Source organism: Xinfangfangia pollutisoli (assembly GCF_020179405.1).
Taxonomy (GTDB): domain Bacteria; phylum Pseudomonadota; class Alphaproteobacteria; order Rhodobacterales; family Rhodobacteraceae; genus Pseudogemmobacter; species Pseudogemmobacter pollutisoli.
In genome coordinates this window covers 57672-113194 of the sequence record NZ_JAICBZ010000001.1, presented here as the reverse complement: position 1 = coordinate 113194, position 55523 = coordinate 57672, and the positions used below count along the sequence as shown (strand labels likewise).

Sequence of the window (55523 nt, the reverse complement as noted above, 5' to 3'; positions counted from 1 at the left end):
ACTTCATTCCCCCCGCCGCTCGGGCGGGTTGACCTAAGAAAAGGAGCCGCAAAATGGCGATCGCCAAGGACCGTATCGACGCGCTGATGACCGGGGCTGTGGATCTGCATGTCCATTCCGGACCCTCGTTGCATCCCCGCAAGCTGGACCATTTCGCCGCCCTGCGCGCGGCCGAGGATCAGGGCATGGCGGCGGTGCTGCTGAAGGACCATTATTACCCGACCATGCCCATCGCCCGGTTGATCAACGACAATCTGGGCCTGAAATGCCAGGCCATCGGCTCGATCGTGCTGAACAACCCCTTGGGCGGCTTCAACCCTTCGGCGGTGGATTACGCGCTGAAGCAGGGCGCGCGGGTGGTCTGGATGGCCACGGCCCATGCCCGCAACCATATGGAACACGAAGCCTCGAAACCCGGCTTCCAGTTCCCGCAGAACTCGAAGAAGACCGTGGCGCCGATCCCGCTGGCGCTGACCGATGACAAGGGCGTGGTCGTCGATGAGGTGAAGCATATCCTTGACCTGATCGCCGAAGCGGATGCTGTGGTCTCGGGCGGGCACCATCATGTGAGCGAGCTGTTCCCCTTCTATGAAGAGGCCAAGGCGCGTGGGGTGAAGCGGCTGTTCCTGAACCATCCGACCTATGTGAACGACTGCACGATGCAGGATGTGACCGCGCTGGTCGGCATGGGCGTGAAGATCGAGCATTCGATCTGCATGTTCGTGGAATCGACCTTCAAGATGTTCGACGACGAGCATCTGAAGGCGGTGATCGCGGCGGCCGGGGTCGAGAATACGTTCTTCGGCACCGATCTGGGCCAGATGAAGAACCCCGATCCGGTCGACGGCATGCGCCAGATGATCGAATTGCTGCTGGGCCTGGGCTACAGCGATGCCGAGGTGCGGCTGATGACGACGACCATCGGCGCTGATCTGGTGGGGCTGGCGGCATGACCGCCGCGCTGCGCGCCCGCATCGCGGCGGGCGAGGTTGTCATCGGCACCTTCATCAAGACGCCTGCGGTGCAGGGGGTGGAAATCCTGGGCCGGGCCGGTCTGGATTTTGCCGTGGTCGATCAGGAACATGCGCCGATCGGGATCGAGGCGATGGATCTTCTGTCGCTTGCGGCGCGGGCGGCGGGGCTGCCCCTGCTGTCGCGGCGCTGGGGCGCGGGCGAGGACTGGATCTCGCCCCTGCTGGATCTGGGGCTGACCGGGGTGATGGTGCCGCATGTCGCCGATGCGACGCGGGCCGAAGCGGTGATGCGGGCGATGAAATTCGGCCGCGGCCAGCGTGGCCTGTCGAATTCGCCGCGGGCCGGCGATTATGGCGGGCTGACGCTGGAGGGGTTCCGCAGCGCCTCGGACGAGACCACCGTGGCGATGCTGCAGATCGAGGATGCCTCGGCCCTGCCGCTTTTGGACCAGATCGCGGCCGTGCCGCAGGTTGACGTGCTGTTCGTGGGCCCCGCGGATCTGTCTTTCTCGATGCAGGTTCCGATGGGATCCGAGGCGCTTGGCGCCGCCATTGACCAGGTTGTCGCGGCGGCGCGGCGGGCCGGCGTGGCGGCGGGTCTGTTCGTGGCCGACGAGTCGCAGATCGCGCCCTGGGTGGCGCGGGGCGTGACCGTGTTCGTGGTCGGTTCGGATCAGGGTTTGCTGAAAAAGGCGGCGCAGCGGGTGATGACCGCCGCGCGCGGCTAAGCGAAGGAGCGAGAGATGTACAAGGACAAGGACCCGCGCGCCGATCTGTTCGCCGCCGCGTCGAAACCGCCCGCGACCGGGCTGATCGCCGAAGAGCAGCTGGCGCTGTTCTATGCCAGCGCGCCGCAGGATCAGGGCGAGGGCTGGAAGACCTGGCTGCAGCGCGGCTGCAATTTCGTGCTGGCCTATACCGAGGCCGCGCCGGGCGCGGTGCTGTCGCGGGCGGGCCAGCCCGATGAATATGTGCTGTACCTGCCCGATTCCGATCAGGGCGCGGTGGTGACGGCGGGGGCCGAGACGGTGACGATCCCCGGCGGCTCGATCGCCTTCCTGCCGCCGGGCGACAGCACGGTGACCCTGCCGAAGGGCGGCAAGATCGCGCGGCTGTTCACTGTGCTGTCGGACGATCTGGCCAAGGCCGCCGGGAATGCCGGCGCCTATGACCAGACGCGCAGCCATATTCCGCCCTTCGCGGCCTGGCCCATGCCCAAGGATGGCTGGCGCATCCGCCATTACAGTCTGGACGTGCCCGACGCGCCCGGCCGGTTTGGCCGGATCTTCCGCTGCACCACCTTCATGGTGAACGTGTTCCGCCCGCAGGTCGGCCCGCGCGACACGGCCAAACTGTCGCCGCATCACCATGACGATTTCGAGCAATGCTCGCTGGCGCTGAAGGGCGGCTTCGTTCACCATCTGCGCTGGCCCTGGACGGTCGACATGGCAGATTGGCGCGACGACAAGGCGATCGCGGTTGGCGCGCCCTCGTCGCTGGTGATCCCGCCGCCGGTCATTCACACCACCCGCGCGACCGAGGCGGGCGAGAATGATCTGGTCGATATCTTCTGCCCGCCGCGGCTGGATTTCTCGCTGAAGCCGGGCTGGGTGCTGAACGCGGATGACTATCCGATGCCCCAGGCCTGACAGGACAGCGCGGCCTTTGCCCTAGGGGCGGGGGCCGCGCCTTTCGGTGCGGGCGGGGCAGGGCCCTACTTGCGGAAGATCGCCACCAGGTCGCTGGCGGCATCGGCCGGGTCGTTCAGTTCCAGATGCTGCTCGATATGGCGCAGGTGGTCGGCCATTAGCGCCGCCGCCGCCGACCCATTGCGGGTGCGGAAGGCCTCGAAGATCTCGTCGTGATCTTCATCTCGGCAGTTCGACACGCCGGGGCTGCCGAAGATGCCGATGATCAGCGAGGTGCGGGTGACCAGTTCCTTGACCATGCGCAGCGCGACGGTATTGCCCGCGATCTCGGCCAGAAGCACATGAAACTGCCCCGACAGGCGGATCGCGTCGCGCCGCTTGCCGCTGTGATTGGCCTCATGCTCCAGCTGCAAGTGGCGCTGCAGCCGCTCGACATCGCTGTCGCTGGTGCGTTCGGCGGCCAGCCGCGCCACGTTCGGCTCGATCATCAGCCGGGCCTCGAACACTTCGCGGGCCTGTTCGGCACTGGGCGAGGCCACGAAGGCGCCGCGGTTGGGCAGAAGGTTCACCACCTCGCGGCTGGCCAGCAGCAAAAGGCTTTGCCGGATCCGCATGCGCCCGACCCCGAAGGCCTCGCACAGCGCCGCTTCGGACAGTTTGGTGCCCGGCGGCAGCCGCTGGTCGATGATCGCCTCGAAGATTCGCGCGACGATCTCTTCTTCGGCCAGTTCCTCGTCCCGGATCTCTGGTTCGGCAGCGCTGCCGAGGCTTTTCATGTCAGGGGTCCGATCTGAAAGTGATTACGTTTTAGGATAGTAGGGAAGAACCACGCCCATCAAGGGGGCCATCGTGAACATTCGCCGAAATTTTCGTTGACAATTTTGTCAGCGAGTCCGTCAATCATCTTGGCGCGGACTTGAATTCCGCAGACCAATAAACAGGGAGAACTGCAATGAAGAGACGCGTATTCCTTGCGACGACGGGCCTGTCGCTGGCGCTGGCGGTTGCAAGCGGTTCGGCCGCCTGGGCCGAGAATGCCAAGCTGAAGATCGGCTTCGTCGGCGTGACCTCGGGCCCGGCGGCGGCCTGGGGGATTTCCAACCAGCGGTCGATGGAAACCCGCGCGGCCTGGCTGAACGAGCTGGGCGGGGTCAAGATCGGCGACACGACCTATGATGTCGAAATCGTTCCCTTCGACGACCAGAAAGACCCCAAGCGCGCGATCGCCGGCATGGAGAAGATGGCGCAGGACGGCATTCATTATGTCGTGGGCCCCAATGTCGATGACGGCGCCGCCGCCGTCCGCCCGGTGGCCGAGCAGAACGGGATCATGTATTTCCCCTATGCCTTCCCGAAGGAACTGTACACGCCGCCGGCTTCGAATGCGATCCTGGGCATGGTGGCGAATTACCAGTCGGGCCCGGCCATCTACAAATACCTGATGGAAAACAGCGGCGTGAAGACGGTGGCCTTCGTTGCCGCCAATGAATCCGATCCCCTGTCGCAGCGCGATGGCGGCGTCGAGGCCGCCAAGGCCCTGGGGCTTGACGTGGTGTCGGCCAGCGTGACCTATCAGGTCGACACGACCGATTTCACCCCGGTTCTGCTGCCGGTCATTCAGACCGCGCCGGACCTGCTGGTCCTGTCGGGCGTGTCGCCCGCCAATGCGCCGCAGCTGATTCGTTCGGCGCGCGAGCTGGGCTATACCGGCCTGATCTCGACCGAGACGGCGCAGGATGCCACGGTGCTGGCGGAAGGCGCGGGCGAATTGGCGAATGGCTTCATCTCGGTCGGCGGCGCCTCGACCCCGGAACTGGCCAGCGACACGATGAAGGAATTCGTCGAGCGCTATACGAAGATGTTCGGCGAATACAATGACGAATCGAACACCAAGGTCTATGCGCTGGAATACATCATCGAGACGCTGAAGGCGAACCCGGCGGCGATCGACAATGTCGATGAGTTCAAGAAGACCATGGACACGTTCAGCGCGCCGAACCCGTTCATGGTGGGCGATGCCACGCTGACCTATGTCGGCATGACCTCGTTCGGGCAGAAGCGCCAGGTTTCGGTGCCGCTGGTGGTGAACGAATTCAAGGACGGCAAGTTCGAGACGCTGTTCGTCGCGCAGGTCGACTGAGCCGGCACGGATGTCCGACCCCCGGGCCGCCCGCGCGGCGGCCCCCTTTCCCTGAACCCGGAGGACCGTGCATGGAGCAGATCCTTGCAAACGGGCTGTATCTTGGCGCGCAATATGCATTGATCGCGCTGGGTCTGACCCTGATCTTCTCGCTGATGAACGTGCTGAACTTTGCCCATGGGCAGATGTACGTCTTCGGCGGATTCGTGACCTATACGGTCGTTGCGCAGCTGGGTCTGCCGTTCATCGTGGGGCTTCTGGCCTCGGCGGTGGTGCTGGCGGTGATGGGCGCGCTGATCGAGAAGTTTCTGTTCCGTCCGGTCATCCGCAGGTCGAAGCGCGATGAATCGACCATGCTGCTGGCGGCGGGCATCGCCTTCTTCCTGGATGCGGTGATCCTGCTGTTGTTCGGCGAGAAGCAGCGCGGCGTGCCGAAGATTGTGAATGGGGTCTTCAACTGGGACATGCGGCTGATCATGCCCTATGACCGGATCCTGATCGCGATGGCGGCGGTGGCGCTGATCGTGGGCTTCATCCTGTTCATGCAGTATTCGCGCACCGGCCGCGCCATGCGGGCGCTGGCGCAAGACCGGGTGGCGGCCCAGCTGATGGGCGTCGATGTCGACCGCTATTCGATGATCGGCTTTGCCATGGGGGCGATGCTGGCCGGGCTGGTCGGCGGGCTTCTGGTCACCATCACCGGGATCAACCTGGGCATGGGCGGGCCGACCTCGGTCAAGGCGTTCCTGATGATCATGATCGGCGGGGCCGGGGTGATTTCGGGTGCCATCGCCGGCGGCTTCATCCTTGGGATGATGGAATCCGTGGGCCTGACCGTTCTGGCCGCCTATGGCGACATCACCTATCTGGTGATCTTCGTCACCCTGATGATTTTCCTCGCGATCCGGCCTCAGGGCCTGATGGGCAAACCCTGGGGTTGAACCGATGACCGATCACACGCATTCCTCGGACCCGACCCAAAGGCCCGGCCTGCCCGCGCGCCTGCTGGGGATCGCCGCCTTCCTGCTTCTGGTCTTCGTGCTGGTGCCGCTGTTCATCCGCATCACCGGACGCTGGGACTTCTACTATACGCTGACATCGGTGGCGCTGCTGTCGGTGGCCGCGGCCGGGGTCTGGCTGACCTTCTATATCGGCCGGATCAACATCGGGCAGGGCGCCTATGCGCTGACCGGCGGCTATGTCTCGGCCATTCTGATCATGAAATACGGGGTCAGCTTCTGGCTGACGCTGCCCTTGGCCGGGCTGTTCTGCGCGGTGGTCTCGGTGGGGATCGGGCTGCCGATCCTGCGGCTGCGCGGGGTCTATTTCGCCATGGTGACGCTGGTTCTGACCGAGGTTGCCCGGCTGACCGCGCTGGCCCTGCCGATCACCAATGGCGCCAAGGGCATCACCTCGATTCCGCTGCCGGGCGAATTGTCGATCTTCGGGCTGACGATCATTCCGGATTTCGCCACGCTGCAGAACCCGAAGCTGGCCTTCTACCTGATGGCGGCGCTTCTGATGGTGCTGACCTATCTGGTGCTGTGGCGGATCGTGAATTCGCGGCTGGGGCATCTGTGCCGGTCGCTGCAGCAGAACGAAGAGCTGTCGGCCTCGATCGGGGTGAATACCGCGATGCTGCGGGTCTTGGCCTATGCGATCTCGTCCTTCTTCGGCGGGCTGGCGGGGGCGATTTTCGTCGCGATCTCGCAATCGATCTACCCCTCGTCCTTCGTGGTGAACGACAGCGTGAACTTCATGCTTTACTGCTTCCTGGGCGGCCTGGGCTACGTGTTCGGGCCGATGCTGGGCACGCTTCTGCTGTATTTCGGCTGGGACCTGCTGTCGGTGGCCAAGGAATACCAGCTGCTGATCTATTCCGGCACGATGATCGCGCTGATGCTGGTGCTGCCCAATGGCGTTCTAAGCCTGCTGGACCGGAAAGGAGGCCGCAAATGACCCCGATCCTGCAGATCAAGGGCGTCACCAAGCGCTATGGCGGGCTGACGGCGAACAATGACATCACCTTCGACGTGGCCCCGCAGGAGATCCTGTCGGTGATCGGGCCGAACGGGGCGGGGAAGTCGACGCTGTTCAAGCAGATCGCCGGCTTCGTCACCCCCACGACGGGCGAGGTGATCTACAAGGGCAACCGCATCTCGGGCCTGCCGCCGCACAAGGTGGCGCGGCTGGGCGTGGTGCGGACCTTCCAGGAGACGACGATCTTCAAGTCGATGACGGTGCGCGAGAATGTGATCGTCTCGCATCACCTGCGCTCGAAAGCCTCGCTGCTGGGTTTCTTCTTCGGCTCGGCCCAGGCGCGGGCGGATGAGGCGGAATTCGGCAAATCGGCCGATGACATCATCGACTTTCTGGGGCTGCAGGCGATCCGCAACGAAACGGCGTCGAACCTGCCGCAGGGCCATCTGCGCGCGCTTGGCATGGCGATCGGGCTGGCCACGCATCCCGAGGTGATCCTGCTGGACGAACCTTTCGCCGGCATGAACCATGACGAGACGATGAAGATGGTCGCCCTGGTGCGCCGGCTGCGCGACGAGCGCGGGCTGACGGTGCTGCTGGTGGAACACGATATGCCGGCGGTGATGAAAATCTCGGACCGGATCGTCTGCATCAACTTCGGCGAGAAGATCGCCGAGGGCACGCCTGCCGAAATCCAGGAAAACCCCCGCGTGATCGAGGCCTATCTGGGCAGCGAAGACGCCGCGATCGGGATGTAAGCCATGACCCAGACCGTTCCCCAAACCTCGCCTTCGCCCTCGGCCGCGCGCAAGATGCTGAGCTTCGACAATGTCGAACTGTACTATGACCATGTCTACGCGCTGAAAGGCGTCAGCATCGAGTTGATGGAGGGCGAGACCATCGCGCTCATCGGCGCGAACGGGGCCGGGAAATCGTCGATCCTGCGGGCGATCACCGGGCTGCGCAAGATCAAGTCGGGCGCGATCAGCTATCTGGGCGAACGCATCGACGGCCGCTCGGCCGCCGAGATCGTGACCCGCGGCATCGCCATGGTGCCCGAAGGCCGCCGGGTCTTTCCGCTGATGAGCGTGAAGGACAACCTGCTGATGGGCGCCTTCACCCGCAGCGACAAGCAGGGGATCGAGCAGACGCTGGACAGCGTGCTGACCCGTTTCCCGCGGCTGAAAGAGCGCTACAGCCAGCAGGCCAGCACGCTTTCGGGCGGCGAGCAGCAGATGATGGTGATCGGCCGCGCGCTGATGGCCAAGCCGAAGCTGCTTCTGCTGGACGAGCCCTCGCTGGGGATCGCGCCGAAACTGGTGCAGGACATCGCCCGCGCCATCGTGGCCATCGGCCGCGATGAGGGGGTCAGCGTGCTGCTGGTGGAACAGAACAGCCGGATGGCGCTGTCCATCTCCAGCCGCGCCTATGCGCTTTCGACAGGTCAGGTCGTGCTGTCGGGGAATTCCAAGGATCTGATGCATGACGACCGCATCAAGGCCGCCTATCTGGGCGGGGAGCTGTAACATGCGCCTTCTGGTGATCAATCCCAACTCCACCGCCTCGATGACCGAGAAGATCGGCGCCGCGGCCCGGGCGGCGGCGGGGCCGGGGACCGAGATTCAGGCGGTGAACCCGCCGCAGGGCCCGGTCTCGATCGAGGGCTATTATGACGAGGCGCTGAGCGTGCCGGGCCTGTTGCGCATCATCCAGACCGCGGCCGGTTTCGACGCGGTGATCATCGCCTGCTTCGACGATACCGGGCTCGATGCGGCGCGCTGCCTGACCGACCGGCCGGTGATCGGCATCGGCGAGGCGGCCTATCATTTCGCCTCGATGATCTCGAACAAGTTCTCGGTCGTCACGACGCTGGGCCGGTCGGTGCCGGCGCTGGAACACAACCTGCACCGCTATGGCCTGTCGGCGCGCTGCGCGCGGGTGCGGGCGTCGGAAGTGGCGGTGCTGGAGCTGGAACATCCCGGCTCGGATGCCAGCACCCGGATCAGCGCCGAGATCGGCCGCGCCGTGGCCGAGGACCGCGCCGAGGCGATCGTGCTGGGCTGTGCGGGCATGGCCGATCTGGCCGGGCGGCTTGAGGCCGAGCATGGGCTGCCGGTGCTGGATGGCGTGTCCTGCGCGGTGCGACTGGCCGAGGCGATGGTCGGGCTGGGGCTGCGCACCTCGCGCCGGGGCGGCTATGCGCCGGTGCCGGCGGTGAAGCTGCGCGCCTCGGCCTGAGGCGGGGCGGGGCGGCGGGGGCCCCGCGGAAATTGTCGGTAAATGGTGATCCGGCCCGCGCTTCTGGCGCGGGCCGTTTTGTTTGCGCCCCGGCGCGGGTTGCCGGGGGATGCGGTTCCGGGAAAGAGGTAAGAGTCGTTTCTAACCCTTGATCGCGGCCGAATATATGTTCTAAGTCGCCGAATAAGACATATGTGGCGTGTGATTGCCCGCTTGCCCGCGGTTCTGCCGCACGGCCGGCCGGGCGCAGGCGCGCCGCCCAGCAAGGAGCGAGACGATGACGACAGACCCCCGGGCCCGGCAAGGCCTTGGTCCCTATGATCTGGGCCGGACCACCGTTTACGCCTCGCGCCAGGATCCGCGCTTCCCCTATTGCGCCTATGTGCCCAGCGATTACGACCCCGCGGGCGACAAGACCTATCCGCTGGCGGTGATCGTGCATGGCACCGAACGCGGCATGGAAGCCTATCGCGATGCCTTTGCCGATTTCGCCGAGGCGCAGGGGGTCATCGTGCTGTGCCCGCTGTTTCCGGTGGGCATCTGCTTTCCGGGCGATCTGTCCAGCTACAAGATGCTGCGCGAGGGCGGGGTCGATTATGACCTGATCCTGATCGACATGATCGAGGAGATGCGCGGGAAATACCGCATCCCCGACCCGCGGGTGATGATGTACGGCTTTTCCGGCGGCGGTCATTTCACCCATCGCTTTCTGTATCTGCATCCCGAGCGGCTGATGGCGGCCTCGATCGGGGCGCCGGGCATCGTGACGCTGCTGGATTTCAACCATGACTGGTGGGTGGGCCTGCGCGATTTCGGCCAGCGCTTCGGCAAGGAGATCGACCTTCAGGCGATGCGCCGGGTGCCGGTGCAGATGGTGATCGGCGGCGATGACCTGGAAACCTGGGAAATCGCCATTCCGCCCGGCAACAGCTGGTGGATGGAAGGCGCCGATCTGGCGGGCGAGACGCGCAACGACCGGATGCGCGCGCTGAGGGCCAGTTACGAGGCGCAGGGCATTTCGGTGCGCCATGACATCGTGCCCGGAGTTGCACATGACGACCGATCCATGCTGCAAAGGGTGAAAGACTTTTTTGCCGATTGCCTGCGCCAGGAGGTGCCCCGCTGATGCCAGACCCCGCCGACAGGCCCGAGGCGCCGGACGATCCCGCACTTGCGGAGGCCGATCTGGCCGAGGGCGAGGCCGAGGCGGGAACGCTGAGCGCGCTGCAGATCGAGGTGGCGCACAAGCTGATCTCGGTGATCCGCAGCGGGCGCTGGCAGGTGGGCGAGCGGATCTCGGATGCGGGGCTGGCGCGAGAGTTCGCCATCTCGCGCAGCCCGATCCGGCAGGTGCTGCAATATCTGGTGGCGCGCGGCTTTCTGGCGCAGCGCGACCGCGGCTTCACCCTGGCGCGGCGGGCCGAGGATTTCGATCTGGCCGAAGAGCTGTTTCCGCCCTCGGGCGGGGAACAGCTTTACCGCCGGGTGCTGCAGGCGCGGGCCAGCGGCGAGATCGGCCCCGAGGCGACCGAGGCCGAGTTGCTGGACCTGCTGGAGGCGCCACGCAGCGCGCTGCGCCGCACGCTGATGCGGCTGTCGGCGGAAGGCCTGGCCGAGCGGCGCGAAGGCCATGGCTGGCGCTTTGCCGAATGCCTGGACAATGTGCAGGCGGTGAATGAAAGCTACGCCTTCCGCACGGTGATCGAATGCGGCGCGGTGCAGGAAGACACGTTCCGCGCCGATCCGCAGGAGATGGCCGCGCTGGAGGCCGAGCAGCGGGCGCTGCTGGCCGCCGCGCTGGCCGAGATCAAGGGCAGCGACTGGTTCGAGGCCAATGCGCGCTTTCACGAGACGGTGGTGTCCTGGTCGCGCAACCGCTTTCTGGTGCGGGCGATCCAGCTGCAGAACAATCTGCGCCGGATGACCGAATACAGCGAATTCACCCAGTTGACCGAGGCCGGATTGCGCCGGGCCGCGCAGGACCATCTGTCGATCCTGCAGGCGATCCGCCAGGGCGACCGCCGGCTGGCCGCCGCCCTTCTGGTGCGGCATCTGAGCCGGGTCCGCCCCGAAACCGACGCGCCGGCCTGACCGGCGCGCAAGGGGCGGCGCGCAAGGGGGCGCGTGCGCTAGCCGGGAACCTGGGCGCGGGCGTAATCGGCCAGCGTGCGGCATAGCCGGGTCAGGCTGGCCTTCAGCGCCGGATAGCCGGCGGTGCGTTCGCGGGTGACCTCGTCCATGTAAAGCCGGCGGTTGATCTCAAGCTGCACGGAATGGCGGCCATGCGCGGGGCTGGACCAGGCCTGCGTCAGCTCGGCGCCGCGGAAGGGGCGGTTCAGCGCCACGTCCAGACCCTCGGCCGCCAGCGTGTCGCGGATCAGCGCCACGAAGTCCGGCGCGGCGGCGGTGCCGTGCAGATCGCCGATGCAGATATCAGCGCGCTGGGTGCCCGCGCCATCCGAGGAAATCGCATGGCCCTGCGCGGTCATCGAATGGCAGTTCAGATGGTAGACCCGCCCGAAGCGGCCATAGACCGCATGCATCAGCTGCGCCATTTCGCGGTGATAGGGCTGCCAGTAGCGGCGGATGCGGTCTTCGGCCTCGGCCACGGTCAGCTTGCGGGCATGCATCGGCTCATCCCCCCAGGCATAGCGCCACATCAGCCCCATGCCGCGCGCCGCGGTGGGGCTGCGCCCGACCGGATGCGGCCAATCGCCCTCGACCATGGTGACGTCCATGTCCAGAAGCGACCGGTTCACGTCCAGGAAGCTGCGCGGGAACAGCGCCGCCAGCAGCGGAGCGCCCAGATCGGGCGCGGCCGAGACCAGATCGTCGACATGGGTATCGGCGGCGACCAGCACCCGCTCGGCGCTGACGGCGGGGGTGAAATCGGCCGGGATGGTCAGGCCGGAATGCGGGCTGTCCAGCACCAGCGGCACCAGGGGCGCGCGGGGCGCGTGCAGCTGCAGCACGCCGTCGATGGTCAGATCCTTGATCGGGTCAATCATGGCAGGTCCTGTACGGGAAGAGGGGCGGAAAGGGAAAGGCGGCGGGCGGTGACCGCGGGCAGTTCGCGCGCGGCGGAATTCACGTTGACCCGGCGCGACAGGCGCAGGTCTTCGCCGTCGAAGGCGATCTCGATCGTGTCGCGGAAGGCGGTTTCCACCAGAACCAGATCCAGGGTCAGAAGGTCGGCCGCGGGCGACCAGCAGGCGCAGGCGGCGGCGGCCAGCCCCTCGGGCGGCTGATAGGAATGGTGCAGCCGGGCGCCGGGCAGTGTGCAGCGGCTTTCGACGAAATGCGCATAGCCCGCCGCTATGCGGTGGGTCTGCCCGGCGACGACCAGCCACAAATCCAGCCCGTCGGGTCCCGGGGCCAGGCCGATCTGGGTGATCTGCTGGTCGTTCGGGGCGGCCTGCCAGGTGCCGGCCCGCGCAGCGATCTGCGCCGGGGCGGCGCCTGGCCCGCGCGGGCGGGTGGCCAGATGCAGGCCCGCGACTTGGGCGGCCAGCGCCGCATCGCCCGCCGCATCGCCGCCGCCCGCGCCAAGCGCCGGGCGCAGCCGGTCATAGATCAGCCGGTGCATCCGGTCATCGTCATCGTCAAGCCCGCCGGTAAAGGCCACCACGGCGCACTGGTCGGGCAGGGCGATGCAATATTGCCCGAACAGCCCATTGGCCGAGAAACTGTCATGCGGCCCGCGCCACCACTGATAGCCATAGCCTTCGCGGACCTGGGCGCCCGCCGCCTCGGGGCCGAGGTAATGGTCGCCGGTGAAGGCGCCCATCACCACATTGCGCAGCTGCGCCGCCGTGGCCTGGGCCACCCAGTCGGCCGGCAGAAGCTGCTGGCCCTGCCACTGCCCGCCCTGTAGATGCAGGATCCCCAGTTTCAGCAGATCGGCCGTGGTGCAGGACAGCCCGTTGCCGCCGGTGTTCACCCCGTCGGGCCCGATGTCCCAGGTGATCGCGCGCGACATCTGCATCGGGCGGAAAATCCGCTCGTCCAGCAGGTCCAGCACCTGCCGGCCGGTGGCGCGCTGCACGATGGCCGACAGCATGTAGCTGGCGGCACTGTCATAGACGAAGACCTCGCCCGGTTCGTAGGTCATCGGCTGGCGCAGGAAATCGGCCACCCAGCTGGTGGCGATGCGCCGCCAGGACCCGCCCGAGATGCCGCGGCCATGGCCCGAGGCCATGGTCAGCAGATGGCGCAGCGTCATGCGCTGCAGCCGGGCCAGATCCTGCGCCGGCAGATCGGGCAGTGGGTGGTCGGGGAAGAAGCCCAGCACCAGATCGTCCAGCGCCAGCCTGCCCTCGGCCAGGGCCAGTCCGACCGCGGCCGAGGTGAAGCTTTTCGTCACCGAATGCATCATATGCGGGCGCGCGGGCGCGAAGGGCGCCCACCAGGCATCCAGGATCAGCGCATCCTTTTGCCAGATCAGCAGGCTGTGCAGCTCGATCGCTTCGGCACGGATCGTGTCCAGGACAGCGGCAAGGATGGCGGGATCGGTCCCGCGCGACGAGGGCGCCCGGCGCGGCAGGCCATCGGAATCAGAGGTCATCGGTCTTGGCTTTGTCCTGGAAGGCCTTCGGGGGATGCGGCGGGAAACCCCGGCCCGGCAGAACGGGCTGCAGCGGCAAAGGGGAGACGGGGAATTTCAGCGATGATTGTATTTAGCATTTGTAAAAAGCAAAACATCTGGGCTAGCATGTGTCAATGATGATTCATGATGCGATCATAAAACAATCAACCTGCCCGATCCGCCGGCATCTGCCGGGGGGGACGAGGCGGTCTCTCCAGGGTGGGCGGGCGCGATGACCGAGGTGACGATCTCGCTGGCGACGCGCGACTGGGATCACCTGACCCCGCTTCTGCTGGGCGATGTGACCTCGGACCGGGTCACGCTGAAGATCACCCGCCTGCCGGCGCTTTTGCCGGCGCTGCGCGCGCCCGACGGGTTTGACGCGGTCGAAACCTCGCTGGCGCGCTATGTGCTGCTGCGCGCGGCGGGCGAGACCCGGATCACCGGCCTGCCGCAGTTCATCATGCGCGGCTTCCGGCAGCGCTGCGTGCTGGTGGCGGCCGACAGTCCGCTGACGCGGCTGGAGCAGCTGCAGGGCGCGCGCATCGGGGTGACGGGCTGGCATGATACCGGCACGATCTGGACCCGCGCGGCCCTGGCCGAGGCGGGGGTGGGGATCGAGGCGGCCACTTGGTTTGCCGGGCGGCTGACGGCGGATCAGCCGGTGACCGACCGGCTGCGCGGTTATGGCCGCCCCGGCCGGATCGAGCCCTGCCCGGATGAGGCGCCGATGCTGGATCTGCTGGCCGAGGGCCGACTGGATGCGATCTGCGCGCCCTTCCTGCCGCCCGAGGCCTTCGGGCCGCAGCCGGCCTTGCGCCCGCTGCTGCCCGACATGGTGGCGGCCGAGCAGGCCTGGTTCGCCCGGTCGGGCTTTGTGCCGGGGCTGCATCTGATCAGCTTCCGCAGCGAGGTGCTGCAGGGCCGGCCCTGGATCGCCGCCGAGGTCAACCGGATGCTGGACCAGTCGCGCCAGGTCTGGCTGGCGCGGCGCCGCCGCTATGCCGAGACCAGCCCCTGGATGCTGGACGAGCTGTTGCGCGCGTCGCGCGCCCTGCCTGACAGCGCCTATGCCAGCGGCGCCGCGGCCAATCTGCCGATGCTGGCGGCCTTCTGCCGCGCGCTGCACGACCAGGGCATCCTGGCCGATCCGCCCGATCCGACCCGCCTATTCGACCCTGCCCTCAGCTGACCGCGCCGCGGGCAGGTTCCGCCCCCGACGCCGAATCCCGATACGGAGACCGCCATGCGCATCGCGCTTCTGCAACTGAACTCTCGCGACGACAAGGCCGCCAACCTTGCCACCATCACCCGCTTCTTCGACGAGAAGATCGCCGGGCGCGGGGTGGATCTGGTGGTGGCGCCGGAATATTCCACCTTCCTGGGCGGCAGCCGCGAAGAACAATGGGCGGCGGGCGAGACCTTCCCCGAGGGCGAGGGTTATCGCGCGCTGCAGGCGCTGGCGCGGCGCCATGCGGTGACCTTCCACACCGGCTCGATGATCGAGAAGCAGGACAATGGCTATTTCAACACTTCGGTGATCTTCGGACCCGACGGCACGGAACGCGCGCGCTATCGCAAGATCCACCTGTTCGACGTGGTGACCCCGGGTGGCGAGGTCTATCGCGAATCCGACACGATCCGCCGCGGCGAAGAGATCGTGGATTTCGCGCTGGACGGGCACCGGATCGGCTGTGCGATCTGCTATGACATGCGCTTTCCCGAGCTGTTCCTGGCCCATATGAAGGCCGGCTGCGACATGCTCTGCGTGCCGGCGGCCTTCACGATGGAAACCGGCAAGGACCATTGGGAAACCCTGCTGCGCGCCCGCGCGATCGAGACGCAATGCTGGCTGATGGCGCCGGGCCAGGTCGGCAAGCACCGCGTCGGCGAGGCGGAAGTGGCCTGCTATGGCAATTCGATGATCATCGACCCCTGGGGAACGGTGGTCGCCCGGGCCTCGAACGTGCCGGGGGTGATCATCGCCGATGCCGATTTCGCCTGGCAGGACCGGGTGCGGTCGATCCTGCCCTCGAACCGCCACCATGTGCTGTAAGCCGGCCATGCAGCACGCGTTCTGGATGAGCACGCCGAACCTCGATCTCTTGGAGATCGTCGCGGCGCAGGGCTTGCGGACCCTGGTCTGCGATGTCGAGCATAACGCCTTTGCCCCCGACCGGCGCGAGGCGCTGGTGGTGGCGGCGCGGGCGATGGGGCTGGCGGTCTATTTCAAGATCGAGGCGCCCGAGCCGGTGCATGTGCAGCGCGCCGCCGATCTGGGGGTGGATGGGGTGATCATCCCGCATGTCGGCCGGCTGGCCGGGGCAGCGGCGACGCTGGCCACCGCGAAATACCCGCCGCTTGGCAGCCGCAGCTATGCGGCCGGGCGCTCGGCCCGTTTCGCGCCGCCCGATGCCGATTTCTTCCAGCGCTCGAACCGGGCGCTGCGCTGCCTGCCGATGATCGAGACGGCCGAGGCCTTTGCCGATGTCGAGGCGATCCTGGCGCATGACTGCGTGGATGGCATTTTCATCGGCCCCTTCGATCTGGCGCTGACCCGGGGACGGGCCGGCTATGGCTTTACCGAGGCCGATCAGGCCGATCTGGCGCGGCTGGCCCAGGCGGCGCGCGCGGCGGGCAAGCCCTGGTGGCTGCCGGCCTGGCGCCCGGCCGAGCAGGCCTTTGCCCAGGCGCAGGGCGCCGAGATGGCGGTGGTCGCGGCCGAGCATGACATCATGGCGCGCGGGCTGCGCCAGGTTCTGGCCGCCGTGCCGGGGGCGGAAGGCGCGGGGGCTGCGGCATGAAGGATTTCATCCGCAACCCGCTGCCGCCACAGATCGCGCCGGCTTTGGTGCGCAAGCTGCTGGCGGCCGAGGCCGCGACTTGCGGGCATTTCCTGCATTCGCATTTCATGGCGGGCGAGATCCAGGCCATGGGCCCCGAGGCGCGCATTGCCGGCACCGCGGTGACGCTGCGGCTGGCCGCGAATGACTCGGCGCTGCTGCATGACGTGATCTCGGATCTGCGGCCCGGCGATGTGCTGATCGTCGACCGGTCGGGCGACACGCGGCATGCGTGCTGGGGCGGCGGCGTCACCCATGCGGCGGTGCTGACCGGAATGGCCGGCGCCGTGGTCGACGGGCCGCTGACCGATCTGGGCGAGATCCGCCGGCTGGGCCTGCCGATCTGGGCGCGCGGGCGCTCGGCCCTGACGACCAAGCTTTACGCCCAATCGGGGGCTTTCAACATTCCGGTGTCCTGCGGCGGCGTGATCGTGCATCCGGGCGATGCGGTGATCGCCGATGAAAGCGGCGTCGTGGTGCTGCCGCCCGAGATCGCCGAAGCGGCGGCCGACCGGGCCATCGCCATGCAGGCGGCCGAACAGACGCTGATCGCGCGGCTGCGCGCGGGCGAGCGGATGGGCGACATCTCGGGCGCCTCGGCGATGATCGCGGAGCGGCTGTGATGACCCGCCCCGCGCCGGCCCTAGCTTTCCGCGGCGCTGCGCAGATGCTGGCGCAGCAGGGCGGCCGCCCAGTCGCGGTCGCCGGCTTCGACCGCATCGAGAATGGCGATGTGTTCGGTACAGGATTGCTGCAGCCGCGCGGGGGCGAGGACGCGGTAATACACCGCCTCTTGCATCTGGCGCAGGTTGTTCTGCTGGCGGATCGCCTCTTGCAGGAAGCGGTTGCCCGACCAGGAGGCCAGGGTCTCGTGGAAACTGGCATTGACGCGGAACCATTCGTCGCCCGGTACTTCGCCGCGTGGCGCGGCCAGCACGCGTTCATGCGCGCGGCGCAGCTGGCCGATCTGGTCGGGATCGGCGCGGAAGGCCGGCGTCAGCAGGGCGGCGCATTCGACGATGATGCGGAATTCGTAACTGGCCTGGAAATCGGCGTCGCTTTCCAGCGTATCGACGAAGCGCCAGCCATGGCCCGGCAGGCGCCGCGCCAGGCCTTCGGCAGCAAAGCGCATCAACAACTTGCGGATCATCCCGCGCGCGACGGCATAGCGCGGCAGCAATTCGGCCTCGGACACTTCCTGCGGCAAAAGGCCCGCGGCGCGGTCGGACATGATGCGGTGATACAGGGTCTCGGCGGCGGAACTGGGCAGAAGATCGGTCAGGCTTTCGGCCGAGATGTCGCGCGCGACCTGCATGCCACGCCCACCGGCCGCGCAGACGACGCCCTTCTCGCGCAACAGCTCCAGCGCCGCCGTGACGGGCGAGCGCGACACGCCGAAGCTGCGCGCCAGATCGGCCGCCGGCAGCCGCGCGCCCGGCTTCAGCCCAAGGTCGCGGATTCGCTGCAGAATGCGGCGGGCGACGTCGATCTGCAGATCGCTGGCCTCTTCCGCCGGGACATCGGGCGGCGGTTCGGCCAGCGGCTGGGGCGGGGTGTCATGGGTCAAGGGCCGGTCTCCGGACTGTGCTGCTGCCAAATGAATTCTGATTGCATTTAAATGCAACAAAATTCTCAAATGCCGGCTTTTATGCTTTTCATGTGCGTAAAATGCGCTAGCGTCGCCGGAACAGACAACAGGGAATCCAGGACATGACAGAGGTAACGGCCTTTCCGCTGGTGGAGGTCCGGGGCGCTCCAAAGCAACGGGGCGAAAGCTATGGCGAGCAGGCGCGCGACCGCATCCGTCTGTCGGCCGGGCATTACCAGGCGCAGCTGGGCCGGCTGGGCTTTGACCGGGCCGAGGTGACGCGGCTTGTCGAGGTGTTCCTGCCGCGGATCGCGGCCTGGGCGCCGGATCTGGTCGACGAGATGCAGGGCATCGCCCGCGGCGCGGCGGTCGATCTGGCGACGGTGGTGCTGATCAATGCGCGCACCGAAGTGCTGCAGCTGGCGCAGCGCGAGAAGGGCGTGAGCGATGACGAGCCCGATGGCTGCACCGGCGCGGTGATCCTGCCGGAAGCCACGCGCGACGGCCGGGTGATCCATGGCCAGAACTGGGACTGGAAGGCCGAATGCGTCGAGACTTCGGTGGTGCTGAAGATCCAGCGCGACGATGGGCCCTCGCTTCTGACCTTCACCGAAGCCGGCGGGCTGGCGCGCAGCGGCTTTAACGCCATCGGCACCACGATCACCGCGAATTACCTGGAATCCGACCGCGACTATCGCGAGATGGGCATTCCCCTGCCCTTCATCCGCCGCCGCGCGCTGGAGGCGGGCAGTTTCGCCCAGGCGCTGAAAGTGGTGGCGACCACGCCGAAATCGGGGTCGAACAACATGATGCTGTCGACCGCCGAAGGCTATGCGGTCGATCTGGAATGCGCCCCGGACGAGGCCTTTCCTCTGTACCCGCGCAACCACATGATCGTGCATGCCAATCATTGGCAAAGCCAGGTCGCGCTGACGAAGCTGCGCGAGACCGGCCTGGCCCAGGTGCCCGACAGCCTGTATCGCGACCACCGGGTCGAGAAGCGGCTGCTGGCGCGGCTGGGCGATCTGACCGCCGAGGATCTGAAAGAGGCGCTGTTCGACCGGTTCGGCGCGCCGCTGGCGGTGTGCCGGGCGCCCTTGTCGCGCGATGGCGACAATCTGTCGGCGACCGTGGCGATGATCATCTGCGAGCCTGCGCGCGGGGTGATGGAGGTAGCACCTCTGCCGGCGCTGAACCGCGTCTTCACCCGCTACATGCTGGAGATGGACCCCGAGATGCAGGCCCGCTTTGCCGATGCGGCGCGGGCGGAGCCGGTCCGATGCTGAAATTCCTGCTGACCCGCATTGCCAGCGCCGTTCCGACGCTGCTGATCGTGACCGCCGCGATCTTTGCGCTGATGCGGATGATCCCGGGCGACCCGGCGGTGCTGATGCTGGGCGACATGGCGCAGCCCGGCCAGGTGGAAGAGCTGCGCCAGCGCATGGGGCTGGACCAGCCCCTGCCGATCCAGTTCGTGACCTGGCTGGGCAAGGTTCTGAGCGGCGATTTCGGCCAGTCGATCGCCACGGGCGAGCCGGTCCTGCCGCTGATCTTCGAGCGGTTCGGGGTTTCGGCCTCGGTGGTGCTGATCGCGGTGGTGCTGGCCTCGGTCATCGCGGTGCCGGCCGGGATGATCGCCGCCTGGCGGCAGAACAGCCTGGGCGATGTGGCCATCGTCGGCACGGCGACGCTGATGCTGTCGGTGCCCAGTTTCTGGCTGGGGCTGATGCTGCTGACGGTGTTCGGCCTGTGGCTGGGCTGGCTGCCGGTGGTGGGCTATGTCTCGCTGGCCGATGACCCGACGGCGGGGCTTCTGTATCTGATCATGCCGGTTCTGACCCTGGTCATGGTCGAGGCGGGGGCGATCACCCGGATGGCCCGCGCCTCGACGATCGAGGTGGCGCGGCTGGAATACATCACCCATGCCCGCGCCAAGGGCCTGTCGGAACGGGCGGTGATGTGGCGCCATGCCTTCCGCAATGCCTTTGCCCCGACCTGGACGCTGATCGGGCTGATCCTGGGCAGTCTTCTGGCCAATATCGCGGTGACCGAGACGGTCTTCACCATTCCGGGCCTGGGCCGGATGCTGATCGACGGGATCTTCGCGCGCGACTATCCGGTGGTGCAGGGCTGCATGCTGTTCATCGCCTTCATCTATGTGGCGGTCAACCTGCTGGTGGACCTGATCTATCCCTTGCTTGATCCGCGGGTGGCAGCATGAGCGTGCTGGGTCTTTCGCTGCCGCGGCTGCGGCTGAACGGTCTGCTTGGGATGGGAATCCTGACGACGGTGGTGCTGGTGGCGATCCTGGGGCCGGTGCTGGTCTCGGGCGATCCGCTGGCGCTGGATTTCCGCGCCCGGCTGATGGGGCCCGGCCCGGGCCATCCGCTGGGGGGCGACGAATTCGGCCGCGACGTGATGATGCGGCTGATCCATGGCGCGCGCACCAGCATCTGGATCGCCTTCTTCACCACTTGCTTTGCCATTCTCAGCGGGCTGGTCGTCGGCATTCTGGCGGGCTTCCTGCGCGGCTGGACCGACCGGGTGCTGATGATGTTCAACGATGCGCTGCTGGCCTTTCCGGGCCTGCTGCTGGCCCTGGGTTTCATGGCCGTCTTCGGCGCCAGCCGGCACGGCATCATCATCGCCCTGGGCCTGGCCTATATGCCGGCCGTGGTGCGGGTGGTGCGTGGCACCGTCCTGTCGCTGCGCGAGCGGGAATTCGTCGAAGCGTCACGCGTGATGGGCAATTCCGAAGCCGTCACCATGATGCGCCATATCCTGCCCAACTGCCTGGCGCCGGTCACCGTGCTGGCCACGACAATGTTCGGCTGGGTGATCCTTGCCGAAAGCGCGCTGAGCTTTCTGGGACTGGGCGTGCCGCCGCCCGAGCCAAGCTGGGGCAACATGCTGTCGACCGCGCGGCCCTATGCCGCCCAGGCGCCGCATCTGATCCTGCTGCCGGGCCTGTGCATCTCGATCACGCTCTTGGGGGTGAACATGTTCGGCGATGCGATCCGCGACTGGCTTGACCCCAAGATGCAAGGATGAGCCCGATGACCGAACCTTCCAATGCGCCGGGGCCGCTGCTGTCGGTGCGCAATCTGACGGTACGTCCCGGAAATGCCCTGCCGCCGGTGGTGCAGGATCTGAGCTTCGACATCGCGCCGGGCGAGATGCTGGCGCTGGTGGGCGAATCCGGCTCGGGCAAGACCATGGCGGCGCGGTCGGTGCTGCGGCTGCTGCCCGCGCCGCTGCGGCCCGATGCCGGCAGCTCGATCCGGCTGAAGGGGGCCGAGCTGCTGACCCTGTCGGACCGCGAGATGTGCCGCGTTCGCGGCGCGCGGATCGGCATGGTGTTTCAGGAACCGATGGTGTCGCTGAACCCCTCGATGCCGATCGGCCGGCAGATGGCCGAGGCGCTGCGGCTGCATCAGCGCCTGTCGGCCGCCGAGATCCGGGACCGCAGCCTGGCGATGCTGGAACGCATCCGCATCAAGGACCCGGCGAAATGCCTGGCGGCCTGGCCGCACGAGTTTTCCGGCGGCATGCGGCAGCGGATCATGCTGGCCTCGGTCATGCTGCTGCGGCCGGAACTGCTGATCGCCGACGAGCCGACCACGGCGCTGGACACGCTGGTGCAGCGCGATGTGCTGGACCTGATGGTCGAACTGACCCAGGAACAGGGCACGGGCGTGCTGCTGATCAGCCACGATCTGGGGATGGTGGCGAAATACGCGCCCAAGGTTGTGGTGATGCAGGCCGGCCGCGCGGTGGAGCAGGGCGAAAGCGCCCGGGTTCTGTCGGCGCCCGCGCATGCCTATACCCGCAGCCTGATCGACGCCCTGCCGCGCCGCTCGGCCGGGGGGCATCGCGACCGCGCCGAGGCGCCGCCGCTGATCCGCGTCGAGGGGGTGGTGATCGACTATCCGGGCCGCGAGCGGCTGTTCCGCCGCGATGCGCCGAAACGCGCGGTGCATGGGGTGGATCTGACCATCGGCACCGGCGAGACGCTGGCGCTGGTCGGCGCCTCGGGCTCGGGCAAGACGACGCTGGGGCGGGCGATTGTCGGGCTGGTGCAGCCAAGCGCCGGGGCGATCCGCTTTGAAGGCCATGACCTTCTGCAGCCCGGCGCCCAGACGGCGCGGCTGCGGCAGAAGATGCAGATCGTGTTCCAGGACCCCTATTCCTCGCTGGATCCGCGCCAGCGCGTCGACCGGGTGGTGGCCGAGCCGCTGCTGCTGGACCGCGGCCTGTCGGCCGGCGACCGGCGCGACCGGGTGCGCCAGGTGTTCGAGGAGGTGGGCCTGCCCTGGGTCCTGGCCGAGCGGCTGCCGCATCAGCTGTCGGGCGGGCAGCGCCAGCGGGTGGCCATCGCCCGCGCCATCGTGCGCAACCCGGCCTTTGTGGTGGCGGACGAGCCGGTCTCGGCGCTGGACATGACGGTGCAGAAGCAGATCCTGCGGCTGATCCGCGACCTTCAGGCCCGGCACGGCTTTGCCTGCCTGTTCGTGTCGCATGATCTGGGCGCGGTCGAGCAGGTGGCCGACCGCGTGGCGGTGATGGAAAACGGCCGCATCGTCGAGATGGGCGCGCGCGACGACATCTTCGACCGCCCGCAACACGATTACACCCGCCGGCTGCTGGACGCGGCCATGCTGATCGACCGCAGCTTTGGCGTGGGCGCAGCTTCGGCGGCGGGTGCGGGGGTTCCGGCATGATGAGGAAGGAGACCGTCTGATGCGCAAGGTCGCAGGACATGGCAAGACGCTGAGCTATTACGATTTCGGCCACACCACGGTTTATGCCGCGCGCAAGGATCCGCGCTTTGCCTGGTGCGCCTATGTGCCCGATGATTATGACGAGGATGGCGACAAGACCTATCCTCTGGCGGTGCTGGTGCATGGCACCAACCGCGGCATGTCGCAGTATCGCGACGCATTCGCCGATTTCGCCGAGGCGAATGGCGTCATCGTTCTGGCGCCGCTGTTTCCGGTGGGAACCTGCTTTCCGGGCGATCTGTCGAGCTACAAGTTCCTGCGCTATGACGGGGTCCATTACGACGAGATCCTGATCGACATGATCGAGGAGCTGCGCGAGAAATACCGCATCCCCGACCCGCGGGTGATGATGTACGGCTTCTCGGGCGGCGGTCATTTCACCCATCGCTTCCTGTATCTGCATCCCGAGCGGCTGATGGCGGCCTCGATCGGGGCGCCGGGCGTGGTCACGCTGCTGGACCCGGATCGCGACTGGTGGGTCGGTGTGCGGGATTTCGAACAGGTGTTCGGCAAGCCGCTGGATCTTGACGCGATCCGCCGCGTGCCGGTGCAGATGGTGATCGGCGGCGCCGATACCGAGACCTGGGAAATCACCATCAAGCCCGGCGACACGCTGTGGATGCCCGATGCCAATATCGCCGGCGCCAATCGCAACGACCGGATGAACAGCCTGAAGGCCAGTCTGGAAGCGCATGGCGTTGCGGTGCGCCATGACGTGGTTGCGGGTGTGGCCCATAACGACCGGCCGATGCTGGGCCTGGTGAAAGAGTTCTTCGCCGATGTGCTGGCGCGCGGCCGCGGCCAAGGAAACGACTGACGCTCAACCTAAAAAACGACAGGGAAACAGAATGAAGCTGACATCACTGATCCTCGCAGCGGGGCTTGCCGCTGCGACGGGCGCGGCGGCCTTTGCCGAAACCGCGACCGAAGGCGGCAAGCTGGTGATCCGGCTGAATGCCGATATCCGCGCGACCGATGGCGTGAACCGTGACGGCAATACCGACATGGTGCTGCACCACATCTTCGAAACGCTGGTCGCCTATCGCGACGATCTGACCATCGGGCCGCTTTTGGCGGAAAGCTGGACCGTGTCGGAGGACGGGCGGGTCTATACCTTCACCCTGCGCGAGGGGGCGAAGTTCCACAACGGCGCGCCCGTCACCGCGCAGGATGTGGTCTGGAACTGGGAGCGCAAGGTTTCGCAGGGCGCCGACTGGTTCTGCAACGCCTATTTCGACGGCTCGCAGGGGATGAAGGTGGAATCGGTCGCGGCGGCGGATGACCGCACCGTGGTCTTCACCATCGACGCGCCGAATGCGCTGTTCCTGGCGCAGCTGGCGAATATCCAGTGCAATGCCTGGGTCGCCCATCCCGACAGCGTCGCCGCCGATGGCAGCTGGAAGGCCGAGGCGCCGATCGGCTCGGGCCCGTTCCAGATGGCCGAATGGAAGCGCGGCCAATATGTCGAGTTGCAGAAGTTCCAGGATTACGTGCCGGTCAAGGCGCCGATGAGCGGCTATGCCGGCGACCGCAGCGCCCATGTCGATGCGGTGCGTTTCCTGGTCATCCCCGACACCGCCGCCGCGGAAGCCGCGCTTTATGCCGGCCAGATCGACGTGCTGCCGGATCTGGAGCCGGCAAACATCCCCGAGGCCGAGAAGAACGGCGCCCAGGTGGTGACCGGGCAGGGCCTGGGCTTCCAGACCGTGCTGGTGCAGACCGCCGACCCGCTTCTGTCGGATGTGCGGATGCGCAAGGCGATCATCCAGGCCATCGACTTCAAGCAGATCGCCGAATTGCGCTCGGGCGGGCTGACGGGGTTCAACCCCTCGATGGTGGCGCAGGCCAGCTCGTTCTTCGACGAGGATTTCCTGGAATGGCCCGCCTATGACCCGGCCGCCTCGGCCGCGCTGCTGGCCGAGATCGGCTACAAGGGCGAGCCGATCACCATCCAGACCAACACGCGCTATCAAAGCATGTATGAGGTGGGCGTGCTGGTGCAGGCGATGCTGCAGGCCTCGGGCATCAACGCCCAGCTGGAGGTGCTGGATTGGGCGACGCAGCTGGACAATTACTCCAGCGGCAAGTTCCAGCTGCAATCCTTCAGCTATTCGCCGCGGCTTGACCCGTCGCTGCTGTACGGGCTGTTCCTGGGCGACAAGGCCGAACGCGCCTCGACCCAATGGGAAAGCCCCGAGGCGATGCAGCTGTATATCGAATCCACCCAGACCTCGGACCCGGAGGCGCGCAAGGCGCTGTTCAAGAAGCTGCATGCGCTTCTGGTGCAGGATCTGGCGGTGATGGGGGTGATGTATGTGCCGCAGGTCGATGCGGTGGGCAGCGCGGTCAGCGGATACGATGTCTGGCCGGGCGGGCGCGCGCGCGGCTGGGGCGTCAGCAAGACCAAGTAAGGCCGGGCCATCGGAAAGACACAGGGGCGGCGGGGAAACCTGCCGCCCCTTTTTCACGTTTCGCGCCCGGAGGGCGCAGCCGGGCGGCGGCCAAAAAAAGGGCCCGCACGGAGGCGGGCCCATCCAGGGGGGAGAAAAGGGGGCGCGTCAGGCGCGGTTTCAGGCGCGGTTGATGCAGATCACCTTGGTCTGGGTCATCTCTTCGCAGGCGAAGCGCAGGCCTTCGCGGCCCATGCTGCCATAGCCGAAGCCGCCAAAGGGCATCGCATCCATCCGGTAATCCGAGGAATCGTTGATCATCACCCCGCTGGCCGCGATCCGGTCGGCGGCCTCAAGCGCGCAGTCCAGGTTGCGGGTGAAGATGCCGGCATGCAGGCCATAGTCCAGCGCATTGGCGCGGGCGATGGCGGCGTCAAAGCCCTCGAACGGCTCCAGCACCACGACGGGCGCGAAGATTTCCTCGTGCCACAGCGCGCAGGTCTGCGGTACCTGCTCCAGCACGGTGGGCGCCAGCAGCGTGCCCTGACGCCGGCCGCCCGCCAGCAGCTTGGCCCCCGCGGCCACGGCCTGCGCCACCAGCGCCTCGGCCCGCGCGGCGGCGGCTTCGGTGATCATCGGGCCCAGATCGGTGGTTTCAAGCGCGGGATCGCCGCAGGACAGCGCCGCCGCGCCTTCGGCAAAGGCCTTGCGGAAGGCGGGCCAGAGCGGCGCCTCGACCAGGATGCGCTGGGTGCCGACGCAATTCTGCCCCGCCGCCCAGAAGGCGCCCGACAGGCAGGCGGCGACGGCCTTGTCCAGATCGGCATCGGCCATCACGATGACCGGCGCATTGCCGCCCAGATCCATCGCCAGCCGCTTCAGCCCGGCCTGCCGCGCAATGGCCTCGCCGGTGCGGAAGCCGCCGGTGAAGGACACCATCCGCACCTCGCGCGCCGCGACCAGGGCCGCACCCAGATCGGCGCCGCCCAAAGCGGGGGTGATGACCGTCTCGGGCAGGCCCGCGGCGACCAGCGTCTCAACCAGCGCCAGCGCCGACAGCGGCGCCAGCTCGGACGGTTTCAGGATCACCGCATTGCCGGTGGCGATGGCCGGGCCCAGCTTGTGCGCGACCAGGTTCAGCGGGTCGTTATAGGGGGTGATCGCGACCAGAATGCCCAGCGGTTCGCGGGTGAACCAGCCCATCCGGCCTTCAGATCCGGGCTGGGCATCGAAGGGCAGCACCTCGCCGCCGCCGCGCCGGGCTTCGCCCGCGGCCAGCGTCAGGGTGTTGATGCAGCGCGCCACTTCCTTGCGGGCCTGGCGCAGGGTCTTGCCGGCTTCGGCGGTGATGCGGCGGGCGAAGGCGTCGGCCTCGGAGCCGATCTGCGCGGCGGCCCGGTCCAGGATCTCGGCCCGGCGATGGCGGGGCAGGGCCCGCGCGGCGGCGGCCCCCTGCCGGGCGCGGTCCAGCAGCCGCGCGACATCGGCGGCAGGGGTTTCGGGCAGGCGCGCCAGCAGGCGGCCATCATAGGGGTTCAGAACGGCGATCTCGCCCGGAACGGGCCGGAGGCCGGGAACGGTCATGTCGGGTCGGTCCTTGCAAGGGGGTGCGCGCGCAGCAGCGCAGCCGGCGCGCGGGCGCGCCGGGCTGGGACGGGTCAGAGGCGAAATATCAGGCGGCGGCGGGCGGGCCGCCGCGCGCCTTCAGGCAAGGGCGGTCAGGCAAGCGCCTTGTCGCGGGCCAGGTCGTCCATCACCTGGCGCACCGCGGCCTCGGCGATGCCGACGATCTGGTCCACCTCGTCGCGGGTGGTGATCAGGGGCGGCGCGAAGCCCAGGATATCGCCATGCGGCATGGCCCGCGCGATCAGCCCGCGCGCCCGCGCCGCGGCCGAGACCCGGTAGCCCACCTTCTGCGCGGCTTCGAACCGGGTCTTCTGGTCGCGGTCGGCCACGAATTCCACCGCCGCCATCAGCCCCACGCCCCGCACTTCGCCGACGATCGGCAGCTGGGCAAAGGTCTGCCGCATCCGATCCTGGAAATAGGCGCCGGTCGCCCTGGCATTGCCGGGCAGATCCTCGCGCTCGACGATATCCAGAACCGCATTGGCGCAGGCAACCCCGATCGGATGGCCCGAATAGGTATAGCCATGCGAGAAGGCGCCGACCCGGTCGGCCGCCTCTTCGATCACCTGATAGACCTTCTCGCCCACGATCGCGGCCGAGAGCGGCACATAGGCCGAGGTCAGGCCCTTGGCGACGGTGATCAGATCCGGCTCGATCCCGTAGGTGTCGCAGCCGAACATCGCGCCGGTGCGGCCGAAGCCGGTGATGACCTCATCCGCGATCAGCAGGATGTCATATTTGCGCAGCACCGCCTGGATCGCGGGCCAATAGCCGGCCGGCGGCGGGGTGATCCCGCCCGTGCCCAGAACCGGCTCGGCGATGAAGGCGCCGACGGTGTCGGGATCTTCGCGCAGGATCAGCTGTTCCAGCTCTTGCGCGCGGCGGGCCGAGAACTGTTCCTCGGTTTCGCCCGGCACGGCGCCCCAATAGTGATGCGGCACGCCGGTGTGGCGGATCAGGTCCAGCGGCAGATCCATATGGTCGTGATAGAAGCTCATCCCCGTCATCGAGCCCGAGATGACCGTGCAGCCGTGATAGCCCCGCTCACGCGAGATGATCTTCTTCTTCCGCGGCTTGCCGCGCAGGTTGTTGTAATACCAGACAAGTTTCGCCTGGGTCTCGTTCGCGTCCGAGCCGGACATGCCGTAGAAGACCTTGCTCATCCGACCGGGCGCCATGCGCACCAGCCGGTCGGACAGCACCGCCAGCGCCTCGGTCGTATGGGCGGCGTAGGAATGGTAATAGGCCAGCTTATGCGCCTGGTCGGCAATCGCCTTGGCCACTTCGTCGCGGCCGTAGCCGATGTTCACGCAATAGAGGCCCGAAAACCCGTCGATCAGCGTATTGCCCTGCGCATCCTCGATGCGGATGCCCTTGCCGCCGGTGACGATGACCGGGTCGCCCGCCTTGCCGGTGGCGAAATCCTTCAGCTGGGTGAAGGGGTGAAGCGTGCTGCGGCGGTCAAGTTCGGCGATCTCGGCGATGCTGCGGGTCATGGCTTGTCCTCATCCGGGGGCGGGCCGACGCGGTGGGGCCCGATTGCCGGCAGGATAGCCGGGACGGTGCGGGAAATACGGCGCTTGCGGGGCGCAGGACGAAGAATTACTGCGTTGTGAGGATGTAGCGCGAGGAAATCCTGCATGCAGCTTGATGAGATCGACCGGCGCCTGTTGCGCGCGGTGCAGCAGAACAACCGGCTGACCAGCGACCAGCTGGCCGAGATCGCGGGCCTGTCGGCCACTGCCTGCCAGCGCCGGATGAAGCGGCTGCGCGAGGCGAAGGTGATCGAGGGCGACGTGGCCATCGTGGCGCCGCGCGCGGTGGGGCGGGGGCTGACGACGCTGGTGCAAGTGTCGCTGGAGCGCGAACGCACCGACATCATCGACCGTTTCAAGGCGGCGATCCGCAAGACGCCCGAGATCATGACCGGCTATTACGTCACCGGCGACGCCGATTTCCTGCTGGTCGTCACCTCGCGCGATATGGAGGATTTCGAACAGTTCACCCGGCGGTTCTTCTATGAGAACCGCGATATCAAGGGCTTCAAGACCATGGTCGTCATCGACCGCGTCAAGGCGGGCTTCGCCCTGCCGATCGAGGCGATCTGACCGGCAGGGCAGGGTAAGGCAGGGCGGCTTAGGCCGAGACGGTGAATTCGGTCATCATTCCCGTCGCCAGATGGCCCATATGGTGGCAATGCAGCATCCAGGGCGCGGGCTCGCCGGCATCGAAGGCGATGGTGGCGCTGCCCATGGCCGGCACATGCACCGTATCGCGCAACGCCCCGGCAAAGCGCTTGCCGTTCAGCTCGACCACCTGGAACACATGGCCGTGCAGATGCATCGGATGGGCCATCATCGACATGTTGTGGAACATCAGCTCGACCCGCTGGCCGGTTCTGGCCGGGATCGGGCTGCGATCGTCCCAGCCGCGCCCGTCGATCGTCCAGAGATAGGGCTGCATGCTGCCGCCCAGCATCACCATCCGGCTGACATCGGCCGGCCGCTTGGCCAAAGGCGAGGCGGCGCGCAGCGCCAGTTCCAGCGTCAGATCGCCGGAGACGGGCGGGTGATCGGCCTCGGACAGGCCCGACAGCCTCGGCACCTGGGCGCCTTTCGGCGCCAGCACGATCCCGGTGCGCTCGCGCGCGCCTTCGCGCAGGGCCAGAACCGGCAGGGCCGCGCCATCGGCGGGCAGGTCGATCTCGATCTCCAGCCGCTGGGCGGGGGCGGCGGGGAAGCGGCTGGCTTCGACGGGCTGCACCTTCTCGCCATCGACGGCGACCAGCCGGCCGGTGACGGGTCCAAGGTCGATCCAGAAGGCGGTCATCGCGGCGCCGTTGATCACCCGCAGCCGGACCCGGCCGCCAGCGTCGACCGCCACGACGTCGGGGTCGTCCAGCGTGCGGTCATTGGCAAGATAGGCGTCGAAATCGAAATCGTTCAGGTCCATCGCCATGCCCGACATGTCGTGCATGCCGCCCATATCCATCCCGCCCATGTCCATTCCGCCCATTCCGGGCATCGGCATGGCGGAATGGTCCATGCTGGAATGGTCCATCGCCATGCCGCCGGCGACTTCGGCCAGAACCTCTTGCGGGCTGCGGAAGGAAAAATCGTGCAGCAGCATGACCACATCCTGCCGGTCGGCGGCGGCCTCGTCGGGGCGCAGCACGATCAGCGGCGCGGCCAGCATGCCGATTTCCTGTTCGGGCAGATGGCTGTGCATCCAGTAGGTGCCGGGGCGGGGGGCATAGTCATAGGCGCGGGTTTCGCCCGGCTTCAGCATCGGGTTGGTGTTGGGCACGCCGTCCTGCGCATTGGGCGGGATCTGGCCGTGCCAGTGGACGATCGTCTCGATGTCGAGCCGGTTGGTCAGATCGGTGCGGAAGCGCTGGCCGGGCGGCAGGATCAGGCCGGGGCGGCCCTGGGCATCGACCAGGCCCAGAACGGTTGCGGCGCGGCCCTGCACCTCGATGACGCGGGTCGTGGCGTCAAGCGTCAGGGCCTCGGACGCGGCGCGGGCGCGGGCGGGCAGGGTCAGGGATGCGGCCATTGCCGCAGAGGCGGCCAGAAAGCCGCGGCGAGACAGGTGGGTCATGATGATCTCCGGGAAAAACGCGAAAGACGGCTCGGTCCGGGGATCACAGGCGGGGAGGGTGGCCTTCGGGCTGCGGCGACAGCGAGGGCGCGGCTTCGACCAGGGGCAGCGGCTGCAGCGGGGTGGCCTTGCCCCAGGCCATCGCCGGGGCGACGGCCGCGGGCAGAAGCGTTGTGGCCAGGCAATGCTGGCGGCAGTTTTCCTTGGGCGCCGCGGGGGCCGCGCCTGCCAGGTCTTCGGCGGCGGGGGCGTCGGGGCAGGCGTGAAGCGCGACCGGCGCCGGCCGATCCGGGGTGGCGGCCATGGCGGGCAGGGCCAGGCCCAGGATCAAGAGGCCCAGAAGCAGCAGGCGGAAAAGGGCTGCGAAAGACGGCATGGTGGCAGATTAGCGCGCGGCCGCCGCGCTGTCATCTGACCTTGCCGTGACCGGCGCATCTGCCGCAGGACGGCCGGCCAGATCTTCGAGGATCGGGCAATCCGGCCGGTCGTCGCCATGGCAGCGCTGCACCAGCGTCGACAGCGTGGCGCGCAGGCCCTGAAGTTCCTGGATCTTGCGGTCGATTTCCACCAGCCGCTCTTCGGCCAGCGCGCGCACATCGGCGCTGGCGCGGCTGCGGTCTTCGTACAGCGACAGAAGCGACCGGCAATCCTCGATGCTGAAGCCCAGGCCCCGGGCGCGGGCCAGGAAGACCAGCTTCGCCGCCTCGCGCTCGCCAAAGCTGCGATAGCCATTGGCGCCGCGCGCCGGGCGCAACAGGCCGATTTCCTCGTAATAGCGGATCGTCTTGGCGGGCAGGCCGCTGAGCGTTGCGGCATCCTTGATGTTCATCGCGGCCTCCGTGTGCTGGCTGCAGATAAAGGTTCCCACGTCGGGAAGGTCAAGGGCGTTTTGGCCCTTGACCTTCCAGTGACTGGAAGGACTACATGGGGTGTCGACACGACCTGCCGGCTTCAGGAGGTTCCCATGACCGACACCCCGACCCACACCCATTCCGCCCCTGCCCATTCCGCCCATGCCCATGGTGACGCGCCGCCCGCGGTGATCCGTGATCCGGTCTGCGGGATGACCGTCGATCCCGCCAAGGGCAAACCGATGCTGGACCATGCCGGGCGGGTCTTTCATTTCTGCTCGGCCGGCTGCCGCGACAAGTTCGCCGCCGATCCCGACAGCTACCTGACCGCGACGGATCCGGTCTGCGGGATGACGGTCGACCGCGCCTCGGCCGCGCATATGGCCAAGCACGAGGGGCAGCGCTTCTATTTCTGCTCGGCCGGCTGCCAGACGAAATTCGAAGCCGCGCCCCAGACCTATCTGGGCGACCGGCCCGCGCCCGCCGCACCGATGGGCAGCACATGGACCTGCCCGATGCATCCCGAGATCGTGCAGGACGGGCCCGGCGATTGCCCGATCTGCGGCATGGCGCTGGAGCCGATGATGCCCTCGGCCGAGGCCGGGCCCAACCCGGAACTGGCCGATCTGCGCCGGCGGTTGTGGATCGGCGCGCCGATGGCGGCGGTGGTCTTCGCGCTGGAGATGGGCGATCACGTCGGCCTGCCGTTCCGCGACTGGATGGGCGGGACGCTGTTCCTGTGGACCCAGGCCGTGCTGGCGACGGGCGTGCTGGTGCTGTGCCGGATGTTCTTCCGCCGCGGCTGGGCCTCGATCACCAACCGCGCGCCCAATATGTGGACGCTGATCGCGCTGGGAACCGGGGCGGCCTGGCTGTTCTCGGTCGTGGCGCTGCTGGCGCCGGATCTGTTCCCGCATGCGATGCGGCATGGCGGCAGCGTGCCGGTCTATTTCGAGGCGACGGCGGTGATCCTGATCCTGGTGCTGGTCGGACAGGTCATGGAACTGGCGGCGCGTGAACGCACGGGCGATGCGATCCGGGCGCTGATGGATCTGGCGCCCAAGACCGCGCGGCGGCTGAGCGACGGGCAGGAAACCGATGTGCCGCTGGATCAGGTTCGGGCGGGCGATCTGCTGCGGGTGCGCCCGGGCGAGGCGGTGCCGGTCGATGGCACGGTGACCGAAGGCCGCTCGGCCGTGGATGAAAGCCTGGTTACCGGAGAGCCGCTGCCGGTGGAAAAGGCCGCGGGCGATGCGGTGACGGGCGGCACGCTGAACCGCAGCGGCAGTTTCGTGATGCGGGCCGAGCGGGTGGGCGCCGAGACGGTGCTGGCGCGGATCGTGGCGCTGGTGGCGCAGGCGCAGCGGTCGCGCGCGCCGATCCAGGCGCTGGCCGACCGGGTGGCGGGCTGGTTCGTGCCGGCGGTGGTGGCGGTCGCGGTGCTGGCCTTTGCCGCCTGGGCGCTGTTCGGGCCCAGCCCGGCGCTGTCCTATGCCTTTGTCGCGGCGGTCAGCGTGTTGATCATCGCCTGCCCCTGCGCGCTGGGTCTGGCGACGCCGATGTCGATTATGGTTGCCACCGGGCGCGGGGCGCAGGCCGGCGTGCTGATCCGCGATGCCGAAGCGCTGGAGCGGCTGGCCAAGGTCGATGTCCTGGTCGTCGACAAGACCGGCACGCTGACCGAGGGCCGGCCCTCGCTGACCGAAGTGGTGGCGGGCAGCCTGACCGAGGACCGGGTTCTGGCCCTGGCCGCGGCGCTGGAGCGCGGCTCGGAACACCCCCTGGCCGAGGCGATCGTGAAGGGGGCCGAGGCGCGCGGGATTGCGGTGCCTGAGGCGCAGGATTTCGCCGCCGTCACCGGCAAGGGCGTGACGGGGCGCGTGGGCGGCCAGCGCGTGGCGCTTGGCAATGCGGCGCTGATGGCGGATCAGGGCGTCGATCCGGGCGATCTGGCGGCGCGGGCGGGTGCCTTGCAGGCGCAGGGCCGCACGGCGATGTTCCTGGCGGTCGATGGCGCCGCGGCCGGGCTGGTGGCCGTGGCCGACCGGATCAAGGACAGCACGGCCGAGGCGATCCGCGGTCTGCAGGCCGACGGCATCCGCATCGTGATGGCCACGGGCGATGCCGAGGCGACGGCGCAGGCGGTGGCGCGCAGCCTGGGGCTGGATCAGGTGCAGGCCGGTGTCAGCCCCGAGGGCAAGGGCAAGCTGATCGCGGCGTTGCGGGCCCAGGGCCATGCGGTCGCGATGGCGGGCGACGGGGTGAACGACGCCCCGGCGCTGGCCGCGGCCGATGTGGGCATCGCCATGGGCACCGGCGCCGATGTGGCGGTGGAAAGTGCGGGGGTGACGCTGGTCAAGGGCGATCTGACCGGCATCCTGCGGGCCCGCCATCTGGCCCGGGCGACGATGGCGAACATCCGGCAGAACCTGTTCTTCGCCTTCATCTACAACGCGGCCGGCGTGCCCCTTGCCGCGGGCATCCTGTACCCGGTCTTCGGCATTCTGCTGTCGCCCATCGTGGCGGCCGCGGCGATGAGCCTGAGTTCGGTCTCGGTGATCGGCAATGCGCTGCGGCTGCGCGGGGTGCGGCTGTAGCGGCGCGGCCCGCCCCCGAGCAGCCGGGATCGCGGCCCTAGAAACAGGCCGCGATCTCGTCGCGCAGCCAGCGGTTCGGCGGCGAGGACTGGTTCTCGGCCAGCCAGATCATGCTGGTCGATTGCTTCTGTTCCAGAAAGGGCGGGTCGAGCAGGATCAGATTGTGCGATTTCTCGAACAGGCGCGCCACGCTTTCGGGCATGATCGCCACCAGATCGCTGCGCCCGACAATGGCGACCGCGGCCGAGAAATGCGGCACCAGCGCCACCACCCGCCGCTTGCGGCCCAGCGTGTCAAGGTATTCGTCGATCCAGCCGCGGCGGCTGGGCGAGGAGGTGACCTTGACATGCCCCAGTTCCAGCAGCTTTTCGAAGGTGAAATCGGACTGCACGACGGGATTGTCGGCCGAGATGATGCAGACCCGCCTTTCGGTGAACAGTGGCATCGACTGGAACCGGGCCGGAATCGAATCCAGCGTCATCACCGCCACGTCGATCGTGCCATCGTCCAGATAGTCCTGCATCAGGGTGCGGTTGCCCTGCAAGGGGCCGGTGATGGTGCGCGGCATGTGCTGCACCTCGATCACGCAATTGGGCGCGCTGCGGCGGATGCGTTCCAACAGGCGCGGCATCAGCACGACCGAGAAGTAATCGTTCATGCCGATGCGGAAGGTGCGCGGCGACTGCACCGGATCGAAGGCCTGATGCGAGCGCATCACCGCCTCGGTCTCTTCGATGATCCGCTTCACGCCGGGGAAGATGTCGGCGCAATGCCGGGTCATGGTCAGGCCGCGGGCATTGCGCAGGAACAGCCGGTCGCCGGTGATCGCGCGCAGGCGCTTCAGGGCGTGGCTCATCGCGGGCTGCGACAGGCCGATGTAATCGCCGGCCTGGGTCATGTTGCCCTTGACCGCCAGTGCGTAAAGCACCTTCAGCAGATTGAGGTCGAGCCCGCCCAGAGGAAAACGCTGCATTCCGTTGATGTACAGCGCGGCCCTTCGGGCGGGCAAGCCGGAATGCGGCCGCGGCGGCGGCCGGATCCGGGGATGTCTGCGCTCAGCCCTTGGCGGCCTTCAGCCGGGCGGTCACGAACTTGCGCGCCACGGAAAGGAATTGTTCCATCGTCACGGTCGGCGGCTCGTCGGTGAAGCTGCCATTGTTGCGGGCGATGGCCATCTCGTCGGGAATGGCGCGGCGGTTGACGAAGACCATGTCGATCGCGGGCATGCCCAGCATGAACTGGCCGAAATGCCCGGCCGCAACGAAGGCGCCCTGCCATTCGGGGGTTTCGGGCGTGACGACCGGGATCCACCACAGATAGCTGTAGCCCGCCACGCAGGGCTTGCGGCTGCCGTTCATCGCCTCGGCCGGGACGCGGATCTTGGTGCTTTCGGCCACCCATTCGGCCGGAACGATCTGCTGCGCGCCCCAGGCGCCTTGCCGCGTCATGGTCAGCGCGATGCGGGCCATGTCGCGGCCCGACAGGAACAGGTGATAGGCCAGGTAGCGCGACTGCCCGTTATAGCCCAGCATCCGCTGGCGGTTGCGGTCGAAATCCTGGAACTGCAGCGGCTGGGCCAGATCCTCGTCCAGCGCCTGGAACACCGAGCGCCCGGTCAACTGTTCGAAGGCCGCGCCCAGGACGTTGAAATCCCAGTTGTTGTAATGGAAATACTGGCCCGGCGTCTTGCTGCCGCGCGCGGGCACATCCTTCATGTCGCCGCCGGGGCTGCCGGCGGGGTGATAGACGCCCGAGCTGCTGATCAGAAGATCGCGCAGCCGCGCGGTCTTTTCGATCGGCAACAGCCCGTCGGCCTCGTCGATGCCCAGATCGGCCATGGTCAAATCCAGGTCGATCTTGCCCTCGCAGACCGGCTTGCCCATCAGCATCGACAGGATGCTCTTGCGGGTCGAGGCCATGTAGCTGACCTCGGACACGTCGCCATAGCTGTACAGCACCTCGCCGCCGCTGACCGCCATGAACGAGGTGGTGGGCAGCGCATCCAGCGCCGCATCCGCTTCGGCGCGCAATCCCGCATCAAGGCCCAGGGCTTCGGGATCGGCGACCTGCTGCCAGTCGGCGCCGGGGATGACCGCCTTCTTGGGGTCAGCTGCGTTCAGGCATGCAGAAAACATGGTCTTTCCTTCTTTCAGTTCGGTTCGACCGCTTGGGTCAGTCGTTCAGATGGCAGGCCGAGCGATGCGCCGGGCCGATCTGGCGCAGTTCGGGCCGTTCCAGCGCGCAGCGCGGCATGGCCAGGGGACAGCGCGGGTGGAAATGGCAGCCCGAGGGCGGGGCCAGCGGGCTGGGGATTTCGCCCTTGATCGGCGCATAGTGGCGCCGCTTGGTGTCAAGCTGCGGGATTTCCTGCAAAAGCGCGCGGGTATAGGGATGCGCGGGATGGGCGAACAGCTCGGCCACCGGCGCCTCTTCGACGATCCGGCCCAGATACATGACGACCACCCGGTCCGAGATATGTTCGACGACCGAAAGGTCGTGGCTGATGAACATGTAGGTCAGGTTCAGGTCGCGGCGCAGATCCATGAACAGGTTCAGGATCTGCGCCTGGATCGACACATCCAGCGAGGCCACGGATTCATCGCAGATCAGCATGTCGGGCTGCACCGCCAGGGCGCGGGCGATGCCGATCCGCTGGCGCTGCCCGCCGCTGAACTGATGCGGGAAGCGCCGGCTCATCGCCGGATCAAGCCCGGCGCGGCGCATCTGCTCGGCGACGTAATCGGCCAGGCCGGCGCGGGTGGTCTTGCCATGGCGCAGCGCGGCGGCGCCGACGATCTCGTCGACGCGATGGCGCGGGTTCAGCGACGAGGACGGATCCTGAAAGATCATCTGCACGTCCAGCCGGGCCTGCGCGGCCTGCCGGTCGGGCATCTCGGCCAGGGTCTGGCCCTTGTAGCGGATCTCGCCGGCGCTGGCGTCAAGGATGCCGGCGACGATGCGGCCCAGCGTCGACTTTCCGCAGCCGGATTCGCCGACGATCCCCACCACCTCGCCGCTGCCAACCGTCAGGCTGACATCGTCCAGCGCATGCACCACCGGCTTTGGCGCCTTCAGCCCCGCCCGTTCGGCCAGACGCTCGACCAGTTCGGACTTGCGCGAGAAGCGCTTGCTGACATGGGTGATCTCGATCCGCGGGGTCATGCGGCCTCTCCCTCGGTCACGGGATGGAAACAGCGCAGAAGCCGGCCCTCGGTTTGCGTCACCGGCGGCGCGGCCAGGCAGGCCTCGGTCGCGCGCGCACAGCGCGGCCGGAAGGCGCAGCCCTGGGGCAGGGCGGCGATGGCCGGGGTGGTGCCGGTGATCTGTTTCAGATGCTGGCCGCGCGGATTGCGCGAGGGCAGGCTGCCGATCAGCCCATGGGTATAGGGATGGCGCGGGGTGCGGATGACGGTATCGACATCGCCATGTTCCACGATCCGGCCGGCATACATGACGGCCACCCGGTCGGCGAGGCCGGCAATCACCGACAGGTCATGGGTGATCCAGATCAGCCCGGTGCCATGGTCGCGCGCCAGCCGCTGCACCACGGCCAGGATCTGCGCCTGGATCGTCACGTCCAGCGCGGTTGTCGGCTCGTCGGCGATGATCAGATCGGGGCGGTGCAGCAGGGCGATGGCGATGGCCACGCGCTGCCGCATCCCGCCCGAAAACTGGTGCGGATAGGCGCGCAGCCGTTCTTCGGGGCTCGGGATGCCCACCATTCCCAGCGCATCGCGGGCGCGGTCGCGCGCGACGGTCTTGCTGACCTTCTCATGCGCCAGGATCGTCTCGATCATCTGGGTGTCGATGCGCAGCACCGGGTTCAGCGTCATCGCCGGATCCTGGAAGATCATCGCGATGCGGTTGCCGCGCAGCGCCCGCATCCGCGGCTCGGGCAGCGTCCGCAGATCCTCGCCCTTGAACAGGATCTGCCCGCCGCTGACCTGGCCCGGCGGGTCGATCAGCCCCATGATCGAAAAGCCGGTGACCGACTTTCCCGACCCGGATTCCCCGACCAGCCCCAGCACCTGGCCGCGGTTCAGGGTGAAGCTGACCTCGTCGATCACGGTGACGCGGCCGGCATCGGTGGCGAATTCGGTCCGCAGGTTGCGGATCTCCAGCATGGGGGCAGTCATCTTTGAGCGGCCTTCGGATCAAGGATCTGGCGCATCCGGTCGCCGACCAGATTGATCGAGAAGATGGTGACCAGAAGGGCGATGCCGGGGAAGAGGCTGACCCAATAGGTGCCCGACAGCATCAGCTCGTAGCCGTTCGAGATCAGCAGGCCCAGCGAGGGTTCGGTGATCGGCACGCCCAGGCCCAGAAAGCTGAGCGTGGCCTCCAGCGTGATGGCGCGCGCGATCTGCATGGTCAGCAGCACGATCAGCGGCGAGATGCAGTTCGGCAGAAGCTGGCGCAGGATCATGTTGGCATGGCCCATGCGCAGCGCCTTGGCGGCCTCGACATAGTCGCGGCGCATCTGCGACAGGGCGGTGCCGCGCGCGGTGCGGGCATAGGTGGCCCATTCGACGATCACGATCGCCAGCACGACATTGCCGATGCTTTTGCCCAGCAGCGCCAGGATCAGCAGGGCCGACAGGATGGTCGGCACCGACATCTGCAGGTCCACCAGCCGCATCATGAAGGTCTCGACCCGGCCGCCGATATAGGCGGCGGTCAGCCCGAACAGCGTGCCCAGAACAAAGGCCAGCGCGGCTGAGCCGATCCCGACGATCAGGCTGATGCGCAGCCCGTACAGGATCGCGGACACCATGTCGCGGCCCTGCCCGTCCGAGCCCAGAAGAAAGGTGAAGCCGGCATAGGCCTGTTCGCCGGGCGGCAGGCGGCTTTCCAGAATGTCCAGCTGCAGAAGGTCATAGGGGTTCTGCGGCGACAGGACGGGGGCGAAAATCGCGGCCAGCAGCACCAGAACCGTGCCGATCAGCCCGATCACCGCCAGGGGCGAGCGCGCATAGACGCGCAGGAAGCGGAAGAATGCGGAAAACGCGGATCTCATCTCACTCTCCCTGCAGGCGGATGCGCGGGTCGAGGAGCCGGTACAGGATGTCGACGACCAGATTGATCAGCACGAACATCAGCACCACCAGCATCAGATAGGCCACGATCACCGGCCGATCCAGCGCGGCGATGCTGTCGATGATGATCTTGCCCATGCCCGGCCAGGCAAAGATGGTTTCGGTCACCACCGAAAAGGCGATGGTCGTGCCGATATCCAGCCCGACCACGGTCACGACCGGGATCATCACGTTCTTCAGCACATGCACGGTCAGGATCCGCCGCGGCGCCAGGCCCTTGGCGCGGGCGAATTTGACATATTCGCTGGACATCGCCTCGCGTACGCCGCTTTCGGTCAGGCGGGTGACCATCGAGATGTTGAACAGCGACAGGCTGAAGGCGGGCAGGATCAGATGGCGCAGCCCGTCCCAGGTCAGGAAGGACCAGCCCACGCCCAGAACCATGACCGTCTGGCCGCGGCCGGAACTGGGCAGCCAGCCCAGCCAGACGCTGAAGATCATGATCAACAGGATGCCGACCCAGAAGATCGGCAGGCTGAAGCCCAGGATCGAGCCGGTCATGATCGTCTGCGCCGTCAGGCTGTGCGGGCGGCGCCCGGCGATCAGCCCAAGCGGCAGGCCGATGATCAGCGACAGCAGCACCGCGAACAGCGCCAGCTCCAGCGTGGCGGGCAGGCGCGACAGGATCAGCGCGACGGCGGGTTCCTTGAACACATAGCTGACCCCCAGATTGCCCTGCACCATCCCCTTCAGGAACATCAGGAACTGGATGTGCAGCGGCTGGTCCAGGCCCAGATCGCGGATCAGCCGCAGCCGTTCCTCATGCGTGGCCTCGGCGGGCAGCAGCGTCTCGACCGGGCTGCCGATCAGCTGCAGCGCCAGGAACAGCAGCGCCGCCATGGCCAGCGCGACCAGGGCCGCCTGAAGGAGTCTTTGAAAGATCCAGAGTGTCATTCTATGTCCGGTCTGACAGCCCCGCGACCGGGCGCGCGCGCGCCGTGTCGATCATGGCGGTCGGGGAATGCGCCCCGCGCGACACAGGCCGCGCGGGGCAGGAGGGGCCCGGGGCGATGCCCCGGACCAGGGGAGGGCCCTATTCCGGCTTGACGTCCTTGGCCAGCGTGCGTTCGTCGATCCGCGGCTCGTAGGCCAGGCCGGCGCGCATCGCCCAGGTGTTGGTCTGCTGGTACAGCGGCAGCACCGCGCCATCGTCCAGCGCAACCTTCACCGCGGCGATCAGCGCCTTTTCGCGTTCGGCATCGTCATAGATGGTCAGCGCGGCGGCGGTCATCTCGTCCAGCTTCGGATTGGAATAGCCGGTGTCGTTCGACGCGCCCAGGCCACGTTCCTTGTCGGCGGTGCCCAGAACGTTGATCAGCATCGAACTGGCATCGAAGGTGGCATTGCCAAGTCCGACAAGCTTGACCGCAAAGTCCTTCATCTGCGCCGAATAGGTCGTCCAGGGCAGCGCCTCGACCGAGGTCTGCACGCCGATCCGCGTCCACATCTGCGCCACCGCCTGCACCACGGCCGGGGCATTCGGATAGCGGTCGTTCGGGACATGCACGGTCAGCTGGAACCCGTCGGGATAACCCGCCTCGGCCAGAAGCGCCTTGGCCTTTTCCAGATCCTGCACCGGCACCGCAATGTCGGGCGAATAGGAGAAGGCGCCCTCGGGCAGCCATTGGCCCGAAGCCTTGGCGGTGCCTTCCATGATCCGGTCGACGATCAGTTCGCGGTTCAGCGCGATCGACAGCGCCTGACGCACGCGCACATCGGCCAGCGGGTTCTCGGCCAGTTCCTCGCCCTTGGGGCCGCGGATGAACTTCATCGGCGCGCCGGTCTGGGGCGAGCTGATCAGATAGATCACCCGCAGGCCCGGCGTGCTGGTCACCTTGATGCCATCAGTGCCTTGCAGACGCGCGATATCGGCGGCGGCCGGGGTGTCGATGATATCGACATCGCCCGCCAGGATGGCGGTCGTGCGGCCGCCCGCGCTGGAGATGACGCGATAGGTGACATTGTCCCAGGCCACCTCGCCGCCCCACCAGTCGGGGTTGCGTTCCAGCCGGATCTGGTCGCCCTGGCGGAATTCGACGAAGCGGAAGGCGCCGGTGCCGATGGCGGCCTTGCCCGAGTTGTAATCGGTGGTGTCGGCGCCTTCGCCCGCATGGCGCGAGACGATGGCGATATTCGCCAGATCGCCCGGCAGGTTGGGCGAGGGGGCGTGGGTCGTGATCTTCACGGTGCGGTCATCCACCGCCTCGACCTTGGCCACCGCCCGCAGGAAGCCGCCGAAGCCGCCGGGGCTGTTCGGCACGTCGCGCGCGCGGTCGAAGGTGAAGACGACGTCATCGGCGGTGAAGGCCACGCCATCATGCCATTTCACGCCCTCGCGCAGGGTGAAAAGCCATTCGGTTTCGCCCACCGGCTCCCAGGTTTCGGCCAGGCCCGGCAGCAGCTTGCCCGCGGCGCTGCGTTCGGTCAGCCGGTCGAAGATCTGCATCGCGATGCTGTTGTTCGGCGAGGCATTGTAGAAATGCGGGTCAATCGAGGTGGCCGTGCCGCCGACACCGATCGTCAGATCCTCGGCCGCGACCGGCGCGGCCAGCGCTGCCGCGCAAAGGGCAGAATAGAGTATGCGTCGAAATTTCATCTCGTCCCTCCGAAACTTCAGGCCCGCTGGACGACCCCTGCGCCAGAACGGACAGTCGACTGACCTAGCGTCATCGTGAATCGGCCCATGCCGATGGCTTTGCATAATCAAAGTGTCACATTTATCAAATTCATAATATTTTCCCATTCGATCCATAGGATGAATAAGAAAGCGGCCGGCAGGCGGCCTTTGCTGCGGGCGACAGACCCGTGTCGCGAACGGGATCGGCGCCGTGCCGGACCGCCGGGGCGGCGGTCAGAGCGGAAGGGTCACCTCAAAGGTCGATCCCTGGCCGGTCGAGAGGCAGCGGACGCGGCCGCCATGGCCCTGAACCACGTCATTGACGATCGCAAGGCCCAGGCCGCAGCCCAGGGTCTGGTCGGCGTCGATGCGGAAGAAACGGTCGAAGATCCGCTCTTGCAGGTCGGCCGGAATGCCCGGGCCGTCATCGGTGAAGCTGAGCCGGACCGTGTCGGTTTCGAAGCTGACACAGACCTCCAGCTGCCCGCCGGGCTGCAGGGCGTATTTCGCCGCATTGTCCAGGATATTCGCCACCAATTCCTCGATCAGGACCGGGTCGCAATGCACGGGCACGGGCGTTCCGGTGACCGAGAAGCCCACATTGACATCGCGGCGCAGCTGGGTTTCGGCGAAGGGGCGGATCTTGTCGCGCAGCAGGGCGACCAGATCCAGCGGCTTGGCCAAAAGCCGCAGGCCCCGGCCGCGCACCCGTTCCAGCGACAGAAGCTGCGAGGTCAGCCGGCTGGTGTGGCGCGCGCTGGCCGCGACATCCTGCACGCGCGATCGCAGCTCGGTCTCGTTCGGGGCGCTGATCGCGGCCTCGGCCAGGCTTTGGATCGCCGCCACCGGATTGCGCATCTGATGGGCCGCGTCGGAGATGAACCCGTCGCGCAGGGCGATGGCCTGGGACAGCCGGTCGAACAGCGAATTCAGTGTCTGGACCAGCGGGCGCAGTTCGGGCGGAACCCAGCGCCGGATCGGGCGCAGATCGTCGGCGCTGCGCTGGCCGATCGCCTCGCGCAGATCCAGAAGCGGCTTCAGGCCCAGCTGGATGCCGAACCACAGGATCAGCGCCGCGGTGACGATCAGCGAGCCGAGAAGCAGGATCGACTGGATCACCAGTTCGCGCGACAGCGCATGGCGCTGGGTGGTGGTCTGCCAGACCTCGACCGTGACCCAGCCGCCGAATTGCGGTTCGCTGATGAATTCGCGCAGGGCAACAGCGCGGACGGTCTGGCCCAGCGAGACACTGTCATAGAACATCGGCGCGCCGCCTTCGGGTTCCATCCCCTCGGGCGGATCGGGTGGGTTGGAATAGCCGGTCACGAAGCTGCCCCCCGGCCCGGTGATCCGGTAATAGACCGGATCGCCAAGCGCATCCGTCAGGTCTTCCAGCAGCGTCTCGGTCAGCATGTCGCCTTCCGACAGCACCACATCGCGCGAGATCGTCAGCGCAACGGCCAGAAGCGTGTCGTCATACAGTTCCTGCGACAGCCGGTTCGCGGCCTGATAGCGCGCGAAAGAGGCGACGGCGGCCACCAGGATCAGCGGCAGCATCAGCAGAAGGTAAAGCCGCCCGCGCAGCGACAGGCGCCGCAACATCAGCCGCCATCCAGCATGTAGCCAAGCCCGCGGGCGGTGCGGATCGTCACATCCGTGCCCTCGATCTTGCGCCGCAGCCGCGAGATCAGCAGCTCGACCGCGTTCGGCTCGACCGGGGTGCCGGTGCCGTAAAGCGCGTCCGAGATCCGGTCCTTCTCGATCAGCCGGCCGCGGTTTTCCAGCAGCAGCTCGAACAGCGCCAGCTCGCGCCGGGGCAGGTCCAGATTGCGATCGCCATGCAGCACGATGCGCTGGTCGCGGTCATAGATCAGCTGGCCGACAGGTTCGCGCGGCAGCGCGACCTCGGGGCGCCGCCGCGCCAGCGCGCGCAGCCGCGCGATCAGCTCTTCCATGTCGAAGGGCTTGACCAGATAGTCGTCGGCCCCGGCATCCAGCCCCTCGACCCGTTCCGATGTTTTGCCCCGCGCGGTCAGAATCAGCATCGGAAGTGTGTCGCGCCGCGCCCGGGCGCGGCGGATGATTTCGATCCCGGACAGGCGCGGAAGGTTGACATCGACAATCGCGATATCGGCGCGCTGGCGCGCCAGAAATGCATCCGCATCCAGCCCATCGTCCAGATGGTCAACCGCATGCCCTTGATCTTTAAGGGCATTTTCGATACCTTTTGCCAGGCTGAGATTGTCTTCCACCAGAACGATCCGCATGAAACCCCTTTTATGCAAGACAGGTTGCCGACAGAAATCCCCCTTAGGTCTGCATCAGGCTGTTCTTCGGAGGAGAAATCAAGAACGGCGTCGCGTTCCCTTGCGGTGTAAGCAGAGGTGGACGTGTCAGACAACCGAGGGAGAGAAAGAATGTCGGAACCTGTGGGATTCACCCGCCGCGCTGTCCTTGGGCTGGCCGCTGGCGCATTTGCGCTTGGCCTGGCCGGGCCGGCCGCGGCCGAAGTCGATTTTGCCGGCAAGACGATCGAATGGGTCATTCCGTTCTCGGCGGGCGGCGGATCGGACACCTGGGCGCGCTTCAACGCCCCGCTTCTGTCGAAATACCTGCCGGGCAAGCCGGTCGTCGTCGTGGTGAACGAGCCGGGCGGCGGCTCGACCAAGGGCACCAACCTGTTCGCCGCCCGGGCCGAGCCGGACGGGCTGATGATCCTTGGCACCTCGGGCTCGACGCAGTTCCCCTATCTGCTGGGCGATCCGCGCGTGCGCTATGACTACAAGGACTGGAAGATCGCCATGGCCGGCCCGACCGGCGGCGTGGTCTACACGACGCCGGCGCTGGGGCTGAAGGGCCCCGAGGATATCGGCCAGCTGAAGGGCAAGGATCTGGTCTATGCCAGCCAAGGCGCGACCTCGCTGGATCTGGTGCCGCTTTTGGGCTTCCGGCTGATGGGCCTGAACGTGCAGCATGTTTTCGGCTTCAAGGGCCGTGGCGATGGCCGGCTGGCCTTTGAACGCGGCGAGGTGAACATCGATTACCAGACCTCGTCGGCCTATCTGAAGAACGTCCAGCCGCTGGTCGAGGCCGGCCAGGCCGTGCCGCTGTTCAGCTGGGGCGTCCTGAACGAGGCGGGCGAAGTGGTGCGCGATCCGACCTTCCCGGATCTGCCGTCCTTCGTCGAAGCTTACGAGACCATGACCGGCGCCCCGCCCTCGGGCCCCGATTACGACGCCTATTTCGCCTTCTTCACCGCGGGCTTCCCGGCCCAGAAGATGGTCTTCCTGCCCAAGGACACGCCGGACGAGATCGTCGCCGCCTATCAGAAGGCCTTCGAGGACATGAAGGCCGACCCGGATTACCAGGCCAGCGCGGAAGCCGTGCTTGGATCCTACGGGCAGGTCACCGGCGCGCTGGCACAGGCGCTGTTCGAAAAGGGCACCACGCTGCAGCCCGAATTGCGCAGCCGCGTGGCGGGCATGCTTGCGTCGGAATACGGCGTGAAGCTGGGCGAGGAATAACGCCCCGGCGCTGAAGACCGGCGGGCCCGGACCGGGGCCCGCCTGATCCTTCTGCCTTTTTACCCAACCGCTCACCCGTCGCCCCACCGGCGACCAACACGGGAGTCCCCTCCGTGGTCGATACCCTATTGCAGGCGCTGACCGAGCTGCTCAGCCTCAAGCACCTTGCCTATATGTTCCTGGGCCTGTTCGTGGGCCTTCTGATCGGCATCCTGCCCGCGCTTGGCGGGATTGCCGGCCTGTCGCTGCTGATCCCGTTCATCTACGGGATGGACCAGGTCTCGGCGCTGGCGATGCTGATCGGCCTGCTGGCGATCATGCCCACGGGCGACACGTTCTCGTCGATCCTGCTGGGGATCCCGGGCGGGTCATCAAGTCAGGCCACGGTGCTGGACGGCTTCCCGCTGGCCAAGAAGGGCGAGGCGGCGCGGGCGCTGTCGACGGCCTTCATCTCGTCGATGTTCGGGGGCGTGTTCGGGGCGCTGGTGCTGACGGGCTTTGTGTTCATCGCCCGCCCGGTCATCCTGGCCTTCGGCTCGGCCGAGCTGTTCATGCTGGCGCTTCTGGGCCTGTCGATGGTCGCGGTCCTGTCGGGGCGCAGCCTGGTCAAGGGCGTGGGCGCCTGCTGCATCGGCCTTGTCATCGGCTCGATCGGGGCCGCCCCGGCCACGGGCGAGTTCCGCATGGTTTTCGACATTGAATATCTCTACGACGGCATCCCGCTGGTCGTGGTGGGGATGGGCGTGTTCGCCATTCCCGAAATCGTCGATCTGATGCGGCAGAACCAGTCGATCGCGGGCGATATGCCCCTGGGCAAGGGCTGGGGCCGCGGCATCCGCGACTGGGCCAACAACTGGTTCCTGTCGCTGCGCTGCTCGGCCGTGGGCTGCATCGTCGGCGTCATTCCGGGTCTGGGCGGATCGGTCGTGGACTGGATCGCCTATGGCCATGCCGTCCAGACCAGCAAGGACACGTCGAACTTCGGCAAGGGCGATATCCGCGGCGTGATCGCTCCGGAAAGCGCCAATAACGCCATGACCGGCGGCGCGATGCTGCCGACGATCCTGTTCGGCATTCCCGGCTCGGGCGCGATGGCGGTGTTCCTGGGCTGCATGGTGCTGATCGGCATCGAGCCCGGCCCGTCGATGGTCACCACCGACCTGCATCTGACCTATACGATGATCTGGTCGCTGGCCCTGGCCAATATCTTCGGCGCGCTGGCCTGCGTGGCGCTGGCCCGGCCGATCTCGGGCCTGACCAAGATCCCGTTCCAGTACATGGCGCCGTTCCTGATCGTGATGATCTCGTTCGCGGCCTTCCAGTCGACCCGCTCGATCGACGACCTGATCGCGCTGCTGCTGCTGGGCTGTGTGGGCGTGCTGATGAAGCGCTTCGGCTGGTCGCGTCCGGCCCTGCTGATCGGCTATGTGCTGGCGCCGCAGGCCGAGACCTTCCTGTATCAGGCGGTGCAGTTCAACGGCTGGTCCTTCCTGGCGCGTCCGGGCGTGATCATCATCGGCCTTCTGACCCTGGCCTCGATCTTCTTCGGCCTGCGCAACCGCGTGGACGAGCATGGCCATGTGGTGCCGGTGCAGGACAATGCGCCCGACGTTCCGCAATTCCGGGCGCATCTGCCGCAGATCGGGTTTGCGGCGGTCGTGGTGGCGGTCATGGGCTTTGCGCTGTTCGATTCGCTGCAGCACGACTTCCTGGGCAAGATCTTCCCGCTTTCGGTGGCGGTGGTCGGTCTGGTGATCGTCTCGGTCCTGCTGTGGGAGCTATGGGTGGGCAAGCCCGGTCACCATTCGCATTTCGATGCCGAACTGACGGGCGAACATGTCGGCAAGGCGGGCGTCCACGGGATGTGGTCGGGCCTTGGCTGGCTGGCGGCGCTGGTGGTGCTGTCGACGCTGGTGGGCTTTGTCCTGGGGGTCGCGGTCTTCTTCCTGGCCTTCATGCGGCTGCGGGTGGGCGCGACCTGGTTCCGCAGCCTGCACATGACCGCCTGGGCCGTGGGCGGGATCGTCCTGGCGGCCTGGCTTCTGTCGCTGAACTTCCCGTCGGGCCTGCTGCAATCGCTGGTGCATCTGCCCTGGCCGCTGCGCTGAGCCGATCCGAACCAGACCGGGCCCGCGCCACCGCGCGGGCCCTTTTTCCCAAGACACGATGGAGGATGGGATGACCCAGACCGCAATTCCGTTTCACTTCTTCCGCGGCGGCACGTCGCGCGGGCCCTATTTCCGGCGCGAGGATCTGCCCGAGGATCGCGAGACGCTGGCGCGGGTGCTGGTCTCGGTTCTGGGCTCGGGGCAGGCGTTGAACATCGACGGGATCGGCGGCGGTGCCGCGGTGACGACCAAGGTCGCGATGCTGTCGCTGTCCGAGACGACGGATTGCGACATCGACTATTTCTTCGCTCAGGTCAGCGTCGAGGACGGCAAGGTCGATTTCAAGCCGACCTGCGGCAATATCCTGTCGGGCGTCGGCCCGGCGGCGGTCGAGATGGGGCTGATCGCGCCGCAGGGCGATGTCACGCGGGTGCGGATCCGGTCGGTCAATACCGGCGCCAAGGTCGAGGCGGTGCTGCGCACGCCGGGCGGGCAGGTCGAATATGCGGGCGAGGCGGCGATCGACGGCGTGCCGGGCACCGCGGCGCCGATTTATCTGAACTTCATGGATGTGGTCGGCTCGGCCACCGGGGCGCTGCTGCCGACCGGCAATCTGCGCGACGTGATCGACGGGATCGAGGTGACCTGCATGGATGTGGCCATGCCGGTCGTGGTGGCGCGGGCGGCGGATTTCGGGCTGACCGGCTGCGAGACGGCGGAAGAGCTGGACGCCAATAGCGGCTTTTACGCGCGGATGGAGCCGATCCGGCTTGAGGCCGGGCGGCGGATGGGCATGGGCGACGTGTCGGGCTCGGTCACGCCGAAATTCGCGCTTCTGGCGCCGCCGCAGCGGGGCGGCACGGTGACGGCGCGCTATTTCATGCCGTGGAAATGCCACCCGACCATGGCGGTGACCGGGGCGCAATGCCTGGCCTCTTGCGTGCTGACGCCCGGAACGGTGGCCGAGGGCCTGTTCACCCCGCCGCAGGGCGTGCCTGCGCTGGTGCTGATCGAGCATCCGGGCGGCGCGATCGACGTGACGGTGGATTACGAGACTGGCAAAGACGGGTTCACGCTGAAGTCGGCCGGCCTGCTGCGCACGGCCCGGTTGCTTGCCCGCGGCGAGGTTTTCGTGCCCGCCACCGTCTGGAAAGGGCTTTAATCCGCGCAGCGGATATGGTATGTATGCAATGGTATACCGAAGGAGGCCGGACATGAACCCCGAGATTTCCGAATGTATCACACTTGCCAAGACCGAGCTTCAGGTCGCCAGGCAGAAGATCGCCGCTGAGATTTCGGGATACCCGACGCCGATCGCCGGTTGTGACGCGCAGTTCAACCATCTGCTCGCGCAGCGCCACAAGGTCAACGCGGCGCTGGAGGCGCTGAATGCGGACCCACATGTGCCGACACCCCGGCAGCCGTGAATGAGGGTTCACATTCTTGACGACTGGTTCGACACGCTGCGCGGGCTTCCCTCGTTCGCGCAGCTTGACGGACATGAGGTGACGATCTGGACCGATCACGTCACCGATGAACGGGTTCTGTCCGACCGGCTGGACAAGGCTGAAGCGCTGGTCCTGTTCCGCGAGCGGACGCCTGTTACCGCGGGCCTGTTGCAGAACCTGCCGAAGCTGCGGCTGATCTCGCAGCGCAGCGTCTACCCGCATGTCGACGTTCCGGCCTGCACGCAGCATGGCGTCCTGCTGTGTTCGAACATGCATTCCGACACGCCCTCGCATGCCGCCGCCGAACTGACCTGGGGTCTGATCCTTGCGGCGATGCGGCAGATTCCGCAGCAGATGGCCAGCCTGCGCGCCGGGCATTGGCAGATGGGCGTGGGCAAGACCCTGCGCGGGCGGGTGCTTGGGCTTTATGGCTATGGCCGCATTGCCCGGGCCGTCGCGGGCTATGCGCGGGCGTTCGGAATGGAGGTGCTGTGGTGGGCGTCAGACGACGGGCGCGCCCGGGCGCTGGCGGATGGCGAAGCCGTTGCTGAAAGCCGCGCGGCGTTCTTCGCGGCCTCTGATGTGGTCAGCCTTCATGTCCGGCTGAAGCCGGCGACGCGCGGCATCATCGGCCCTGCCGATTTCGCGGCGATGCGACCGGGGGCGGTGTTCGTGAACACCTCGCGCGCGGGCCTTGTCCAGCCCGGCGCCCTGCTTGCGGCGCTGAATGCCGGCCGGCCGGGCATGGCCGCGCTGGACGTCTTCGATGCCGAGCCGCTGGTCGATGCGACCGACCCGCTTGTCTCGCATCCGAATGTCGTTGCGACGCCCCATATCGGCTATGTGACCGAGGACGAGCTGGATCTGCAATTCGCCGACATCTACGACCAGATCAATGCCTATGCGGCAGGCGCCCCCATTCACATGATCAACCCCGAAGTCTGGACGGGCTAGGGCTTCCGCACGCCCATCAGCCGCGCCGCCACCGGCGCGCCCAGGATGACGACGACCAGGCGCGTCAGGTGGTGCAGGATCACAAAGCCCAGATCGGCCCCGGCCACCAGCGCCAGCACGGTCATTTCCGCCTGGCCGCCCGGGGCGAAGGCCAGAAAGCCCTCGATCGGATGGGCCAGCCCGCTGAGCGTGACGATTTCGGTGAAAGCCGCCGCCAGCGCCGCCAGCAGCACCACGAAAGCCAGACCCGACAGGATGAAGCTGCGCAATTCGCGGAAGGTGACCCCCACATATTGCACGCCGATGCCAAGCCCGATGAACAGCTGCGCGGCCCAGATCGCCTCGGCCGGCGGGCGGCTGTGGATCAGCCCGGCCAGCGACAGGGCCGCGGTCAGGATCATCGGGCCCAGGATCGTGGCCCCGAACAGGCCGATCCGCTCGGCGCCCTTCCAGCCGATCACCGCGGCGGCGGCCATCAGCAGCAATTCCAGCCCCGGCAGATCGCGCAGCGGCGCGCCGACGGCCCCGCTGAGGCTTGCGCCATAGAAGGCGGTCAGGATCAGCGGCGCCAGCGTCACGATCACCAGAACCCGCGTGGCATGGATCAGCGCCAGCGCGCGGGTGTCGCCGCCCGCCTCGGCGCCGAAGATCACCATGTCCTGCAGCCCGCCCGGCATGGCCGCATACCAGGCGGTGACCGGATCATAGCCAAGCCGGCGGAAGAACGGCACGCCCACCAGCCCGATCAGCACCACATAGACCGGCACCAGCGCGACGCTGCCCGCCATCTGCGGCACCCGCGCGATCACCTCGGGCGTGATCGAGGCGCCGACCGCCACCCCCAGGATGGTGCGCGCCAGGATCGAGACCTGTCCCATCCCCTGCAACCGCATCCCTGACAGGGCGGCGATCAGGCAGGCCGCCATCGGGCCGAACAGAAAGGGCAGGGGCAGGCCGGCCAGGTGAAACACCCCGACCCCCAGCCCGGCCAGTGCCAGCGTGGCGGCGCGACGCTTTGTCAGGATGGGCATCAGAGACCTCCTTGCGGCAAATTGTATCCAGATGTATACGCTCGGACACAGAAACCGCAAGCGAGTCGTTTCATGGCTGACGACAGTGAGATTCCGCAGGGGCAGGGGGCCTATCGCCGCCTGCTGGACGAGATCCGCGATGGCGCGCTGTCGCCCGGCGCGCGGCTGCGCGAAACCGAACTGGCCGACCGGCTGGGCATCAGCCGCACCCCCGTGCGCGAGGCGATCCGCCAGCTTGAGGCGGATGGTCTGGTCGTGCATCTGCCGCGCCAGGGCGCGACGATCCGCAGCCTGGACCATGCCGAAGTGGTCGAACTGTACGAGATGCGCGCGGTGCTGGAAGGCACGGCGGCCCGGCTGGCGGCGCGGGCGGCTTCGGATATCGAACTGGCCGAACTGGTGGCGCTGAATGCGGAACTGGCCAGTGCCACCGCGGGCCCCCAGGCGCGCGAGATGAACCGCCAGTTCCACCGCACCCTGATCGAGGCGGCCCGCAACCGCTTTCTGGTCAAGGCGATGAGCGCGCTCCAGAAGACGCTGCTGATCCTGGGGCCGACGACGCTGGCCGAGCCGTCCCGCGCGGTGTCGGCCGTGGATGAACATGGCGCCGTGCTGGCCGCCCTTCAGGCCCGCGACGGGGCGGCGGCCGAACTGGCGATGCGCCGGCATGTCGAGGCGGCGCTGTCGGCCCGGCTGCGCGGCATGCGCGGACGCGAAATTCCCCTGGAGGACGAGGCATGACGGACTGGCCGCAAACATCCTGGCCCGAGACTTTCGACCTGGCCGTGGTGGGCGGCGGCAATGCCGCCCTCTGCGCCGCGATCACCGCAGCCGAGGCCGGGGCCAGCGTTCTGGTGCTGGAAGGCGCGCCGAAGCCCTATCGCGGCGGCAACAGCCGGCACACCCGCAACTTCCGCTGCATGCACCGCGCGCCGATGGATCCGCTGGTCGGCAGCTATGAGGAAGACGAATATTTCCACGACCTGATGCTGGTGACCAAGGGCAAGACGGATGAGGGCCTGGCGCGGATGGCGATCCGCTCGTCCGAGGAATGCCTGCCCTGGATGAAGGCGCATGGCGTGCGCTTCCAGCCCTCGCTGTCGGGCACGCTCAGCCTGGGGCGGACGAATGCCTTCTTCCTGGGCGGCGGCAAGGCGCTGGTGAATGCCTATTACAACACCGCCCAGGATCTGGGGGTGAAGGTCGCCTATGAGGCGCAGGTCACCCATGTGCATCTGGACGGCGACCGGATCACCCATCTTCAGGCCGAGATCGCGGGCAAGCCGGTGACGGTACAGGCGCGGGCCTTCGTGCTGGCCTCGGGCGGGTTTCAGGCCGATATCGACTGGCTGGCCCGGGCCTGGGGCCCTTCGGCGCGCAATTTCCTGATCCGCGGCACGCCCTACAATCGCGGCGTCGTCTTGCGCGACATGCTGGATCAGGGTGCGGAATCGGTCGGTGATCCGACCCAGTGCCATGCCGTGGCCATCGACGGGCGGGCGCCGAAATACGATGGCGGCATCGTCACCCGGCTGGACTGCGTGCCGTTTTCCATCGTGCTGAACCAGAAGGGCGAGCGCTTCTATGACGAGGGCGAGGATGTCTGGCCCAAGCGCTATGCGATCTGGGGGCGGCTGGTCGCGGCCCAGCCCGATCAGGTCGGCTATGCGCTGATCGACGCCAAGTCGATCGACCTGTTCATGCCCTCGGTCTTCCCGCCGGTAAAGGCCGACACGATCGAGGAACTGGCGGCGAAGATGGGCCTGGATCCGCAGGCGGTGCGCCGCACGGTCGACGGGTTCAACGCCGCCTGCCGCCCCGGCAAGTTCCACCCGACCGAGCTGGACGGGCTGCGCACCGAGGGGCTGGACATCGCCAAGACCAACTGGGCGCGGCCGCTGGATACGGCGCCCTTCTATGGCTACCAGCTGCGCCCCGGCGTGACCTTCACCTATCTGGGCCTGAAGGTCGATGCCCGGGCCCAGGTTCACGGCCCCGGCGGCCCGATCCGCAACCTTTGGGCGGCCGGAGAGATCATGGCCGGCTCGATCCTGGGCCAGGGCTATCTTGCCGGCTTCGGCATGACCATCGGCACCGTCTTCGGACGCATCGCGGGCAAGGAGGCCGCCGCCCATGTCGCTTGACCTGACCCCCACCGCCCCGCTTCTGTCGGCCACCGGCGAAGCGCGCCGCCAGATCGAGATCTGCAATGCCTGCCGCTATTGCGAGGGCTTCTGCTCGGTCTTTCCGGCGATGACCCGGCAGAAGGCCTTTGCCGATGGCGACCTGACGCAGCTGGCGAACCTGTGCCACAACTGCCGCGGCTGCTATTACGCCTGCCAATATACCGCGCCGCATGAATTCGCGCTGAACATCCCGGCGGCCTTGGCCGAGGTGCGGGTGGAAAGCTGGGAAAGGCTGGCGCGGCCGCAGGCGCTGGCGCGGCTGTTCCAAAGCCATGGCGTGGCGATGGCGGGGCTCTTGGTGGCGGCGCTGGCGGGGTTCTTCTGGGCGCTGGCGGCGCTGAAGCCGCTGGCGGGCGCGGGCTTCTATGCCCATCTGGCGCATAACACGCTGGTGGCGATCTTCGTGCCGGCCTTTCTGCTGCCCCTGGCGCTGATCGCGCTGTCGCTGCGCGCCTATTGGCGCGAGGTCGGCGGCGGCCGCGTGCGCCTGGCGCATCTGCTGCAGGCGATGGACAGTGCCGCGCGGATGAAGAACCTGTCGGGCGGCCATGGCGAGGGCTGCAACTTCGAGAAGGGCGACCGCTTCAGCGACCGCCGCCGGCTGTTCCACCAATTGATGATGTACGGCTTTCTTCTGTGCTTCGCGGCCACGGCCAGCGGCACGGTGATGCATTATGCCTTTGGCTGGGAAGCGCCCTATCCGCTGTTCTCGCTGCCCAAGCTTCTGGGCGTGCCGGGCGGGGCGATGATGCTGGCGGGGGCGGCGGGGCTGGCGCTTCTGAAACTGCGGGCCGATCCGGCGCTGGGGGCCCGGAGGGTCTGGGGCGGCGAGATGGCCTTCATCCTGCTTCTGGGCTTCGTCGCGCTGACCGGGCTGGCGCTTTACGCCGCAACCGGCACGGGCGCGGTCGGGCCGCTTCTGGCGGTTCACCTGGCCGCGGTGATGGTGCTGTTCCTGCTGATGCCGTTTTCCAAGATGGTGCATGGCTTCTTCCGGCTGGCCGCGCTGGTGGCCGAGGCCGGCAAGCCCGCGCCGGTCGGCGGGGCGGAATAGGGTCCGGCCCCGCGCCGCTCGGCCAGCAGATCGGCCAGCAGCGCAAGGCCGGGCCGGATCCGGTCCTGACCGATGGACGAGACGCCGATGCGAAACCTGTGGGCGCCCTCTGCGCGGCACGAATAGCAGGGCGCCACAGCTTCGATCACGATCCCCCGCGCCAGCGCCGCCCGGGCCAGCGCATCGGCCTGCAGCTGGCGCTGGGGGTCGGTCAGCAGGAAATTCGTGCCGCCGAATTCGCTGACCACCTGAAGCTCCGGCAGGCTGTCGGCCAAAGCGGCATTGGCGATGCGCCAGCGCTGCTCGTGATCGCGCTTCAGCCGCCGCAGCAGCCGGTCGTAATAGCCAAGATCGACAAAGGCCGCCGCCGTCTGCTGCAGGATGAAGGGCGGATGCCTGAGGATCATGCCCCGGCTGTCGCGCGCCGCCGCCACGAAATCGGGCGAGGCGTTCAGGTAGCCCAGCCGCAGCCCCGGCGACAGGCCCTTCGACAGGCTGCCAAGATAGATCACCCGCCCGCGGTCATCCTGCGCGCGCAGCGACAGGGGCGGGACCTGCCGATAGTCGACATCGCATTCGTAATCGTCCTCGACGATGTAGAAGTCATGTTCCTCGGCCGCATCCAGCAGCGCGCGGCGCCGCGCGGGTGACATGGTGACCGTGGTCGGAAACTGCCGGTTCGGGGTCACGAAGACCAGATCGACGCCGCGCAGCCTGTCGTCGACGACCAGCCCCTCGGCATCGACGGGCTGAAAGCGGACCGAGCCGAAATTGGCGGTCAGGATCTTGCGGGCATCGGGATAGCCCGGGTCCTCCATCGCGGCCACCCGGTCGCGCCCGCCGAACAGGAAGCTGATCAGGTACAGGCCGTTCTGCGACCCCAGGGTGATCAGCGTCGAGCCGGGATCGGCGGCGATGCCGCGGCTGGGCAGGATGCGCTGGTTGACCTGGCGGATCAGGTCGGGGCTGTCGGCATAATGGCCGTCCGAAGACCAGATCTTCAGATCCTTGCGGTTCATCGCCAGCCGCGCGCATTCGCGCCATTCGGCGACGGGAAAGTCGTTCTCGTTGATCTGGTTGCAGACGAAGGGATAGGGCTGGGCGAACCAGTTCTGCGGCCGGAAGATCGTGTCGATCCCGTCGGCCCGCCGTGCGAGGTTCAGCTTCTGCACGATCCGTGCCGGTTTCTTTTCGGGCGCCGGGGCCTGGGCGATCAGGCCCGGATGCACGCCGGGACCCAGGCGCACGAAAAAACCCGAGCGCGGCCGGGCGGTGATCAGCTGTTCGTCCTGCAGGGTCTGATAGGCGGCGATCACCGTGTTGATCGACACGCCGATGTCGCGCGCCAGCAGGCGGCACGAGGGCAGTTTCATCCCCGTGGCGATCCGTCCCTCGAAGATCATCCGCGAGACCTGCGCGGTGATCTGATCGCTCAGCCCGATGCTGCGCGTCCGGTCGATGTCGATCCGCAGCTTCACCGCAGGCCCCGGCTGGCGGCACGGCGCAGGGCAAGGCCGGTCACCCGGCCCAGCGGGCGGCCCAGCGGGCGCCGCGCGGGCAGGGCCAGGGCGCCCGACAGGTGAAGCGCCAGCATCGCGGCCATGGCGACCAGGTTCATCAGCCCCAGCGGAAACATCAGCAAAAGCATGGGCGCGCAGCGCGC

52 protein-coding genes and 1 pseudogene (2 of these 53 cut by a window edge) are annotated in these 55523 nt (G+C 67.4%); 32 read left to right on the top strand and 21 right to left on the bottom strand.

The features are described 5' to 3' along the window. The 4 genes in view from K1Y73_RS00495 to K1Y73_RS00480 are tightly spaced (at most 21 nt apart) and all read left to right on the top strand, a layout consistent with a single transcriptional unit that may run on beyond the window. A protein-coding gene (locus K1Y73_RS00495; protein ID WP_225025946.1) for a tRNA-dihydrouridine synthase crosses the window boundary here: on the top strand, positions 1-32 show its 3' portion. 1030 nt of this gene lie to the left of the window's left edge; 32 of the gene's 1062 nt are visible here — the last part of the coding sequence; its start codon lies beyond the left edge, outside the window; the stop codon is at positions 30-32. Positions 33-53: 21 nt separating this feature from the next. Further along, the gene (locus K1Y73_RS00490; RefSeq protein WP_225025945.1) at positions 54-953 is read left to right on the top strand and encodes a DUF6282 family protein; all 900 of its coding nucleotides are present in this window, start codon (positions 54-56) and stop codon (positions 951-953) included. Beyond that, positions 950-1702, top strand: coding sequence for an HpcH/HpaI aldolase family protein (locus K1Y73_RS00485; protein WP_225025944.1), 753 nt, complete (start codon positions 950-952; stop codon positions 1700-1702). Before K1Y73_RS00490 ends, K1Y73_RS00485 begins: the two co-directional genes overlap by 4 nt. 15 nt (positions 1703-1717) lie before the next feature. Continuing rightward, on the top strand, positions 1718-2623 hold the full coding sequence (locus tag K1Y73_RS00480) for a cupin domain-containing protein (protein ID WP_225025943.1): 906 nt from the start codon (positions 1718-1720) through the stop codon (positions 2621-2623). Between the two features lie 65 nt (positions 2624-2688). Here K1Y73_RS00480 and K1Y73_RS00475 read toward each other — a convergent pair whose 3' ends face one another. Next, positions 2689-3399: a GntR family transcriptional regulator gene (locus K1Y73_RS00475; RefSeq protein WP_225025942.1), complete on the bottom strand. Its 711-nt coding sequence runs from the start codon at positions 3397-3399 to the stop codon at positions 2689-2691. Positions 3400-3575: 176 nt separating this feature from the next. Between K1Y73_RS00475 and K1Y73_RS00470 the strand changes: the two genes are divergently transcribed. The 8 genes from K1Y73_RS00470 (at position 3576) to K1Y73_RS00435 (ending at position 11072) form a co-directional block, all read left to right on the top strand. Continuing rightward, positions 3576-4763 (top strand): ABC transporter substrate-binding protein, encoded by a 1188-nt coding sequence (locus K1Y73_RS00470; protein ID WP_225025941.1) that lies wholly within the window; start codon positions 3576-3578, stop codon positions 4761-4763. Between the two features lie 71 nt (positions 4764-4834). Then, entirely contained in the window at positions 4835-5704 is an 870-nt protein-coding gene (locus K1Y73_RS00465) for a branched-chain amino acid ABC transporter permease (RefSeq protein ID WP_225025940.1), read from the top strand. Between the two features lie 4 nt (positions 5705-5708). Then, a complete protein-coding gene (locus tag K1Y73_RS00460; RefSeq protein WP_225025939.1) occupies positions 5709-6722 on the top strand; it encodes a branched-chain amino acid ABC transporter permease in 1014 nt (337 codons plus the stop codon). After that, a complete protein-coding gene (locus K1Y73_RS00455; RefSeq protein ID WP_225025938.1) occupies positions 6719-7501 on the top strand; it encodes an ABC transporter ATP-binding protein in 783 nt (260 codons plus the stop codon). Before K1Y73_RS00460 ends, K1Y73_RS00455 begins: the two co-directional genes overlap by 4 nt. Before the next feature lie 3 nt (positions 7502-7504). Beyond that, positions 7505-8269 (top strand): ABC transporter ATP-binding protein, encoded by a 765-nt coding sequence (locus K1Y73_RS00450; RefSeq protein ID WP_451923576.1) that lies wholly within the window; start codon positions 7505-7507, stop codon positions 8267-8269. A gap of 1 nt (position 8270) precedes the next feature. Continuing rightward, positions 8271-8981, top strand: a complete 711-nt coding sequence (locus K1Y73_RS00445) for an aspartate/glutamate racemase family protein (RefSeq protein ID WP_225025937.1) — start codon at positions 8271-8273, stop codon at positions 8979-8981. Between the two features lie 277 nt (positions 8982-9258). Further along, the gene (locus K1Y73_RS00440; protein WP_225025936.1) at positions 9259-10107 is read left to right on the top strand and encodes an alpha/beta hydrolase; all 849 of its coding nucleotides are present in this window, start codon (positions 9259-9261) and stop codon (positions 10105-10107) included. Next, positions 10107-11072, top strand: coding sequence for a GntR family transcriptional regulator (locus K1Y73_RS00435; RefSeq protein WP_225025935.1), 966 nt, complete (start codon positions 10107-10109; stop codon positions 11070-11072). The genes K1Y73_RS00440 and K1Y73_RS00435 overlap by 1 nt, the downstream gene beginning before the upstream one ends. A 38-nt stretch (positions 11073-11110) precedes the next feature. Here the strand turns inward: K1Y73_RS00435 and K1Y73_RS00430 are convergent, their stop codons facing one another. After that, positions 11111-11989 (bottom strand): N-formylglutamate amidohydrolase, encoded by an 879-nt coding sequence (locus tag K1Y73_RS00430; RefSeq protein ID WP_225025934.1) that lies wholly within the window; start codon positions 11987-11989, stop codon positions 11111-11113. Further along, positions 11986-13545 (bottom strand): serine hydrolase domain-containing protein, encoded by a 1560-nt coding sequence (locus tag K1Y73_RS00425; RefSeq protein ID WP_225025933.1) that lies wholly within the window; start codon positions 13543-13545, stop codon positions 11986-11988. Before K1Y73_RS00425 ends, K1Y73_RS00430 begins: the two co-directional genes overlap by 4 nt. 253 nt (positions 13546-13798) lie before the next feature. Between K1Y73_RS00425 and K1Y73_RS00420 the strand changes: the two genes are divergently transcribed. Genes K1Y73_RS00420 through K1Y73_RS00405 form a run of 4 tightly spaced genes read left to right on the top strand, consistent with a single transcriptional unit; the run spans position 13799 to position 17032 of the window. Further along, a complete protein-coding gene (locus K1Y73_RS00420; RefSeq protein ID WP_225025932.1) occupies positions 13799-14758 on the top strand; it encodes a substrate-binding domain-containing protein in 960 nt (319 codons plus the stop codon). A gap of 54 nt (positions 14759-14812) precedes the next feature. Then, a complete protein-coding gene (locus K1Y73_RS00415) occupies positions 14813-15622 on the top strand; it encodes a carbon-nitrogen hydrolase family protein (protein WP_225025931.1) in 810 nt (269 codons plus the stop codon). Positions 15623-15647: 25 nt separating this feature from the next. Next, the gene (locus K1Y73_RS00410; RefSeq protein ID WP_263626440.1) at positions 15648-16370 is read left to right on the top strand and encodes an aldolase/citrate lyase family protein; all 723 of its coding nucleotides are present in this window, start codon (positions 15648-15650) and stop codon (positions 16368-16370) included. After that, positions 16367-17032, top strand: a complete 666-nt coding sequence (locus K1Y73_RS00405) for an RraA family protein (protein WP_225025929.1) — start codon at positions 16367-16369, stop codon at positions 17030-17032. Before K1Y73_RS00410 ends, K1Y73_RS00405 begins: the two co-directional genes overlap by 4 nt. Positions 17033-17052: 20 nt before the next feature. On the opposite strand, the gene K1Y73_RS00400 is transcribed toward K1Y73_RS00405, so the two are convergent. Then, the gene (locus K1Y73_RS00400; RefSeq protein WP_225025928.1) at positions 17053-17976 is read right to left on the bottom strand and encodes a GntR family transcriptional regulator; all 924 of its coding nucleotides are present in this window, start codon (positions 17974-17976) and stop codon (positions 17053-17055) included. 143 nt (positions 17977-18119) lie between these two features. Here K1Y73_RS00400 and K1Y73_RS00395 point away from each other — a divergent pair, with 143 nt between their 5' ends. Genes K1Y73_RS00395 through K1Y73_RS00370 form a run of 6 tightly spaced genes read left to right on the top strand, consistent with a single transcriptional unit; the run spans position 18120 to position 25189 of the window. Beyond that, positions 18120-19283: a C45 family autoproteolytic acyltransferase/hydolase gene (locus K1Y73_RS00395; protein WP_225025927.1), complete on the top strand. Its 1164-nt coding sequence runs from the start codon at positions 18120-18122 to the stop codon at positions 19281-19283. After that, entirely contained in the window at positions 19277-20218 is a 942-nt protein-coding gene (locus tag K1Y73_RS00390; protein WP_225025926.1) for an ABC transporter permease, read from the top strand. The genes K1Y73_RS00395 and K1Y73_RS00390 overlap by 7 nt, the downstream gene beginning before the upstream one ends. Next, complete coding sequence (locus tag K1Y73_RS00385) at positions 20215-21048, top strand: ABC transporter permease (protein ID WP_225025925.1); 834 nt, start codon at positions 20215-20217, stop codon at positions 21046-21048. Before K1Y73_RS00390 ends, K1Y73_RS00385 begins: the two co-directional genes overlap by 4 nt. A gap of 5 nt (positions 21049-21053) precedes the next feature. After that, the gene (locus K1Y73_RS00380) at positions 21054-22718 is read left to right on the top strand and encodes an ABC transporter ATP-binding protein (RefSeq protein ID WP_225025924.1); all 1665 of its coding nucleotides are present in this window, start codon (positions 21054-21056) and stop codon (positions 22716-22718) included. Between the two features lie 19 nt (positions 22719-22737). After that, complete coding sequence (locus tag K1Y73_RS00375; protein WP_225025923.1) at positions 22738-23595, top strand: alpha/beta hydrolase; 858 nt, start codon at positions 22738-22740, stop codon at positions 23593-23595. A gap of 31 nt (positions 23596-23626) precedes the next feature. Beyond that, positions 23627-25189, top strand: coding sequence for an ABC transporter substrate-binding protein (locus K1Y73_RS00370; RefSeq protein ID WP_225025922.1), 1563 nt, complete (start codon positions 23627-23629; stop codon positions 25187-25189). Positions 25190-25348: 159 nt separating this feature from the next. On the opposite strand, the gene K1Y73_RS00365 is transcribed toward K1Y73_RS00370, so the two are convergent. Both K1Y73_RS00365 and K1Y73_RS00360 read right to left on the bottom strand, forming a co-directional pair. Continuing rightward, on the bottom strand, positions 25349-26752 hold the full coding sequence (locus K1Y73_RS00365; RefSeq protein ID WP_225025921.1) for an aldehyde dehydrogenase family protein: 1404 nt from the start codon (positions 26750-26752) through the stop codon (positions 25349-25351). 134 nt (positions 26753-26886) lie between these two features. Next, complete coding sequence (locus K1Y73_RS00360; protein ID WP_225025920.1) at positions 26887-28290, bottom strand: aminotransferase; 1404 nt, start codon at positions 28288-28290, stop codon at positions 26887-26889. A gap of 144 nt (positions 28291-28434) precedes the next feature. Between K1Y73_RS00360 and K1Y73_RS00355 the strand changes: the two genes are divergently transcribed. Further along, entirely contained in the window at positions 28435-28902 is a 468-nt protein-coding gene (locus K1Y73_RS00355; RefSeq protein ID WP_225025919.1) for an Lrp/AsnC family transcriptional regulator, read from the top strand. Positions 28903-28930: 28 nt separating this feature from the next. Here K1Y73_RS00355 and K1Y73_RS00350 read toward each other — a convergent pair whose 3' ends face one another. The 3 genes from K1Y73_RS00350 to cueR are packed head-to-tail and all read right to left on the bottom strand — an operon-like array spanning position 28931 to position 31223. Then, positions 28931-30394, bottom strand: coding sequence for a multicopper oxidase family protein (locus K1Y73_RS00350; protein ID WP_225025918.1), 1464 nt, complete (start codon positions 30392-30394; stop codon positions 28931-28933). A gap of 43 nt (positions 30395-30437) precedes the next feature. Continuing rightward, positions 30438-30770, bottom strand: coding sequence for a hypothetical protein (locus K1Y73_RS00345; protein ID WP_225025917.1), 333 nt, complete (start codon positions 30768-30770; stop codon positions 30438-30440). Positions 30771-30779: 9 nt separating this feature from the next. Continuing rightward, on the bottom strand, positions 30780-31223 hold the full coding sequence (cueR, locus tag K1Y73_RS00340; protein ID WP_225025916.1) for a Cu(I)-responsive transcriptional regulator: 444 nt from the start codon (positions 31221-31223) through the stop codon (positions 30780-30782). Between the two features lie 135 nt (positions 31224-31358). Between cueR and K1Y73_RS00335 the strand changes: the two genes are divergently transcribed. Further along, positions 31359-33842 (top strand): heavy metal translocating P-type ATPase, encoded by a 2484-nt coding sequence (locus tag K1Y73_RS00335; RefSeq protein WP_225025915.1) that lies wholly within the window; start codon positions 31359-31361, stop codon positions 33840-33842. 37 nt (positions 33843-33879) lie between these two features. Here the strand turns inward: K1Y73_RS00335 and K1Y73_RS00330 are convergent, their stop codons facing one another. The 9 genes from K1Y73_RS00330 to K1Y73_RS00290 form a co-directional block, all read right to left on the bottom strand. Further along, complete coding sequence (locus K1Y73_RS00330) at positions 33880-34815, bottom strand: LysR family transcriptional regulator (protein WP_225025914.1); 936 nt, start codon at positions 34813-34815, stop codon at positions 33880-33882. A gap of 82 nt (positions 34816-34897) precedes the next feature. After that, on the bottom strand, positions 34898-35977 hold the full coding sequence (locus K1Y73_RS00325; RefSeq protein ID WP_225025913.1) for a serine hydrolase domain-containing protein: 1080 nt from the start codon (positions 35975-35977) through the stop codon (positions 34898-34900). 37 nt (positions 35978-36014) lie between these two features. Then, entirely contained in the window at positions 36015-37004 is a 990-nt protein-coding gene (locus tag K1Y73_RS00320) for an ABC transporter ATP-binding protein (protein ID WP_225025912.1), read from the bottom strand. Next, positions 37001-37978 (bottom strand): ABC transporter ATP-binding protein, encoded by a 978-nt coding sequence (locus K1Y73_RS00315; protein ID WP_225025911.1) that lies wholly within the window; start codon positions 37976-37978, stop codon positions 37001-37003. The genes K1Y73_RS00320 and K1Y73_RS00315 overlap by 4 nt, the downstream gene beginning before the upstream one ends. Next, the gene (locus K1Y73_RS00310; RefSeq protein ID WP_225025910.1) at positions 37975-38859 is read right to left on the bottom strand and encodes an ABC transporter permease; all 885 of its coding nucleotides are present in this window, start codon (positions 38857-38859) and stop codon (positions 37975-37977) included. Before K1Y73_RS00310 ends, K1Y73_RS00315 begins: the two co-directional genes overlap by 4 nt. A gap of 1 nt (position 38860) precedes the next feature. After that, positions 38861-39832 (bottom strand): ABC transporter permease, encoded by a 972-nt coding sequence (locus K1Y73_RS00305; RefSeq protein WP_225025909.1) that lies wholly within the window; start codon positions 39830-39832, stop codon positions 38861-38863. Between the two features lie 139 nt (positions 39833-39971). Further along, entirely contained in the window at positions 39972-41534 is a 1563-nt protein-coding gene (locus K1Y73_RS00300) for an ABC transporter substrate-binding protein (protein ID WP_225025908.1), read from the bottom strand. Between the two features lie 255 nt (positions 41535-41789). Continuing rightward, positions 41790-43157: a sensor histidine kinase gene (locus K1Y73_RS00295; RefSeq protein WP_225025907.1), complete on the bottom strand. Its 1368-nt coding sequence runs from the start codon at positions 43155-43157 to the stop codon at positions 41790-41792. Next, complete coding sequence (locus tag K1Y73_RS00290) at positions 43157-43822, bottom strand: response regulator transcription factor (protein WP_225025906.1); 666 nt, start codon at positions 43820-43822, stop codon at positions 43157-43159. The genes K1Y73_RS00295 and K1Y73_RS00290 overlap by 1 nt, the downstream gene beginning before the upstream one ends. 150 nt (positions 43823-43972) lie before the next feature. Here K1Y73_RS00290 and K1Y73_RS00285 point away from each other — a divergent pair, with 150 nt between their 5' ends. The 5 genes from K1Y73_RS00285 to K1Y73_RS00265 all read left to right on the top strand — a co-directional run bounded on the left by K1Y73_RS00285 (position 43973) and on the right by K1Y73_RS00265 (position 49589). Continuing rightward, a complete protein-coding gene (locus K1Y73_RS00285; protein WP_225025905.1) occupies positions 43973-45079 on the top strand; it encodes a type 2 periplasmic-binding domain-containing protein in 1107 nt (368 codons plus the stop codon). A 113-nt stretch (positions 45080-45192) separates the two neighbouring features. Then, a complete protein-coding gene (locus K1Y73_RS00280; RefSeq protein WP_225025904.1) occupies positions 45193-47187 on the top strand; it encodes a tripartite tricarboxylate transporter permease in 1995 nt (664 codons plus the stop codon). Positions 47188-47257: 70 nt separating this feature from the next. Further along, entirely contained in the window at positions 47258-48349 is a 1092-nt protein-coding gene (locus K1Y73_RS00275; RefSeq protein WP_225025903.1) for a 4-oxalomesaconate tautomerase, read from the top strand. A 52-nt stretch (positions 48350-48401) separates the two neighbouring features. Then, positions 48402-48614 (top strand): hypothetical protein, encoded by a 213-nt coding sequence (locus K1Y73_RS00270; protein ID WP_225025902.1) that lies wholly within the window; start codon positions 48402-48404, stop codon positions 48612-48614. Continuing rightward, positions 48615-49589: a D-2-hydroxyacid dehydrogenase family protein gene (locus tag K1Y73_RS00265; RefSeq protein ID WP_225025901.1), complete on the top strand. Its 975-nt coding sequence runs from the start codon at positions 48615-48617 to the stop codon at positions 49587-49589. Here K1Y73_RS00265 and K1Y73_RS00260 read toward each other — a convergent pair. Continuing rightward, a complete protein-coding gene (locus K1Y73_RS00260; RefSeq protein WP_225025900.1) occupies positions 49586-50620 on the bottom strand; it encodes an AbrB family transcriptional regulator in 1035 nt (344 codons plus the stop codon). The genes K1Y73_RS00265 and K1Y73_RS00260 overlap by 4 nt on opposite strands. Before the next feature lie 72 nt (positions 50621-50692). Here K1Y73_RS00260 and K1Y73_RS00255 point away from each other — a divergent pair, with 72 nt between their 5' ends. The 3 genes from K1Y73_RS00255 to tcuB are packed head-to-tail and all read left to right on the top strand — an operon-like array spanning position 50693 to position 53860. Beyond that, positions 50693-51361 carry a GntR family transcriptional regulator gene (locus K1Y73_RS00255; protein ID WP_225025899.1) on the top strand — a complete coding sequence of 223 codons (669 nt, stop codon included), beginning with the start codon at positions 50693-50695 and terminating at the stop codon, positions 51359-51361. Beyond that, positions 51358-52764 (top strand): FAD-dependent tricarballylate dehydrogenase TcuA, encoded by a 1407-nt coding sequence (gene tcuA / locus K1Y73_RS00250; RefSeq protein WP_225025898.1) that lies wholly within the window; start codon positions 51358-51360, stop codon positions 52762-52764. Before K1Y73_RS00255 ends, tcuA begins: the two co-directional genes overlap by 4 nt. Beyond that, positions 52754-53860: a tricarballylate utilization 4Fe-4S protein TcuB gene (tcuB, locus tag K1Y73_RS00245; RefSeq protein WP_225025897.1), complete on the top strand. Its 1107-nt coding sequence runs from the start codon at positions 52754-52756 to the stop codon at positions 53858-53860. The genes tcuA and tcuB overlap by 11 nt, the downstream gene beginning before the upstream one ends. Before the next feature lie 89 nt (positions 53861-53949). Here the strand turns inward: tcuB and K1Y73_RS00240 are convergent. Both K1Y73_RS00240 and K1Y73_RS00235 read right to left on the bottom strand, forming a co-directional pair. Then, positions 53950-55338: pseudogene (locus K1Y73_RS00240) on the bottom strand (aminotransferase-like domain-containing protein); the annotation flags it as partial. Then, positions 55335-55523, bottom strand: the final stretch of a protein-coding gene (locus tag K1Y73_RS00235) for a DUF2182 domain-containing protein (RefSeq protein ID WP_225025896.1). The gene runs 558 nt beyond the window's last position; the window shows 189 of its 747 coding nt (coding positions 559-747); the start codon falls outside the window, past its right edge; its stop codon occupies positions 55335-55337. The pseudogene K1Y73_RS00240 and the gene K1Y73_RS00235, both read right to left, overlap by 4 nt.

Excerpts from the sequence above, each read along its gene's own strand:
- K1Y73_RS00490 (WP_225025945.1), top strand. The coding sequence starts at position 54 with ATGGCGATCGCCAAGGACCGTATCGACGCGCTGATGACCGGGGCTGTG.
- K1Y73_RS00480 (WP_225025943.1), top strand. The coding sequence starts at position 1,718 with ATGTACAAGGACAAGGACCCGCGCGCCGATCTGTTCGCCGCCGCGTCG.
- K1Y73_RS00390 (WP_225025926.1), top strand. The coding sequence starts at position 19,277 with ATGCTGAAATTCCTGCTGACCCGCATTGCCAGCGCCGTTCCGACGCTG.
- K1Y73_RS00485 (WP_225025944.1), top strand. The coding sequence starts at position 950 with ATGACCGCCGCGCTGCGCGCCCGCATCGCGGCGGGCGAGGTTGTCATC.
- K1Y73_RS00310 (WP_225025910.1), bottom strand. The coding sequence starts at position 38,859 with ATGAGATCCGCGTTTTCCGCATTCTTCCGCTTCCTGCGCGTCTATGCG.
- K1Y73_RS00405 (WP_225025929.1), top strand. The coding sequence starts at position 16,367 with ATGAAGGATTTCATCCGCAACCCGCTGCCGCCACAGATCGCGCCGGCT.
- K1Y73_RS00455 (WP_225025938.1), top strand. The coding sequence starts at position 6,719 with ATGACCCCGATCCTGCAGATCAAGGGCGTCACCAAGCGCTATGGCGGG.
- K1Y73_RS00460 (WP_225025939.1), top strand. The coding sequence starts at position 5,709 with ATGACCGATCACACGCATTCCTCGGACCCGACCCAAAGGCCCGGCCTG.
- K1Y73_RS00395 (WP_225025927.1), top strand. The coding sequence starts at position 18,120 with ATGACAGAGGTAACGGCCTTTCCGCTGGTGGAGGTCCGGGGCGCTCCA.
- K1Y73_RS00305 (WP_225025909.1), bottom strand. The coding sequence starts at position 39,832 with ATGACACTCTGGATCTTTCAAAGACTCCTTCAGGCGGCCCTGGTCGCG.
- K1Y73_RS00270 (WP_225025902.1), top strand. The coding sequence starts at position 48,402 with ATGAACCCCGAGATTTCCGAATGTATCACACTTGCCAAGACCGAGCTT.
- K1Y73_RS00380 (WP_225025924.1), top strand. The coding sequence starts at position 21,054 with ATGACCGAACCTTCCAATGCGCCGGGGCCGCTGCTGTCGGTGCGCAAT.
- K1Y73_RS00465 (WP_225025940.1), top strand. The coding sequence starts at position 4,835 with ATGGAGCAGATCCTTGCAAACGGGCTGTATCTTGGCGCGCAATATGCA.
- K1Y73_RS00475 (WP_225025942.1), bottom strand. The coding sequence starts at position 3,399 with ATGAAAAGCCTCGGCAGCGCTGCCGAACCAGAGATCCGGGACGAGGAA.
- tcuA (WP_225025898.1), top strand. The coding sequence starts at position 51,358 with ATGACGGACTGGCCGCAAACATCCTGGCCCGAGACTTTCGACCTGGCC.
- K1Y73_RS00385 (WP_225025925.1), top strand. The coding sequence starts at position 20,215 with ATGAGCGTGCTGGGTCTTTCGCTGCCGCGGCTGCGGCTGAACGGTCTG.
- K1Y73_RS00410 (WP_263626440.1), top strand. The coding sequence starts at position 15,648 with ATGAGCACGCCGAACCTCGATCTCTTGGAGATCGTCGCGGCGCAGGGC.
- K1Y73_RS00325 (WP_225025913.1), bottom strand. The coding sequence starts at position 35,977 with ATGTTTTCTGCATGCCTGAACGCAGCTGACCCCAAGAAGGCGGTCATC.
- K1Y73_RS00295 (WP_225025907.1), bottom strand. The coding sequence starts at position 43,157 with ATGTTGCGGCGCCTGTCGCTGCGCGGGCGGCTTTACCTTCTGCTGATG.
- K1Y73_RS00435 (WP_225025935.1), top strand. The coding sequence starts at position 10,107 with ATGCCAGACCCCGCCGACAGGCCCGAGGCGCCGGACGATCCCGCACTT.
- K1Y73_RS00375 (WP_225025923.1), top strand. The coding sequence starts at position 22,738 with ATGCGCAAGGTCGCAGGACATGGCAAGACGCTGAGCTATTACGATTTC.
- tcuB (WP_225025897.1), top strand. The coding sequence starts at position 52,754 with ATGTCGCTTGACCTGACCCCCACCGCCCCGCTTCTGTCGGCCACCGGC.
- K1Y73_RS00365 (WP_225025921.1), bottom strand. The coding sequence starts at position 26,752 with ATGACCGTTCCCGGCCTCCGGCCCGTTCCGGGCGAGATCGCCGTTCTG.
- K1Y73_RS00285 (WP_225025905.1), top strand. The coding sequence starts at position 43,973 with ATGTCGGAACCTGTGGGATTCACCCGCCGCGCTGTCCTTGGGCTGGCC.
- K1Y73_RS00345 (WP_225025917.1), bottom strand. The coding sequence starts at position 30,770 with ATGCCGTCTTTCGCAGCCCTTTTCCGCCTGCTGCTTCTGGGCCTCTTG.
- K1Y73_RS00255 (WP_225025899.1), top strand. The coding sequence starts at position 50,693 with ATGGCTGACGACAGTGAGATTCCGCAGGGGCAGGGGGCCTATCGCCGC.
- K1Y73_RS00320 (WP_225025912.1), bottom strand. The coding sequence starts at position 37,004 with ATGACCCCGCGGATCGAGATCACCCATGTCAGCAAGCGCTTCTCGCGC.
- K1Y73_RS00355 (WP_225025919.1), top strand. The coding sequence starts at position 28,435 with ATGCAGCTTGATGAGATCGACCGGCGCCTGTTGCGCGCGGTGCAGCAG.
- K1Y73_RS00445 (WP_225025937.1), top strand. The coding sequence starts at position 8,271 with ATGCGCCTTCTGGTGATCAATCCCAACTCCACCGCCTCGATGACCGAG.
- K1Y73_RS00330 (WP_225025914.1), bottom strand. The coding sequence starts at position 34,815 with ATGCAGCGTTTTCCTCTGGGCGGGCTCGACCTCAATCTGCTGAAGGTG.
- K1Y73_RS00415 (WP_225025931.1), top strand. The coding sequence starts at position 14,813 with ATGCGCATCGCGCTTCTGCAACTGAACTCTCGCGACGACAAGGCCGCC.
- K1Y73_RS00425 (WP_225025933.1), bottom strand. The coding sequence starts at position 13,545 with ATGACCTCTGATTCCGATGGCCTGCCGCGCCGGGCGCCCTCGTCGCGC.
- K1Y73_RS00290 (WP_225025906.1), bottom strand. The coding sequence starts at position 43,822 with ATGCGGATCGTTCTGGTGGAAGACAATCTCAGCCTGGCAAAAGGTATC.
- K1Y73_RS00335 (WP_225025915.1), top strand. The coding sequence starts at position 31,359 with ATGACCGACACCCCGACCCACACCCATTCCGCCCCTGCCCATTCCGCC.
- cueR (WP_225025916.1), bottom strand. The coding sequence starts at position 31,223 with ATGAACATCAAGGATGCCGCAACGCTCAGCGGCCTGCCCGCCAAGACG.
- K1Y73_RS00430 (WP_225025934.1), bottom strand. The coding sequence starts at position 11,989 with ATGATTGACCCGATCAAGGATCTGACCATCGACGGCGTGCTGCAGCTG.
- K1Y73_RS00470 (WP_225025941.1), top strand. The coding sequence starts at position 3,576 with ATGAAGAGACGCGTATTCCTTGCGACGACGGGCCTGTCGCTGGCGCTG.
- K1Y73_RS00265 (WP_225025901.1), top strand. The coding sequence starts at position 48,615 with ATGAGGGTTCACATTCTTGACGACTGGTTCGACACGCTGCGCGGGCTT.
- K1Y73_RS00440 (WP_225025936.1), top strand. The coding sequence starts at position 9,259 with ATGACGACAGACCCCCGGGCCCGGCAAGGCCTTGGTCCCTATGATCTG.
- K1Y73_RS00350 (WP_225025918.1), bottom strand. The coding sequence starts at position 30,394 with ATGACCCACCTGTCTCGCCGCGGCTTTCTGGCCGCCTCTGCGGCAATG.
- K1Y73_RS00420 (WP_225025932.1), top strand. The coding sequence starts at position 13,799 with ATGACCGAGGTGACGATCTCGCTGGCGACGCGCGACTGGGATCACCTG.
- K1Y73_RS00260 (WP_225025900.1), bottom strand. The coding sequence starts at position 50,620 with ATGCCCATCCTGACAAAGCGTCGCGCCGCCACGCTGGCACTGGCCGGG.
- K1Y73_RS00370 (WP_225025922.1), top strand. The coding sequence starts at position 23,627 with ATGAAGCTGACATCACTGATCCTCGCAGCGGGGCTTGCCGCTGCGACG.
- K1Y73_RS00450 (WP_451923576.1), top strand. The coding sequence starts at position 7,505 with ATGACCCAGACCGTTCCCCAAACCTCGCCTTCGCCCTCGGCCGCGCGC.
- K1Y73_RS00315 (WP_225025911.1), bottom strand. The coding sequence starts at position 37,978 with ATGACTGCCCCCATGCTGGAGATCCGCAACCTGCGGACCGAATTCGCC.
- K1Y73_RS00360 (WP_225025920.1), bottom strand. The coding sequence starts at position 28,290 with ATGACCCGCAGCATCGCCGAGATCGCCGAACTTGACCGCCGCAGCACG.
- K1Y73_RS00300 (WP_225025908.1), bottom strand. The coding sequence starts at position 41,534 with ATGAAATTTCGACGCATACTCTATTCTGCCCTTTGCGCGGCAGCGCTG.
- K1Y73_RS00275 (WP_225025903.1), top strand. The coding sequence starts at position 47,258 with ATGACCCAGACCGCAATTCCGTTTCACTTCTTCCGCGGCGGCACGTCG.